This window comes from Adhaeribacter terrigena (assembly GCF_016623615.1).
Lineage (GTDB): Bacteria > Bacteroidota > Bacteroidia > Cytophagales > Hymenobacteraceae > Adhaeribacter_A > Adhaeribacter_A terrigena.
The window spans coordinates 57,355-114,679 of record NZ_JAEHFX010000005.1 but is presented as its reverse complement, the minus strand read 5'-3'; the positions used below and the strand labels follow the sequence as shown (position 1 = coordinate 114,679).

Below are 57,325 nucleotides of genomic sequence, written 5' to 3'. Positions count from 1 at the left end.
TTGCACGGCTTGGGCAATGGGCGCATTGAACGCAATTTTTCCTTCCGGCACCGAAGCTTCGTCTACGCCCACAATGGTAAATTTTCGGGTAGTGCCGGGTTTACCGCCCTTTTTGGTTTTCAACGTTACCGTAGCCCCGAAACGCACTTCATCGGCCGGCTGGTTTTTGGGGTCTACTACTTTGGCACTTGCAATGCGGGCCGTTAAAGCGCTGATCTTTCCGTTAAAAATGCTGAGCTGGCGGGTGCGGTCGGTTTCATTTTCGCGGTTCGCTTCGGCTTTGGCTCTGGCGGTTTCCAGTTCGGTTAGTTCTTCGCGCAGCAATTCCAGGCCGCGCGGCGTTACGTAATTCGGCACCCCGGCCGGCAACGCGGCCCGCGGCGGAATAATGGGTTGCTCCTGCGCGTCTTCTTCTTTGGTAAATGCTCTGCTCATAATGCCGGTTTAACGCAGGTATTCCTCACAGGTTTTTTCTTCAGCGTTTCAGCCGGGGCAGACTTTTTTGCCTGAAAACGGTACCATTTTTCCCCTTGATATCAAAGGCCTGGGTTCCGTTTTCTAGCTGCGGGAAACCGGGTTTTTGGCGCCTTTTTACCATAAAACCCAAAATGAAGCAGCCTGGCCTTGAACGCAATCCGGAAATTTACGGCTGAAATAAAACAAGAAAAGTTTTATTTTATAAAATATAGTGCAATTTGCTTTGAAGTGTTATATCTCATAATATATATTTAGTCATCTCTTCACTCACCTAAAAACCAATACATTATGAGAAAAAATCTTACCCAGCTCTGGGTGTGCATGCTTTGCATACTCGGCATTTCCGTAGCGGCCCAGGCCCAGAACCGTTTCCGGCCAGAGCCGGCGCAGTTAGAGGAAGTGCAGCAAGTAGTGAAAAATTCCCGTGCCGCCTGGCAAAGCATGTTCCCTGCCAATGAACTCCCCGAGTATGGTTTCCGGAATGCCGCCGAAATGCAGCAGGCGCTGCCCGGTCAACCCATTGAAGTATATGCCATGTACCGTGATTTTAACGGCACCATTCAGGCGCACCCAGCCGGCGAATTTTTGGTACCGCTCATGCTCGACGGGAAGCCCCGCGTTTTTCTTACGGTAGCCCATTTTGAAAACCGCTGGCAGGTAGTGGCCGTGGGCGAGATGAACCTGGCCCAGGAAGCCTCGCCATACCTGAGCCGGGCCAAAGATACGAGCCGCTTTGTGTGGCTTAAAAACCTGAACCACTCCGCCGATTTTATTGCCGAAGCCAACCCGACGCTAAGCGAAACTACGCTTGAATTTGCGCCGCTTTCTACCGCGCAGCGCGCTTCGTTTCAGCAGCCGCTGGCTTACCGCGAGCTCGAAACCCGCATCAGCAAAATGATCGTGCAGTTCGATTAATTCCGGTTTTTCCCATTCAAGCATTTCTAAAAAGAAACCAATATGAAAAGAACATTTACTTTTGTACTGGGCGCCTTGCTGTGCCTTTCCGCTTCCGTGGCTTCAGCCCAGGATTATTCTTTAAACCTCACGGCTTACAAACAGGAGCAAACCCAGTGGTGCTGGGCGGCTACCACCCGCATGATCGACTGGGCGTATAGCTCCACCACACCGCCTTCGCAGTGCTCGATTGTAAATGCGGCCAACAATACCTGCGACGGTTGGTTTAACGTGTGCTGCAATACTCTGAACGGTTCGCGGCCCAGCGCCTGCACCGATCCCTTGGGCTCCAATTTCCCGAACAGCATGTCTGGTTGCAACGGTTCTTTAAGCTGGCTGCTGAACAATTATGCCGGAGCCAATACCTCGTATTCCAGCTCATTGGCTTACAGTACGGTGCGCAGCAACCTGGGCAGTAAAAAAATGATGGTAGCGCGCTGGGGCTGGACGTCGGGCGGCGGCCATTTTGTGGTGATCTACGGCAACTATACTTCTTCTACCGGTACCAATTATATCCGGTATGCCAACCCGGCCAGCGGTTCCAAAACTTCCGAATCGGATGCTTATTTCCGGTCTAATTCCAGTCGCACCTGGACGCACTCCATTGCCATGAACGGCGGCTCGTACCAGCGCACCGCCGGACCAACAGTTTCTAACCCGGTTATTTCCAACGATCCGGTAATAGCCCAGCGCGTAAGCATTTACCCCAACCCAACCGAAGGCGCTTTCCAGCTGCTGCGTAACGATGAGGCTACTGTTGCCGCCAAAATAACCATTACCAACACCATCGGCGACGTGGTGTACGAAACCGAAATGCCTGCCGGCCAGCGCGAAGCCGCTCTGGAATTGAAAGGGAAACTCAGCGCCGGCCTTTACCTGGTAAACCTGGTTTCTAACGGCGAACGCACCGTAGAGAAATTAGTGATCCGGTAAAACGCTTTTGCTGCTAAATGAAAAAGAGGCTGCCGATATTGGTAGCCTCTTTTTGTTATATAATAGTTTTTTAGGATTTTTTGATAGCGTTTTAAGCAATTTCAAATAAGTGGAAAAGCTTTTTATAGGAGGTTGTTACGAAAGTGTAATTTCATCTTCTTTTGATTTGTAGGAATGTAGAGCAATGGCTATGAACGCTCCGCTAATAAGGCCACCAATATGCGCAGCATTGTCTATCCCACTCATTGCAAAACCGAATAATAAATTAGCGCCTACGTAAACCCCGATCAGGATCAGTACAAATCGTTTTCCTTCTTTGGGTATGGCATTGGTAAGTAATAAACCTAACAAGCCACCATGTAAACCGAAAATAGCCCCTGAAGCACCAACGCTTAAAGTGTTTTCATGCCACCAAACGCTGCATAAACTTGCAGTAAGACCCGCCGCAAAATAAAGAATAAAGTAGTTTTTTCTTCCTAAAAGCGGCTCAATGAATATAGCAGCAATTACTAATCCGGAAACATTCAGAAACAGGTGCATGATACCACCGTGCACAAACATGCTTGTAAATAAACGCCAATATTCCCCATGCAGAACTTCATGCCGCCGGTGCCCGCCCCATTCCAACAGTTCTGCTCCATTGGGAGATACCAGATTAACACCGAAAATTGCCATTAACAGGAATATCAGTAAGTTTAAATCGAGAATAATGGCGGTCGCAAAATGATCGCCTTTCGGAATTAGAAACTTTATAGTTTCGAGTATTTCATCACGGTCTGGTTTTATGCCTCTTTCGAGCCTGAATAATGCTGCCTGGCTTAATTTAGGCCAGATAAGGGCGATCAATAAAATGCCTAACCCTATGGCGTAAGAATAAAATATCCAAACAAATTTATTGCCGTTGCGTTGCGCAAAAGTGCCTTTTTGAGGTTCCAGAATACTGAAGTCAGCGGTTTTGGTAATATTGAATCTGTTTTGAATAGCTTTCAGGTAGCTGTCAAGATCATCAGAGTTTGGCGTTCTTTTTAAAAATTCCTGCGCATGGAAATCATATGCATTCATCTTTCGCAGACATTCCTCATAAAATCTCTTGTAAATTGTATCTTTTTCTGTGCTGGTAAGTTTATTGCTGATTTGTTTTCTGTAGTTTACGCCGTACCAATATTTCGGAAACGATTTGGATAATGTGTCTGTAATAATGGGGCATGCGAAATAAATGGTGATATCTAAATGTTGGTTATACTTACCACTGGTGCGAAAATCTGCATGAGAAGTTCCTGCGCCCGGTAGGGGATAGAATCGCGAAATGGTATAGTATCTTGCTTTCTCAACTTTGGCGATATCTTCTACTGCTGCAACCTGCTGAAGTTTGCCTGTAGCAGTAGTAAAGTAAAGTTGCATTATTATTGAACTGATAATAATAGTTGTAGCCGCCAGAAACTGAAAAAGGAACTGCCCTCTGTCTTTATCTTTAAAATCGAGGATACGTAACTTTGGACGAAGCCATATCAAAATTGCAATCCAGGGAAGTGCTAAGGGGAACCAGAACTCCCAGAAATCCTCTTTAATATCTATTAGTTGGTATTGAATAGTAAATAACCACCGGAAAGCAGTAAAACCTCCGATCGTCAAAATAGAAATCAGCAAAAAAGTGGGCAGGATATGCCGCAGTTTTAGGAGGTAATCGTTCATACTATTTCGCAAGCGCCTTCGGGAACACAAAAGTATTTTTATTAATTCACTTAACAAAAAACGCTACCCTTTTTACGCCAAAAACTCTAAACAAAAAATCGCCGGCCAAATCTGGGTTTCATTCCAGTTCCGACCGACGAAAAACGCTACCAATTTCAGTTAAAAAACTACCTTAACCTTCATCCTTTTCCAGTGTCCGTTCAATGCGTTTATCCGGAATAAGCCACATAAGCGCTACGAACGTGTAAATACTGCCTGAAATTACGGGGTGAATAAAAGCGCCTGGGATCGCGATCAGGTAAAGCGCCAGCGAAGCGTAGCCTTTCAGGTCTTTGCCTACCGCCCGCGCCAGCTGATTGTTATGGTCATGCCGGGCAATTAAAACGCGTTGCAAGATAGAATAAGCCACGGCACACATAAACAGGATGGCGCCATACATGGCCATGGGTGCGGCGGCAAAATGGTTTTCGCCCATCCAGGCAGTAGCAAACGGAATAAGAGAAAGCCAGAAAAGCAGGTGCATGTTGGCCCATAAAGTGCCGCCGCTCACGCGCGCGATGGTATGAAACATGTGGTGATGGTTATTCCAGTAAATACCCACATAAATAAAACTCAGAATGTAACTTAATACTACCGGAAAAAGCGGCTTCAGCGCCTGAAGATCTCCGCCGTGAGGTACTTTAATTTCCAGCACCATAATGGTAATGATAATTGCCATTACTCCGTCGCTGAATGCTTCTAGTCTGTTTTTGGTCATAAATGCCCCTTGCGGATTCCTTTTAATAATAAAGTTTTCGATCTGTAAATGTAACGAATCCTTATTAGAGCATATGCCTTTAGAGCTCAAGGAAAATCTAAGCCCTTAAAACTGCTTTAGCGTAAAACGCTATCTTTTTTCCTCCAAAAACTATAAACGGGATTCGCCGGCCAAACCTGAATATAAATCCAGTTCCGGCCGGCGAAAACGCTATGCTTTCAGCTCGAAAAACTACGCGTGCTTGAACCGTTTAAAGGCTTCGGCTTCCAGGCGTTCGCGGTGATCGGGGTGGGCAATATTAATTAATGCCGTAGCGCGCTGGCGCAGGTTTTTGCCGTATAAATAAGCCACGCCGTATTCGGTAACCACGTAATGCACGTGCGCGCGGGTAGTGGTAACGGCGGCGCCTTCGTTTATAAAGGGCGTAATTCTGGAAATACCTTTGTTGGTGGTAGAAGGCAGCGCAATGATCGGTTTTCCGCCTTTAGATAAAGCCGCGCCGCGCATAAAATCCATTTGCCCGCCAATGCCCGAATATTGTTTCATGCCAATGGTATCGGCTACGATCTGGCCGGTAAGGTCTATTTCGATGGCACTGTTTATGGCCGTTACCTTTGGGTTGGAGCTGATGATGCGTACGTCGTTCACGTAATCGGTGCGTTGCATTAAGATCAGCGGGTTGTCGTCCACGAAATCGTATAGTTTGCGGTTGCCTACAATAAAGCCGGTAGCGATGCGGCCCGGATGGCGGTATTTGTGTTCGTTCGTAATTACGCCCTGCTCTACCAGTGGCATAACCCCATTCGAGAACATTTCAGTATGGATGCCCAGTGCTTTATGGTTACCCAGGCAACTCAGTACTGCATCCGGAATGCCGCCAATACCCATTTGCAGCGTAGCGCCGTCTTCGATCATTTCGGCAATGTAGCGGCCAATGGTTTGCTCTTTTTCCGTCATCCGGAGGCTGTAATCCACTTCCGGGATCGCTTCGTTCACTTCCACCAGCACATCGAAGCGGTCGGCCTGGATCAGGCCGTCGCCGTGGGTGCGGGGCATTTGTGGATTCACCTGGGCAATTACGTGTTTGGCGCTTAAAACGGCTTCGCGGGCAATGTCTACGCTTACGCCTAAGGAGCAGAAACCATGTTTATCGGGCGGCGAAACGTGTACAATGGCCACATCTATGGGCAGAATACCGGAACGGAATAGGTGAGGAATTTCGCTCAGGAAAACCGGTACGTAATCGCCGCGGCCGCCGTTTACAGCTTCGCGCACGTTCTCAGAAACGAAAAGCGAGTTTATAAAAAACGAATCTTTATACTGTTCTTCGGCCAGCGGCATTTCGCCGTAGGTGCTTATGCTTACAATTTCTATGTTACGGAGTTCCGGAGCGCGTTCGGTCAGTTTCCGGACCAGGTATTGCGGGGTGGCGGCGCTGCCCTGCACAAAAACGCGGTCGCCCGATTTTATGATGCTTAACGCTTCCTCGGCGGTTTTATAATTCGGCATAATGCTTTGATGTTGGTTGCCCTAAGATACAAAATTTTGAGCAGGCCTGCCCGCGAATCGCCTTTTCTCATGTGTAAAGAAAAGGCGGAAATATTTTTTTAATAATTTTTCAAAGCTTTTTCAAGTTGCTCCGGAAGTGAAAATTAAAATTGCGGCCTGGAGTTTTTTTTCTGGAAACGCTATGGATTTGCCGGTAAAAAGTGCTTTTTATGAAAGCAGGAGCCTGTTTTTTTATTTTTAAAATTGCACCATCTTTTTGCCTTTTCCTGCGTATGAAGCCCTGTTGCCAGAGCAAAGTAAATTTCTGGCACACCAATTGTAATATACCCAATACAAGAATTTGATTTTGAAATTTAAAAAAAAACGTTATGAAAAAGGTAAATTATATCTTCACGTTAGTGCTTATTTTAAGCGTAGGGTTAAGCAGCATGTTGCAAGCCCAGGATCAGCCAAAAAAGAAATGGAGCCCGGTTGCTAAAGGCGCCGTAATCGGGGTTGGTACCGGGGCTGCTGCGGGTGCCATTATCAACAAGAAAAACCGCGTTGCCGGTGCCGTAGTAGGTGGCGTAGTAGGCGGGGCCGTAGGAGCCGGAGTTGGTAAAGTAGTGCAGAACAAACAAGAGAAAAAAGCCGCCGAAGAAAGACAGCGGATGGAGGAGCTGAACCAGGTAGCTTCTAACAATGCCGAACCAACTTACAACAACAGCGAAGCCCGTTCTTACCGTTCTACTTCCCGTAAGAGTTATGCCGCTAAGAAGTCTACTGCTAAAGTAGCTGCTCCGGTGCAGGAAGTTGCTGCCGTACAACCGGCCTACATGCAAATGGGCTGGATCCTGAACGATGGCGAAGGCGACCCGACCGTGGCTTATTCAAACTCTGAATACAAGCGCAAAAGCTGGTAATAAATCCTGCCATTGCCTTTTGAATTCTGAAAGCCCAGGCCCGTAAGCCTGGGTTTTTCATAAAAAGCAATAACCCTTTTCGGTTTATTAAGTATAGACCGTTTGAAAAATAAATATCAACAAAACTCAATATTCTATGAAATCTATATTTTCATTTCTAATAGCCCTCATGCTTTTTACTTCGTGCACCAAAACCGAAGAAAAAGTAAATGTTTCGCAGCTCAACAGTAAGTTTATTGGCGCCTGGAATGCCAAGCAGCAGGATTCGGTAATTGCCATGATCGCCGACGATGCGCATTTCCTGCAGGGCGATGTGCATTACAACGGCAAAAGCCAGATCGCCGATAACTGGGTAAGAAAAACCATGGGCACGATCAATAATTTAAAAACCAGCACGGTAAGCTCCGGAGCCGATGCGAGCATTGCTTATGAAGCCGGCACGTTCTCGGTAGATGTGCCCAGCCAAAGCCCTGACGAACCCAATGCTTACGGCGAAGGTAACTTTATGCTGCTCTGGAAGAAAGGAGCCGATGGCAAATGGAAACTTAGCTACGCGCAGCTGGAAGACCACAACCTGCAGGTTAAACCATAGAGCTTTTACTAACTACCTAAAAAACTCCCGGAACGTAAGATCCGGGAGTTTTTTTCTGCGCTTTCGCCTGAAAACAGTAGGGTTTCGGCCCCTGAAAGTATGGCAGTGTTTCGATATTAAGAAGTTTTTAAGCGCTAAACCCTACCGTTTTAAAAGAGCATTATGGGCCGGTGAATTTATACCTGGCTCCAAAAGAAAGGCTGATGAGTTTGGGGTAGCCCGGAATAAAGGTAGCAGCCAGGTCAATTTTATCGGTTAAAACGTACGCGTATTCAAACTCGCCGCCGTACCACAAAAATTTGTATTGCCAGGTGTCGGTTGGCGCGCCTTCAAAATAATCGGGGTCCTGGTAACCGGGCAATTCGTACCAGTTTTTGCGATAAACCAGCGTAGGGCCGATGCCGCCAAATAAGGAATGTTTTTTGGTTTTAAAAATGCGCGCCCGCAAGCCAATATGCGAAAAACCGCCCGGCTGCGCGGCACAATCCGAATAAAAACCCTGCACCGCTTTCACCGAAACGCCGTCTTCGTAAATAAACTTTTCGTAGGAAAGCATGCCGCCCAGATTCAGTACCCAAATGCCTTTATCGTCGAAGCGGCGGGGCATGAGAGGGGCATTTTCGTCGCCGCCCGGGTGTATGCTGAGCCCGAAAAATTTCAACCCAATATTATCCTGAGCCAGCGCCTGAAACCCGGGAAACAGCAAAAAAACGAGCATTAAAAAGTTGCGACGCACCATGAGATCTTATACGGATAAAGCCCTTGCGTTATGGTTGCTGCCGGCCTTTCATTTCAGAAAAACGCTATGCTTTTAGCCTGAAAAAGTATGGCGCACGCCTTTATTTTCTGGCAGTTAAGGCATACACCAGCGGAATTTTGCCATCCAGATGCGCCACCCGGAATTTGCCCGGACTTACTTCCACCGGATTCCGGAAAATATTATACGGCGAATAATCGAATTCCTGAAACGATTCCAGTGCCAGACCATTTTGTAGTAAGCTGCTTAAAACTTCGCCCAGGTCGTGGTTCCAGCCTACGTATTCGTGGTTCAGCGGCGCCTTGCGGTCGGCATACGTGCCGGTTTCTGTTTCTATGATCGGACCGGAATTAAAATAGCCGTAGGTAACTTTTTCCAGGTTATCGTCAAACATCCAGACCACCGGGTGAAACTCCGCGAACACAAATCTGCCGCCCGGTTTCAGGAAATGCGCAATTACTTTTGCCCACTTATCCAGGTCCGGCAGCCAGCCAATGGTGCCGTAACTCGTAAAAACCACGTCGAATTTTTTATCTAAATGCTGCGGAAGCTCATAAAGATCGGTGCAGATAAACGTGGGGTTCGTGTTGGTTTGCAAAGCCAGTTCCCGCGCTTTTTCAATAGCCTTATCCGAAAGGTCTGCGCCGGTAACTTCCGCGCCCATCCGCGCCAGCGAAATAGAATCCTGCCCGAAATGACACTGCAGATGCAACACACTTTTTCCTTCCAGATCGCCGAGTAAACCCAGTTCTATGGCATTCAGCGACGATTTGCCGGCCAGAAAATCTGCCATTCCGTAAAAATCTGAATCAACGTGCACATCGGTTCGCGCATTCCAGAGCAGACGGTTCTTTTCGAGGTAATCATGGTTAGGGTCCATTGCTGAGCTATAAAGTTTGCAAGGGAAAGGTAAGAGAAAGCAACGGTTTTACAAAAACGCTATGCTTTTGGGCTGAAAAAGTCGGGCTCTGCATCCGCAAAAAATGGAGTTTTGGCAAACTTTCGCCGCTATTTCCCGATTTAAGCATAATTCCCTAACTTCACGGCCTATGATTTTGCGCGCAGAACACCTTTTTAAAAAATACAAATCCCGCACGGTAGTAAACGACGTTTCCGTGGAAGTAAACCAAGGCGAGATTGTGGGCTTGCTGGGCCCGAACGGCGCCGGCAAAACCACGTCGTTTTACATGATCGTGGGGCTGGTAAAACCCAATTCCGGCCATATTTACCTGGAGAACGAAGACATCACTACCTTGCCCATGTACCGCAGGGCGCAGCGCGGCGTAGGTTACCTGGCCCAGGAAGCCTCGGTTTTCCGCAACCTGAGCGTGGAAGAAAACATCATGGCCGTGCTGGAAATGACAAATAAAAGCAAGCAGGAGCAAAAAGAAAAAGTAGAAGAACTGCTGGAAGAATTCAGTTTAACCCATGTGCGCAAAAACAAAGGCATGGTGCTTTCCGGGGGCGAACGCCGCAGGACCGAAATTGCCCGCGCCCTGGCCGTAGACCCTAAATTCGTGCTGCTGGATGAGCCTTTTGCCGGCGTAGACCCCATTGCGGTAGAAGAGATCCAAAGCATTGTAGCCAAGCTCAAAACCAAGAACATCGGCATCCTCATCACCGACCACAACGTAAACGAAACGCTTTCCATCGTAGACCGCGCTTATCTGCTTTTCGAAGGCAAGATCCTGAAAGCCGGCTCTGCCGAAGACCTGGCCGCCGACGAACAGGTACGCCGCGTTTATTTGGGCAAGCACTTTGAACTGAAGCGGAAGATTTGATTTAATTGTTAAATGGCTTAATTGTTAAATTGTTGGAAGGAAAGCGATATTTAAAACTGAATGATATTGAAGCCTACCGCATCAGTTTTGCGTTAAGTAACTCGGTTTGGAAAATTGTAGTCTTATGGAAAAACTTTGAAAAAGATACCATTGGGAAACAATTTGCGCGGGCGGTAGATAGCATTTCAGCCAATATTGCCGAAGGCTTTGGGCGATATTCCAAAAAAGATAAAATTAATTTTTATAGATATGCTCGTGCTTCAGTTTATGAATGCTTTGACTGGAATGAAAAGGCGCGCGTTCGCGGAATAATTAGTCAGAATCAATACGAGCAAATATTCAATGAATTACAAAAATTGCCAAAATCAATTAATAGCTTAATAAAATATACCACCAACCAATTAACAATTTAACCATTAAGCCATTAAACAATTGGAAATCCTCAATACCATAATGACCTGGGCCATGCGCAAGCGGATCGATCAGATAGACCGGTTCCGTCAGAACCCGCATGAAGTACAGATCGAAACGTTCCGGAACCTGCTCGATACGGCCAAAAATACCGAATGGGGAAAACGCTATGGTTTTGAGGAAATAAAGTCGTGGGAAACGTTTAAAGAACGCGTGCCGGTTTCGAGCTACGAACAGCTTTTTCCGGAAATTGACCGCATGATGAAGGGCGAGCAGAATATTCTGTGGCCAACTAAAATCACCTGGTTCGCCAAATCTTCCGGCACCACTAACGCCCGCAGCAAATTCATTCCGGTTAGCAAAGCATCGTTGGAAGATTGCCATTACAAAGGCGGCAAAGATATGCTGGCCATTTACGTGAACAACCGCCCCGATACCAAACTTTTTACCGGCAAAGGCCTGAGCATTGGCGGCAGCTTCCAGGTAAACGAGAAAAACCCAAACTCTTTTTACGGCGACGTTTCGGCGGTAATCATGCAGAATCTGCCTTTCTGGGCTGAATACATCAGAGCGCCGAAACTCAAAACCGCTTTAATGGATAAGTGGGAAGAGAAAATTGAGCGCATTGCCGAAGAAACCATTTCCGAAAATATTACCAGCCTGGCCGGCGTACCCACCTGGACCTACGTGCTTTTGCAGCGCATCATGGAAAAAACCGGCAAAACCATTCCCGAAGTGTGGCCGAATCTGGAATTATTCGGGCACGGCGCGGTGGCTTTCGGGCCTTACCGCGAGCTTTTCAAAGCCATAATTCCTACGGCCAAAATGAATTACCTGGAGCTTTACAATGCTTCGGAAGGTTTCTTTGGCATTCAGGACCAGCCCGATTCGGAAGACCTGTTGCTGATGCTTGATTATGGCGTGTTTTACGAATTTATTCCGGCGGGCCATTTCGACGATGAAAATCCCATAACCATTCCGCTTTCGGAGGTAGAAATAGGGAAGAATTATGCCATGGTTATTTCTACGAACGGCGGATTGTGGCGCTATAAAATCGGCGATACGGTGAAGTTTACCAGCACCGATCCTTACCGTTTTAGAATAAGCGGACGCACCAAACATTACATAAATGCCTTCGGCGAAGAAGTAATTATTGAAAATGCGGAAGCGGCTTTAACCGAAGCCTGTAAGCAAACCGGAGCAAAGCTGTCCAATTTTACGGCGGCACCCGTTTACTTTCAAAGCCAAAAACAAGGCGGTCACGAATGGATTATAGAGTTTAACCAAAATCCTGATAATTTATCCCGGTTCTGTGCTATCTTAGATGCGAAACTTCGGGAGATAAATTCGGACTACGATGCCAAACGCTACCAGGACATTGCGTTGGTTGCCCCGAAAGTTCACGTTGCGCCACCCGGCACGTTTGTGGAATGGCTGCGGCGCAAAAATAAACTGGGCGGCCAGAATAAAGTGCCCCGTTTATCGAACACCCGGGAATACTTAGAAGAACTGCTGGTAATATGCCAGGAAACCCACCATGCAAGCTGAACTACTAAACCAGGATTTCTCGGACGGCGTACGGAAGACGCACCGCGTTCGGGTAAAAAAGAAAGTGCGCGTGCGCATTAAACTCAATTCCGGAAAAGCAACTGCCCGGCAGAAACGAAAGGAACGCCTGACCGTGTTTTTTCTGGTGCTGATGGTAGCGGCTCTGGCAGGAGCCTTGCTGCTGATGCAGTTTGGCGGCGAAGAAGCGCCTGTGCCGGAAACCATTCCGTTTCCGGGGTAATAGCAGCAACCGTTTTGCTGAAAATATAAAAGGCGGCCTCTGCAAAAAGGCCGCCTTTCCTGTTTAGAGAAAACGCTATGCTTTTACTCTAAAAAATTGCTCATAAAGCCGCCTTCCTTGTTCTGGTTGCCGCCGGTTGGCATCAGCGCCTGGATCAGTTTCTTCACCGGCATGCTCTGGATCCAAACCCGGCCGGTGCCGCGCAAAGTAGCCAGAAACAAACCTTCGCCGCCAAAGATCATCGATTTTAAACCACCCGAACGCTGAATATCGAAATCGATGCCTTGTTCGAAAGCTACCACGCAGCCGGTATCGATGCGCAGGGTTTCGTTGTTGAGTTGTTTTTCAATTACGGTGCCGCCGGCGTGAATAAAAGCCAGCCCATCGCCCTGCAAACGTTGCAGAATAAAACCTTCGCCGCCAATTAAGCCGGCCCCTAAACGCTGGTTAAAGTGGATGTTCATTTTCGTGCCCAACGCCGCCGCCAGGAAACCATCTTTCTGCACAATTAACCCTTGCGGAATTGTGGCCAGATCTATGGGGATAATGGTGCCGGGATAAGGCGCCGAAAACGCTACGCGGCTTTTCTGGTTGCGGCCGCGGTGCGTAAAGTGCGTCATAAACAAAGATTCGCCGGTAAGCATGCGGGTGCCGGCAGAAAATATTTTGCCCAAGAGGCCCTGGTTCGCCTCGGAGCCGTCACCCATTTTGGTTTCGAACTGAATGCCATCTTCCATGTAAACCATGGCGCCGGCTTCGGCAATTACGGTTTCGTTCTGGTCCAGCTCTACTTCTAAAACCTGGATATCGTTGCCAAAAATTTTATAGTCAATTTCGTGCGAGCGCATAAAAATTATGGTTGGTTAGCACGGCTAAATTGCAAAATTTCCGGCAGAAAACGCTAGGGTTTTCGGGCTAAAAAGTCGCGGTCAGGTTATTTTTTCTTCGGCCTGATTTCCTCGTCATCATCCAGTTTATCCAGGTCGTCTTCATCCTCGTCGGTTTCATCTTCCTCTTCGTCTTCGGTTTTTGCCGGCTTTTTGGCGCGCGGTGCCGGGGCAATGAAATCTTCCGGATTTTCTTCTTCCTCCTCAGTTTCTTCTACGTGGTAATCGTCATCTTCAGCTTTGCTGCCGGGTTTTTCCAGGCCTTTGTCGGTGAGTTTTTTGTCGTACACGTTCTTATCCAGAAACTCGTTGAGCTGGTCTATGCTGTAGCTGGAGGTGATCTCGCCGAGCGGGTTAATCTTTATTTCGAAGCCTTCGAGTTCTTTATGCACTTTGGCTTTCTTTTCGGCTTTGTCGTTTTTCTTTTTCTTTTTGCTCATGGCCGTATCGGGTTAAATATAGCTTTAGCTCAATACGCAAAAAAAGCGCAGCAAGGTTAAATCCTGCTGCGCCGCATTTAGTTTTTATGTCTGAAAGGGTACCGTTTTTATAAAGCGAAGAGTAAAGGCATTACCACTTTAGGAAACGATCGTTAAGCGCCCGCCAGGTCATGAGAGAACTCGTGGAAATTAGACTTTATGTAGTTCTGCGTTTTGTCTTTCCGCTTAATGGCCTGCACCGAAGGGTTCGAGCCAGGGTAGTTCGAATCGGCTTCGAAGGTAAGCGCCGATATACTGCCTGCTCCGGGATTATTCTTTTCAAAAAGGTCTACTTTTTCTCTGAGTTTACCAAAATCGCCGGTAAGCATGTAGGCCGCGCACAGGTTTTCGATCAGGGCGTTGGCCACTTTTTTATTGATCGCGCCTTTACCTTTCCAGTCGGCGGTAGCCAGGTGCTTTTCCCAAACGGCGATCTGTGGCTGAATGGCTTCCTTCGTCGGTGTTTTTTCGGAAACGAGAGCAGCAAAATCGGTGCTGGCTTTGTTTATTTCAGTAAAAGCCGGCGATGGACCCGTAACGGAATTCACGGCTACTCTTACTTCGAAGTTTTGCGGGGCAAAATCGTATTTGATCCGTTTGTTTATTTTATCCAGGATATGCGCCTGCAGTTCGGTTTCTAACGAATTTTTAAGATAAGCATCCAGTTCGGCCACGCTGTTAAAAGTGGGCGTGGTAAAACTATCGTTCTTTTTTTTGAATGCATAAAGCGTTGTTTCCGACTTTTTATCGATCAGGTCGTAGCCGTAATTGGCCATATAATTCACGATGGAATAGAATTTAGGCGGCTCCGCAGGGCTTGCGGCTTTTTGCGGTTTCGTACCTGGCTTCGGAGGGGTTGGTTTAGTACCCTCAGTTTTCTGGATCTTATCTATAATAAAAAGTTTGTTGAAGGTAATTTTCAGGTTCAAATCGCCGCCAGATTCCTGAAATTTCAGATCCTGAAGTTCAGGTTTTTCTTTGGCCTGGAGCGGCAAGGTGCCAAAATCGTAGGTTACGGAATAGGTATTGAACTCTGGCTTTAACTTCATTACCGGAGCTTTCTTTAACGAAGTGAAAATTTTATTCGCTTCAATTTTTTGCGCAATACCGGCAAACGGCGTGAAGGCACTTAATGCAAGCGCTAATAAAAATAACTTACTGCGTTTTGCTGTGGCAGTTTTGGCGAAGGGCAACTTCAGGTGCAACATGGCTTTTTAAGGTTAAGTGAGAGATATAGTCAGGGTAATTAAAGCGCTGGTTTAAATATAAATAAACGCAAATATTAATTAAACTGAATATCTTGAAGATTGCAAATAAATTAAGGACGTTATGCATAAATAGCCATAACAGTTCTTACTTAAAGCTTCTTCTTACTCCACTACAATTTTACGGGTAAGCAGCTGTTCACCAGCTTTTACCTGCAGCAGATACATGCCTTTGGCATGCGGTAAAGACAGTTCTTCGGAAAGCTGGTTATTGCTTACATTTAATTCCTGCTGCAAAACCACGCGGCCCAACATATCGGAAACGGTTACTTCGGCTTTTGGTGCGGTAAGGTTGCTGAGTTGTAAGGTGAATTTTCCCTGGTTCGGGTTTGGGGAAATGGAAATGGCAAAGTTGGTTTCGGGTTCTTTTATACCAAGTGGATTTCCGCCTATTTTTATGACCCAGAAATCTCTATCACCTTTTGGTGCTTGAGTTTTATCCCCGCTTATAGGAGAATCGGAGCTGCCACCAATAATATATCCTCCATCAAAGGTTTGTTGAAAGACACTCATAAAATCTTCTTCAGTTCCACCTAAAGTTTTATCCCAGGTTTTGTTGCCACTACTATCTAACTTTAAGAGCCAAGTATCAGTTTCTCCTCTAGACGCTTGTGTCTTATCAATACTAATCCCAGAATCGGATGGTCCACTTAAAATATAGGTCCCGTCTGCAATTTGTATTATACCTCCTCCTTCACAACCACTTCCGCCATAAGTTCTATCCCAAATTTTATTTCCGGTAGCATTTAATTTTAGTACCCAAAAATCACCACATCCATGAGAAGCGTGGCTTTTATCTCCGCCTATTCCAGAACCAGAACCTCCGCCTATAATATAACCTCCATCGGTAGTCTGCTGAACAGACGCTAATACTTCATTGGTACTACCACCAAATGTTTTATCCCAAAGTTTATTTCCATTGGCGTCCAGTTTTATCACCCAATAATCCAGACCGCCTCTAGAAGCTTGTGTTTTATCTCCACTTATTCCAGAGTAAGAGTATCCACCTAAAATATACCCGCCGTCTTTAGTTTGTTGAATACAGGTGAAATTGTCTGTTGAGCTGCTCCCAAGTGTTTTATCCCATAGTTTATTACCATTTGCATCGAGTTTTATTATCCAAAGATCATATCCGCTTCCCCGGTTTACTTCTGTTTTATCTCCACTAATCCCGGAGTTAGATTGTCCGCCTACAATATAACCTCCATCTATAGTTGGTTCTATTACTCCAATTTCTTCTTCATTAATTCCCCCATAGGTTTTATCCCAAATTTTATTGCCATTGGTGTCTAGTTTTATAATCCAATAATCCTCATAGCCTTTGCAAGCTTGAGTTTTATCACCACTAATTCCAGAGCCAGATTCACCACCCAAAATGTATCCGCCATCAGGAGTTTGTTTAACTGAAGATAAATAATCACCACCATTCCCCCCTAATGTTTTATCCCAAACTTTATTGCCATTTGCATCAAGTTTAATTATCCAGTAATCGGCAAACCCCTTGCTGTTTTGAGATTTATCAATACTAATATCGGAAAGTGACCAACCGCCGATAATAAATCCTCCATCTGAAGTTTGTTTTGTTTCGCAGAGTACATCCAGGTTAGTCCCTCCAAAAGCCTTTTGCCACATAATAGCCGGGCCATTTTGAGCGAAACTATTTAATGAAAAAAATGCCACGAAGGCAGCAGCTAGACTCATGCGGAGCCAGTTTTCAGGCAGGAAGTTGTAGCGTTTTTTCATGGAATAATTTTGTAGACAAGATAAAAACATTTGTTGTTAGTATGAGGACGAAGTGAAAAACAAATCCGTTGCTTCCCTTACAGCATTTTTTTAACTCTTCTCATTCTAAATCCAACTTCCATAATTTTTTTCACCATGCAACTAAGGGGCAGGCTTTTGCATCTTGTCTATAGTTTTGAAACCGCCGGAAAGCAGCTTGCCGCTAACTTCTGAATTTCGCTTTTCCGGCTCCCGCTAAACGTATTTTTTAACCTAATTTTTAAACTGTCGTGAAAAACAGCCTGGTATTGCTTTGCCTTTTATTTCTGGTAAACGGTAGTGTTTTAGCCCAAAAAACTTCTGTGCTGCGGGGCACCATCCGCGATGCCGCTACGCAGGAAATCCTGCCCGGCGTTTCGGTTTACTTGCCCGAACACCAAACCGGCATCGTTACCAATGCTGAAGGAAAATACGAACTGAAAATTTCCGGCGAAAAAGCGAAAGTCGTTTTTTCGCTCATCGGTTTTGCAAAAGTGGAAAAAGAAGTAAACCTGATCGGCAATACTGAACTGAACATCGCGCTGCAACAGGATGCGAATACGCTGCAGGAAGTGGAAATTTCGGCGAAGAAGAACGAGCTCCGCGACCAGGTTTTTACGCCGCAAATGAGCACGCTGAAGATTTCGCCGCAGCAGATCAAACATTTACCCAGCATTGGCGGCGAAGTGGATATTATAAAAGTGGCGCAACTCATGCCCGGCGTAAAACGCGGCGGCGAAGGCCAGACCGGCATGTACGTGCGTGGTGGTGGCGTAGATCAGAACTTAATTCTTTTAGACGATGCGCCGGTTTACAACGTGGGCCATTTGTTCGGATTTTTCTCGGTTTTCAACAACGATGCCCTGCAGGATGTGTCGCTCATAAAAGGCAGTTTCCCGGCGCAATATGGCGGGCGCATTTCTTCGGTAATGGATATTAAAACCCAGAACGGCGATGCGGAAAAAATAAAAGCGGAAGGTGGGATTGGTTTGCTTTCCTCGCGCGTAACCGTGCAGGGCCCGATTCAGAAAGATAAATTCACGTTCCTGATTTCGGCACGCCGTTCTTATTTAGACAAAGTGCTGGGCGTGGCCGGCCTGAAGATCCCGTATTATTTCTACGACACCAACCTAAAGCTGCATTACAAACTCTCGGACAAAGATAAAATTTCCTTCAGCAGCTATTACGGCAACGACGTGTTAAGCGAACCAAAAGCGGGTGGCAACGACGAAGATCTGGGCATGGATTTCGGGTTTACGCTCGGCAATTTTACCAACACGCTCCGCTGGCAGCACCGGTATTCCGATAAATTATTCTCCAGCCTCACACTTTTGCACACGCGTTTCCGCTATCAGGTAAACGGTCGTTTCGACCAGAATTCGCTTTTCATCGGTTCTTATATCGAAGACCTGGGCCTGAAGCTCGACTACGATTATGCCCACAATTCCCGGAACCAGTTGCGCTACGGTTTGTCGGTTACGAACCACCGTTTCCGGCCCAACATTGTGGCTACGCAGGGCGAAATTTCGGACTACGTAAAATCGCAGGAAGGCCGTAAACTGAATCCGCAGGAAATGGCCGCTTATGCGCAAAACGAGTTCAAAGCTACCTCGCGTTTAACCCTGAGCTACGGCCTGCGCGCTTCTGGTTTATTTACTTCCGGAAAAACCTATGCTGGTCTTGAACCCCGCGCTTCCGCCGTACTTCAACTTACCGAAAACAGTTCTTTAAAAGCCGGTTATTCGCGCATGTTCCAGTACCTGCACCTGGTTTCCAATTCCTCGCTCATGCTGCCCACCGATCTTTGGTACCCGGTAACCAAACAGGTAAAACCGCAATACGCCGACCAAATTGCTTTAGGCTACAACCACCATTTCCCGAAACGGAACACCCTTCTGAGCGCCGAGATCTACTACAAAAAACTATATCGTTTAATGGAATACAAGGAAGGCGCACAACTCATGCTGAACGATAATTACGAACGCGAACTCCTGCGCGGCAACGGCGAAGCTTACGGCGCCGAGCTTTTCCTGCACAAAACCGAAGGCCGTTTCAACGGTTGGATCGGGTATTCGCTGAGCTGGGCCACGCGGCAATTCGACGGGCTGAACAACGGCAAAACCTTCTACGCCAAATACGACCGCCGCCACGATATTTCCATTGTAACGAACTACGAAATTTCAAAACGTTTAAGCATTTCGGCGGTCTGGGTTTACGGCACCGGTCAGCGCTTAACCGGCCGTCTTGGTCAGTATTTCACCCCGAAACCTTCCTATTCCGGCGTAGATGTTTTACCTGTTTATACTGACCGCAACGCCCTGAAATTCTCGCCCTCGCACCGCCTGGATCTGAACCTGGTTTTGAAAAACAAGCCGCACAAAAGATGGCAAAGCGAATGGTGCTTCGGGGCTTACAACGTTTACAACCAGACCCAGCCTTACCGGGTGAAAGTAGAACCAAACGGCAAAGGTGGCTACAAATATTCGCAGGTCGGTTTGTTCGGTTTCATTCCTTCAATAGCTTATAATTTTAAGTTCTGATTTTCCGGATTATATAAAAATCCTCCCCCTACCCCCTCCAAAGGGGGACAATCTGCACGAGTAAAATCATAAAATACTTTATCTGATAAAAGTCCCCCTTTGGAGGGGGTAGGGGGAGGACTTACGCCTGCGCAGAAAAATCATTCCCTCATGCAATCATTCAAAAACTCAATCATAATAAAATGAAAACGGTATCCTTTTTAACCAAAAAACTCGGCTTCGGATTAATCTGGTTGCTTTTAGGCCTGGGCTTGTTCAGTTGTGAGCCCGATCCGATCGAAATTGACTTGCCCGCGCACGAACCGAAACTGGTAATTGCCACGCAGGTTTTTCCGGCTAAATACATGGTGGTGCAGGTTTCCAAAAGCTTCAGTTCGCTGGCGGGCGATGGCAAGGAAATGAACGCCGATACCACCTTTCTGAAAACCTTGGCAGTAGAACACGCGCTGGTGCAAATTAACTTCAACGGACAAACCGAAACGCTGAAACACGTGCGCAACGGATTTTATGTGAGCCGCAATATTCCGCAGCATTTTCAGCAGCGCTATACTTTAACCGTACGCGATTCTGTTTCCGGGCTGGAATGTACGGCAGCTACCGAAATGCTGGCGCCGGTTAATTTTGAAAAGCTGGAACCCGAAGTAAAACGCACAGAAAAAGACACCACCGTAACGCTGCATTTTACCCTTGCCGATCCCGGTCCGGAGCGCAATTTCTTTCTGATAAGCCTGGTAGGAGCGAACCGGAAAAACCTACTGCCCAAAAATAAGATCGGTTCTTTTAATGCCGTGCAGGAGCAGATTATTCTGGTAAACCACGGGGCTTTTACGAACGGCAAATACGAAGGTAAAGAAAGACTAACCTTGGAAACGTCCGATACGCTGCTGGTTTCTTTGTCGAACATCAGCGAGCCGTATTACAACTATTTGCAGCTCTATCAGAAATCGGGCAGCCTCATGAACCAGCTCACCGGCGAACCGATCAACCTGCCAACCAACATTCAGAACGGCTACGGCTTTTTCAGTGCGCATAACCCCACGGCGCAGGTTTTCAAGATCAGCGAACGGTAAGATTAAGCTGCTTTTACTTTTTAGGCCCGAAAGGATAGCATTTTACGAAACTGAAATGCTGCTTTTTACTCTACCAAAATTTTGCGGGTAAGCAACTGTTCACCAACATTAACCTGCAGCAGATACATCCCTTTCGCATACGGTAAAGTGAGTTCTTCGGAAATTTGCTTGTTGCTAACGCTTAATGGCTGCTTTAAAACCACACGGCCCAGCAGATCGGAAACGGTTATTTCGGCTTTTGTTGCGGTAAGGTTGCTGAGTTGTAACGTAAATTTGCCTTGGTTTGGGTTGGGGGAAATGGAAAGGGCAAAGTTAGCTTCGGCTTCTTTTATACCAGTTACGTCAGCAGCTAGTTTCACGATCCAGTAGTCTTGAAAACCTTGACTTTGTTGACTTTTATCACCGCTAATGTTTGAATCAGAATATCCACCTAATATATAACCATTATCTGAGGTTCTTTGCATTGAGAAGCATAAATCGTTATTACTGCCACCAATTGTTTTATCCCAAACCTTATTTCCAGTTTTATTTAATCTTATTACCCAAAAGTCATAAGCACCTTGGGTAACTTGGCTTTTATCAATACTAATATTGGAGTTAGAATGTCCAGCCAAAATAAAGCCTTCATCAGAGGATTGTTCAATACTAAATAGTATATCTTCATTATTACCTCCAAAAGTTTTATCCCAAGTTATATTGCCATTGGGGTCAAGCTTTAAGATCCAGTAATCATTCCCTCCATTGGATGATTGGCTTTTTTCACTTGAAATTGGCGAATCAGAAAATCCTGAAAGCATAAATCCTCCTTCTTTGGTTTGGATGAGGCTACGAAGGTAATCATTACTGCTGCCGCCAATTGTTTTGTCCCATATCTTATTACCGATTGGGTCTAATTTAATAACCCACATATCAAATCCTCCTCTTGAGGCTTGGCTTTTATCATTATTAAGGCCAGAGTCAGATTCACCACCAAGTAGATATCCTCCATCAGAAGTTTGAATTATTGAACGAAGATATTCGTATTCAGTACCACCAAATGTTCTATCCCATTGTTTATTCCCGTTTATATTGACCTTTATTGCCCAATAATCATATGCTCCTTTATTAGATTGAGATTTATCCCCATTTGCGCCAGATGTGGAGCTCCCGCCTAAGATAAACCCACCATCAAAGGTTTGTTGTATTGAGTAAAGCCTATCTACTCCAGTGCCACCAAAGGATTTGTTCCAAACAATATTACCGTTTGAATCCAACTTTATTAGCCAACAATCGTGCATTCCTTTTGACGCTTGCGTTTTATCTCCACTTATACCTGAAGCAGAATTTCCTCCTAAAATAAACCCACCATCAAAAGTCTGCTTCACAGCATATAAGTCTTCTTCTTCATTTCCGCCAAAAGTTCTATCCCATATTTTATTTCCATTTCCATCTGTTTTTACAATCCAATAATCCCACCCCCCTTTAGATGTTTGACTCTTATTTCCGCTTATACCTGAATTAGAAATTCCGCCCAGAATAAAGCCTCCATCTGTAGTCTGTTGCATGGATCTTAAATGATCTATATTATTTCCACCCGAGGTTTTATCCCATTGAATATTAGGAGCGGTTTGGGCTGAAGTATTTAAAGTTAGGATAGTAGCAAAAGCAACAAGTAAACCAGGCCTAAACCAGTTTTCAGGCAGAAAAGTATAGCGTTTTTCCATAGAGAATTTATTGCGGCAGAAAGATAACAATTGATATTAATTACCGGACAAGGGAAACAGCTGTTTCGCTGCTTCATGTGGAAATAATTTCTCCACATCCAGAAACGCTATCCTTTCCCGCCCCAAAACTACTAATACGGAACCTGCACTTTGTAAAGCCGGTATGCCGCAAACACCCCGAAACCACCTTTTACATTCGTATAAAGTTTGCCCGGACTGGTGAAGCTGTTGTTGACCTGGTATTGCTGCAACGAGCGGTGGTATTTCAGGTAAGCGGCATCGGTGGTGAGCAGAAAAGCATTGAGCCGAACCAGTTTATTGGCGTTTTTCATGCCGGCGAAACCGGTAATATTCAGGCTCCGTTCTACCCAAAGCCGGGTATCTTCATCGCTGTCTTCAAAAAGAGGTCCGCTATCAAATTCCAGGTTTTCAAACGTGGTATCGGTGGTGCCGGGGTTGGCCAGGAAATGCAGCTTGCCGTCTATCGCGTAATTATCGCCTGGGCCGGGAAGGTCTTGCCAGCGCATTTCGAGTTTGTAATTTTTACCGCCTGCTTCCAGGTTGCGTTCCGAAGAATCGAGGCGCGCGGTGAGCGAAGTATTGATCTTCTGCGGAACCGTGCAACGGGCTTCGGCTTGTAAACCATCGGGGCTTTGTGCGTGCAGCCAGTAAGTTTTTCCGGGCTGAACGGGTAATAATTTTGTGGTGTAAAGTTGCTTTGCAGCGTCGTACGTTAGTAAAACGGTATCAATTCCGTCGGAAAAAGTAACCTGCGCATTGGGTACGTAAACCGGTTTGCCGTTATTTTCAGGGCTCAGCAACGCTACCGTGCGGCTCACGGCTACCTGCACTTCGTCGGCTTCCGGCGAAATAAACGATACCACTACCAGTTTAGGCGGAATTTCGGGCAAAGGCGGAATTTCTACCACGCTTTCGCAAGCTGAAAACAGGAAAACTGCCAGCCAGAATGCTATGGTTTTCAGCCTGAAAAGTCGCGAAGAAAAGTTTGTGAAACCGGCCATTTCTTCTAAAATTTAAGGTTGTAACTGAACGAAGGAATGAACCCGAAGATGACCGTCTGCCGCAATTCCCGTTTCCCGTTGTTCGTTTTTAACGTGTAGAAAAACGGATTCCGGCGGTTATACAGGTTGTAAATGCTCAGGTCCCAGGTGCGGTCTGCCCACTTTAATTTTTTCCGGAACTGAATGCCTACATCCAGCCGGTGATAATCGGGCATGCGGTAATTATTGCGCGCGCCATATTCGCCGATCACCGCGTTGCCGCCCAATAATTCTTCCGGGGTAATGGCTTCGGAATCGGGATTATGATACGGCACGGAATATTCGGCCAGTGGCAGCGTAATGGCGTTTCCGGTACCGTACACCCAGCTGGCCGAAAGCTTGATCTTTTCTGAAGCATCGTAAGCCATAATTACCGATACATCGTGGCGCCGGTCGTAGCGGGCATCGAATTTCCGGCCATCGTTTATAGAATCGAACTGGTGCTGCGTGTGCGAAAGCGTGTAACCGAGCCAGCCGGTAAAGCGACTGGTTTTTTTCTGCAGCAAAAATTCCAGCCCATAGCTCCAGCCTTGCCCCGAAACCACGTTGCTTTCCCAGTCCATGCCATTTTTGGCCAAAGGGTCGTTCAGGGTTAAAAAATTAGCGCCTTCGCGGTAGGTAATAATGCGGTCCATTTTTTTGTAATACGCTTCTACTTCCAGCAAAACCTTGCGCTTAAAAAGATCATGGGCTACGCCTAAAGCGAGCTGGTGCGCCTGCTGCGGTTTCACTTTATTCGTAGCCGGAAGCCACAGGTCAATAGACTGGCCGGTGCCAATGCTGCTGAGCAAATGCACGTACTGGTGCATGGCCGCGTACGACGTTTTTAACGTGGCATTTGGCGAGAAGCGGTAGGCGGCGCTGAAACGCGGTTCCGGGTTGAAATAATGCTTGTCTTCCGAAAAAAAGTGGCTCAAACGTAAACCCGCATTCAGCAGAATTTTCGGCGTAACGGTAAAATGGTCTTCTATATAAACGGCGCTTTCCAGGTTCGAAACGGTTTCGTGCTTTTCAAAATTCACTTCGGTACTCGAATCGAAAGCCCGGACGGAATTGGGCGTGAAATAATGGTTGGTGCTCATAAACCCGAACTTCAGGAAGTGCGCCGTGGAAAGGTAATAATCAAAGTCGGATTTTAAGCTCAGGTCGCGGATGCCGGAGTAATACAAAAATGTCGTCTGGTGGTCGGGGATTTTAAAATCGTAATCGATGGCAAAGCGGTACTGGCTGAAAATAAAGGAAGTATTGGCAAAAAGCCGGTCGGAGAACAGGTGGTTCCAGCGCAAAGTGGCCGTGGCGTTGCCCCAGGCAGTGTTGAACTGGTCCCGGTTTTCGGCCTCGTTTAGTTTCACGTAAAATTTATCGCGCCCGAAATAGCCGCTCAGGTAAAGTTTGTCTTTCGGCCCGAGGTCGTAATTCAGTTTGGCGTTCGCATCGTAAAAAAAGTAGCCCAGGCCGGTGCCTTCCCGCAAAAAAGAGTTCAGGAGCAGATCCCAGTAAGTGCGGCGCGCCGAAAGTAAAAACGAGGCTTTATTTTTTTTCAGCGGACCTTCCACCACCAGGCGGGAAGAAAAAAGCCCGATCCCCGCTTCGCCGGCAAATTCCTCGCGGTTGCCTTCTTTCATGTTCATTTCCAGCACGGAAGAAAGCCGTCCGCCATACCGGGCCGGAAAACCACCTTTCGTCAGATCAATGCTTTTCAGCGCGTCGCCGTTGAACAAAGATAAATAACCCAGCACGTGGTTCGCATTGTAAACCGTGGCGTCGTCGAGCACAATCAGGTTCTGGTCGGGGCCGCCGCCGCGCACGTAAAGGCCGGTGCTGGCTTCGCCGCCTTTCTGTACGCCGGGCATCATCTGCACCGTTTTTATCACGTCTTTTTCCCCGAAAAGCGCCGGCATATCCTTCACCATTTCCACCGGAATATTTACCTGGCTGGTTTGCGTGGTTTGCGTGCTGCGTACTTCTTTTTCGGCCACAATTTCCACTTCCTGCAAAGCCGCTTCGGGCTGCAAAAATGCGTTCAATGCCTGGTCCTGGTCCAGGTTTATTTTCAGGAATTGCGGTTTGTAACCCACGTAAGAAAATTGCAGCAAAACCGAATCTGCGGGCAGCGTAAGAGAGTAGAATCCGTAATTGTTGCTGCTGATCCCGGCTTTGAATTGCGGCGCATAAACCGTTACGCCGATCAAAGGTTCGCTGCTGCCGGCTTCGCGCACGTAACCGCTGATGGTGTATTTATTAGTTTTTGTCGCGGTTTTGGTAGCGTTTTGGGCAGAAGATTTTTTATCGAAAAGCAGAATTTGGTCCGAACGATAAAGCCAGGCAATGGAAGTGCCTTTGAAAACGGTATGCAAAACGGCGTCTAAAGTCTGTTCGCGGCCGGTGAGCGTGATTTTTTTTTGCAACGGCAGCGCCTCGTTGCTATACGAAAACGGAATGTTGGTTTGGGCTTCGAGTTCCTTTAGAATTGCTTCTACGGTAGCAGTTTTAGCCGGAATTTTTACGGTTTGCTCGCCAAGCGATGCAGCAATTTGCGCACGGCCGGAAAACGGTAGCGAAAAGGCGAGAAAAAGTAAGAAACAGAGAAAAGAATGCCGCACAAAAAACCGTTGGTTACGCCTTTAATAATGCGCAAAAATAATGAAAATCAGTTACTTGTCAGCACGTTTTACTGAATTGCGATAAGTCCTCCTTTAAATCTAAAGAACCAGACTTCATTCTTTTTGCGTCATCCCGACGATAGGAGGGATCTCAACAGGATGGCAGAAAAGCCAGAGTAAAAGGTACTAGTAGCCGGATGAGCTCTCTCCTGACGTCGGGATGACCACACCGCTTGAAAACCAGCAGGTTTTAGCAGCCTTCGCCAGCTATCCAAACGGTGCCGTTTTCTTCGGTAAAAGTCAGATTCAGCGTTAAGCGCAGCACTTCCTGGATTTCTTCCAGCGTTTGTTTTTCAAAGGTGCCGGTAAAGTGACAATTCTCTAACTTTTGGTTGCGGAAGCGGATCTTTTTGCCGTATACTTTTTCCAGATCGCGGGCTACCGTTTTCAGATCGGTGTTCTGGAAGCGTAAAACGCGGGTTTGCCAGGCCATAAAATTCAGATCGGAAGTGGGCTCGGAAATAACCTGGTGCGTTTCGGCGTTGAATTTTCCGGTCTGGTCTGGCGTGAGCAATACGCGGTTTTCGGGTTTATCTTCCTCCCGCAATTCCACTTTGCCGGTTACCACCGAAACAATTACGTCTTGCTGTTCGGTATAGGCTTCCACGTTAAAACTGGTGCCTTTTACTTCGGTTACGGTTTCGGCTGCGGTAATTCTAAAAGGCTTGCTTGCGTCTTTGGCTACATCGAAAAAGGCTTCGCCGGTTAATTGTACTTCGCGGGAATTGGCGGCAAAAGTTTTTGGGTAGCGCAGCGAGCTTCCACCATTCAGCCATACTATAGAATTATCAGGTAAAGTAATTTTGGTTTGCCGGCCGGGTTCGGTTTCGTATTTCACGTAGGCCACGCCCAGATCCTGCACGCCGGTTTTATTCCGGAAAATTGCAAAAACAACGCCTAGCGAAAGCACTAAAACGGCCGCAACTTTCCATACCCAGCTGTAATCGGATTTTGCTTCAAGTTTCGGTAAAGTATATTCGGTGGGGGCGAAGTTGAGTTTGCGGGTAATTTCCTGCAAAGCCAGGTCCACGTTCGTTTCCGGAGCTTCGGTTTGCGAACCGGAAGCCTGCCAGATCTTGCGTAACTGGCTCAGTTGCCGACGGTTTGCTGCGTTCGAAGCCTCCCAAAGTTCCACCTCGCGGTTTTCTTCTTCGGTGGTTTCTCCGGCTAAATAGCGGGTAAGTACTTCCCAGTCAACGGTTGGTGGCAGCATGGTTCTAAAATTTATTCCCGTTTTTGGTAAGACAATTCACAGCGGCGCTACCCTTAGTGCTTTTTTTATTTTGTACAGTTTTTTGGCCTGAAAGCATAGCGTTTTGGTTAGCGACTCAGGATTAAAATTAGTAAAACCAGCGCTTCGCTCCAGCAGCTTCTTAAAAAAGTACGCAGTTTTTTCAGGGCAGTGCCCATATGCGCTTCCACGGTCTTTACTGAAATTTGTAATTCGTCGGCAATTTGCTGGTACGACATGCCTTCGTGGCGGCTCAGCGTGAAAACGATGCGGCATTTTTCGGGCAATTGTTCAATGCCTTCCGCCACCAGTTTTTCCAGTTCCTGCTGGTTCATTTCTTCTTCCGGCGTTTGCGCATTGGCCGCATACGTTTCCGGCACTTCATCCGAAACCACGCTCATGCGCGCGACGCGGCTTTTGAGGTAATTGAACGCCCGGTTCCGCGCCATGGTGTACAAATAAGGCTTCACCGCCGAATTGATATTAAGCGATTCGCGGTTTTCCCAGAGGTAAATGAAAATGTCCTGCGTGAGTTCTTCGGCAATTTCCTGGCTGCGCACGAATTTCCAGGTGAATTTGTAAAGGTCGGCGTAATAGGTTTTTATGAGTGTCTGCAAGGCGGCCTGGTTGCCGGCGGCGAGCTGGCTACAAACTTCTTCCGGGCTTAACGTGGCAATGCTGGCGGACATAAAAACTTTTTTGGAATGTAAAATTACAATTTTTTCGGATTAATGTTATTAAAAGTGATTTTGGGAGGGAAAAGTTTGTTTTAAGGTTTATTTTAGGTTTTAGGGAAGGGTTTGATTAGTGAATAGTAGTTTTTATGCTGAAAAGGATAGCGTTTTATTCCGGTCTTCTCGACGTCAGGAGAGATCTCATCGGTTTGGTAGTAATCATTACTTATTAAGCAAAAAAGCATATCGTTTTCATAGGTTACTCCGGCTTTCAACTTCTAACTTTTTAATTTCATAGTTTACTTTCACCCTCAAGCCGGGAGGCTTCGTTTCTGCGTTCGCGGCTGCAACCCTTCCTGCCCTAGCGGGCTGCCTCGTTCCTCGCCACCGGAAGTCTTGGAGGCCGCTCGCACAGAAACTGATGTCAGTTTCCTTCGTAGCTGGCTTCTTTTTAGTTTAGCTTTCTTCAGAACGTGATTTTCAAGGTACGCTGCGCTGGCGATAGGCGTGAAAGGAACAAGTGAAAGGTCACCCACAAGAGGTAACCCTACCGGTAAATTCTATTTGTTGATTCTGATAATTCTTGAATTCAGTAAATTCAGACTATGACAAATAATCCTTTAATCCCCTAATCTGATAAATCCCAATTCAGACAAAAATCATATTTATCATTTCAATCTCTTAAAATCGTGTTCAGACAATCATCCCGAAAATCCTGATCAAAAAAAAACCCTCCCCTGAATTAGGGGAGGGTTGGGTGGGGTGAATTCTGCCTGCAGATTAAGCCGTTTTCAAAGCATAAGGCTGCAACTTCTCAATGGCGGTTCCCAAGCGTTTTACGGTTTCTTCCTTGCCAATGATCTCGATGATGTCCATTAGGTCGGGGCCTGCTTCTACGCCGGTTATCGCTAACCGAAGCGCCTGCATTACGGCGCCTAATTTCACGCCGTTGCGCTCCAGAATGCTGGTGAGCAGGTTTTTAACTTCGGGAGCAATGAAAACTTCGATGGTTGGCAGCTCATTTTTGAATTGTTCGAAGATGTTTACGGCTTGCGCGTTCCATTTTTTGGCGGCTACCTGCTCGTTGTAGGTTTCCGGGGCAATGAACAGGTATTGGGCTTCGCGCCAGAAATCCTGCGGGAAGGTTACGCGCTCTTTCATTACCGAAGCAATTTTCGCAGCTTTTTCCGGCGAACATGCAATATTATGCTCTTTTAAAGCATCTAATAAGTAAACAGCCAGTTCTTCGTCGGGTTTGGCGCGCAGGTATTGCTCGTTGAACCACTTCACTTTGTTCTGGTCGAAACGGGTGCCGGATTTACCAATGCGCTCAATGCTGAAAGCGTCGATGAGTTCGTCCATAGAGAAAATTTCCTGCTGCGTGCCCGGGTTCCAGCCTAAGAAAGCCAGGAAGTTCACGAAAGCTTCGGGCAGATAACCGTTTTCGCGGTAGCCACTTGATTTTTCGCCCGTAAACGGATCTACCCAGTTCAGCGGGAAAACCGGGAAGCCTAATTTATCGCCGTCGCGTTTGCTCAGTTTACCGTTGCCGTCAGGTTTCAGTAATAAAGGCAAATGCGCGAATTCCGGCATGGTGCTTTCCCAGCCTAAATAGCGGTACAATAAAACGTGCAGCGGCGCGCTTGGCAGCCATTCTTCCCCGCGAATTACGTGCGTGATCTCCATTAAATGGTCATCCACGATGTTGGCTAAATGGTATGTCGGCATGCCATCCGATTTCATCAAAACCTTATCATCGATGGCAGAAGAATGCACCATCACCCAGCCTCGGATCATGTCTTTCAGGCGAATTTCTTCCTTACGCGGCACTTTCAAACGGATCACGTAGGGTTCACCACTTTCCAGACGGCGCTTTACTTCGTCTTCCGGAAGCGTAAGCGAGTTTTTCATGGTGTTGCGGGTGATGCTGTTGTATTGCGGCGTGGCAACTTTGGCAGCTTTCAGGCGCTCGCGCATGGCATCCAGCTCTTCGGCTGTATCGAAAGCGTAATACGCGTTGCCTTCGTTTACCAGTTTCAGGGCGTAATCCATGTACATGGGTTTGCGCTCCGATTGGCGGTAAGGCGCGTGCGGACCACCTATGATCGGGCTTTCGTCCAGCTTGATGCCGCACCATTCCAGGGCTTCAAAAATGTAGTTTTCAGCGCCGGGAATAAAGCGGTTCTGGTCGGTATCTTCAATGCGCAGCAACATTTTGCCGCCCATTTTTCTTGCGAATAAATAATTATATAAAGCGGTGCGAACGCCGCCAATATGTAAAGGCCCGGTCGGGCTGGGAGCAAAGCGAACTCTAACTTCTCTTTCCATGAAATGTGCTCTTAGAAAAACGGATTTGAAAAACGCCGCAAGTTACAAAAATATGCGGCCAATGGCACGTTTAATTGCAGCATTTGCCCCAGACGCCAGGGTTTTACGCGAAAAAACTAACGCTGCCGGAAGCTAACTTTTGCCCGGAGCTGCCGTTCTACCAAATGCTGCCCGAAACGGCAGGCTTTTCAATCTTCAAACCCGAAACAGGGTTCTTTTTTTAAAATTAATGATCCGAAAGATTCTGAAAGATATCTGGTGCCTCTTCCGGGAAACGTGGCTGGAATTTATGGATGTGAACCCGTTCCAGATGGGTGCGGCGCTGGCGTATTATGCCGTTTTTGCCTTACCACCCATGATCATTATTATCCTGAACTCGGCCGGCCTGTTTTATGGAAAGAAAGCCGTAGAAGGGGAAATTTACGTTTTCATGCGCGATTATATCGGAGCCGACGGGGCCTTGGAAGTGCAGAAAATGGTAGAAAACCTCAGTCAGAACGATGGCTTAACGCTGGCCACCCTCATTGGTCTGGGTGCTTTGCTGATCGCGGCCACCGGGGTTTTTATTTCCTTACAGGATTCGCTGAATTTTATCTGGGGCGTAAAACCCAAACCTAAAAACGAATACCTGAAACTCCTGCTCGACCGCCTGACTTCTTTTGCTATGATCCTGGGCATGGCGCCGCTGGTATTGGCTACCGTGTTTGTGCAGGGAGCTTTGTCGTGGCTCGGCAACCAGATCTTTATAGATGGCTCCACGCCTGATATTTTTATGGCCAGTACTATAAACCTGGTAGTTTCTACCATGGTAATTGCCTTTTTATTTGGTGCGATCTACAAATTCCTGCCCGATGCCCGCATCCATTGGCGCGATGTAAGAGTAGGGGCCGGGGTTACGGCCGCGTTGTTTACCATTGGCAAAATGATCATTGCTGCTTACGTAACCAACAGCAATATTGCTTCTATTTATGGCGCCGCCGGTATTATTGCTATTTTGCTGGTATGGGTCTTTTATTCATCGCAGATCCTTTTTTTCGGGGCGGTATTTACCTTGGTTTATTCCCGGAAATACGGCTCTAATATTTACCCGCGGCGCTTTGCCGTGCACGTGCGCCGCACCGAAGTGGAAGTTGGCCGTACCGCGGTTAATAAAGAGAAAGGCAAATACGAGCAGGGTGACGAAGATTACCGCCACCATAACGCCGATTAAGTTTTGCAGCGTAATTTAACCACGGGCTAAAGCCCATGGCAATCAGTTTTTTATTTTGTAGTTCTTTAGTGCTGATTTTCAAAGCACTTTTTTGAGTGAAAACGCTACCATTTTCAGCCTGAAAAGTCAATAAAAAAACCACCCAGGTCTCCAAGACCTGGGTGGTTTGAAAAAGTCCTTCCTCTTTCTACTTAATACCTTTATCCGGTTACCTCACGGCAATGGCCGAAATTTCCACGTTCACATCTTTGGGCAAACGGCTTACTTCCACGGTTTCGCGGGCGGGCGGGTTGAAAGTGAAATAGCTGCCGTAAATCTCGTTGATGCGGGCAAAGTTGTTCATGTCTTTCACGAAAATGGTGCATTTGGCCACGTCGGCGAAACCCATTTCGGCGGTGGCTAAAATGGCCTGCATGTTTTTCATCACCTGGTGCGTTTCGGCTTCAATGCTTTCGTTTATCAGGTTGCCGGTTTCGGCGTCCAAAGCAATTTGTCCGGAAATATAAAGCGTGTTGCCGGCCATTACGGCGTGGCTATAAGGTCCGATTGGAGCCGGCGCATTCGGCGAATTTACAATGTTGTTTGCCATAGAAAAGTATGTTTAAAAAAGTTTAACAGCAGCATTCAAAAAGACAGCATTTGTAGCCGGATAATTTTCAAATTCCCTCATTTTCAAATTTCCTCTTTTAAAACCTATCTTTACGGCCAAATATAAGCAGAAATATGCAGGTACTCGTTTTAAGCACGCCGGAAATTGTCGCCGAATTCAAACAAAAATTCACGTCGGAAAATCAATACGTTTTTATTCAAAGCTACGACGAACTGGAAAAGCATTTGCCGCAAACCGAAGTCGTTTTCGATTTCCTGCTGCAGGATGAACCGCTGCGTTTAGCGCATTACGCCAATAAAAGCCGCCTAACCGTTTTCTGCCACGCCGTTAAAAAACAACTTGCCGAACTCGCTTTAAACGCCGAAAAAGTCGCCTGCACGCTGGTTGGTTTCAACGGTTTGCCTACCATGATCAACCGCCAGTACCTGGAGGTTTCGCTGCTGCACGCCCACGCGGTAACCAAACTCGAAGAAGTTTGTAAAGCCCTCGGCACCGAATATTTAGTGGTAGAAGACCGGGTTGGTTTGGTTACGCCGCGCATTGTCTGCATGATCATCAACGAAGCCTGCTACACATTGCAGGAAGGCACCGCCACCGTTCGCGACATCGATCTGGGCATGAAACTCGGCACGAATTATCCGCACGGTCCTTTCGAGTGGGCTGCCAAGATCGGTACGAAAAACGTGTACGAAACCCTGCAAGCCATCTACAAAGACACCAAAGACGAACGCTACAAGATCTGCCCGCTGCTTAAAACCATGTATTTGAAGAACGAAAGTTTCGCGTAGTTTTTAAGCTGAAAAGCATAGCGTTTATTTCTCGGTCATCCCGACGACAGGAGGGAATCTCATTGAATAGTAGCGCTGCTTACTATTGACTTTTAAGCCTAAAACCGTAGCGTTACAAAGCTGAAACCCAATAAAACAAGAAAGGCCTCCGAACTGCTTCGGAGGCCTTTACTTTTTATGCTTCAAACGATACCGTTTTTTTATTCTACCGTTACCGATTTTGCCAGGTTACGGGGCTGATCTACGTTGCAACCGCGCATTACGGCAATGTGGTAAGAAAGTAACTGCAACGGAATAACCGAGATCAACGGAACCAGGGCTTCGTCAGCAGCCGGAACTTCGATCACGAATTCTGCCATATCCGGAATTACATCATCGCCTTCGGTTACAATGGCAATGATGCGTCCTTTACGGGCTTTTACTTCCTGGATGTTCGAAACGATCTTTTCGTAAGAGCTGTCTTTGGTAGCAATAACCACCACCGGCATGTTCTCATCGATTAGCGCGATCGGGCCGTGCTTCATTTCTGCTGCCGGGTAACCTTCCGCGTGAATGTAAGAGATCTCTTTCAGTTTGAGCGCGCCTTCCAGAGCAACCGGGAAATTATAACCACGGCCTAAATACAGGAAGTTCGGAACGTCTTTGAATACGTCGGCAATGTGCTGAATTTTTGCATCCAGTTTCAGTGCCTGCTCTACTTTGGCCGGAATGTTTTCCATTTCAACCATCAGTTGGCGCAGACGGCTGTTTTCCATGGTGCCGCGTTTTTCCGCTACCATCAGGGCCATCAGCGTTAAAACAGTTACCTGGGCCGTGAACGCTTTGGTAGAAGCCACGCCAATTTCCGGACCGGCGTGCGTGTAAGCACCCGCATCGGAAGCACGCGCGATAGATGAACCTACCACGTTGCAAACGCCAAAAATAGTAGCGCCTTTCGATTTTGCCAGTTCAATGGCGGCCAGCGTATCAGCGGTTTCGCCGGACTGGGAAATCGCAATTACGATGTCAGATTCGCGGATTACCGGGTTACGATAACGGAATTCCGAAGCATATTCTACTTCTACCGGAATGCGCGCAAATTCTTCGAACAAATATTCTGCCACCAGGCCTGCGTGCCACGAAGTGCCGCAAGCCACGATCAGGATACGGTCGGCGGCAACAAACTTGTTGGCATACTCGCGGATACCGCCCATCATCAAATGGTTCTGATCAGCAATTAAACGGCCACGCATGCTATCCATAATGGAGCGGGGCTGTTCAAAAATTTCTTTCAGCATGAAGTGCTCGTAACCGCCTTTTTCGATGGCATCGAGTTTCAGCTCCAGTTTCTGAATGTAAGGCGTGGTACGAACGGCTTCTTTGGTCTGAATATCAAGCTTGCCGTCTTTAATAACCGCGATCTCGTAGTCGTTCACGTAAATTACCTCGTTCGTATATTCAATGATCGGGGTAGCATCGGAAGCCAGGAAGAATTCATTTTCGCCAACGCCAATTACCAGCGGGCTGCCTTTACGCGCTGCGATCAATTGCCCCGGGTCATCTTCCGAAAGCACTACAATTGCATAAGCACCTACTACTTCGTGCAACGCTAAACGCACGGCTTCTTCTAAAGAGCAGTTGTTGTTCTTATGAATATCCTCGATCAGGTTGATAAAAACTTCCGAATCGGTATCGCTCAGGAATTCGTAGCCCCGGCCCTGTAAAACGGTTTTAAGGGCAGCGTAATTCTCAATAATGCCGTTGTGAATAATGGCAATGCGCTTGGACGTGGAGTAGTGCGGGTGCGCGTTCGAATCGTTCGGTTCGCCGTGGGTTGCCCAACGCGTATGGCCCATGCCTACGTGCGCGTGCGTTGCCTGATCGCCGATAAAATTTTCGAGGTCGCTTACTTTGCCCTTCTTTTTATAAACTTTCAGGTCGCCGTTCAGCAAAGCAATACCGGCGCTGTCGTAGCCGCGGTACTCTAATCTTTTAAGTCCTTTTAAAATGATCGGGCACGCTTCGCGGTGACCGATATATGCTACAATTCCGCACATAGTTTTTCGTGTTTAAACGATACCGTTTTTCGGTATTGATTATGAAATACGTTAGAGGTTAATTTAACTGTGAGTAATAGATCCGGAGTTTTATTTTACCGGGCCCGGCATCTATAATCGCACGGTTGGCCGTAATAGTTCCCGGGAACGTCAAACCTGAAGCGGTGGCAGTAAAGGCATCTTCGGCAATTGGGGAAACAATAATGCCGTTATTTGCTTTTTTGCCGTCGAAAAGGGCTTGCGCGTAAGAAGTAATATCTGCTTTGTAAAAGTTGCTGTCGGCTGCGTAAAGCGCGCGAACCGGGCGCGAAATACCAAAAGCGGAAGCATCGCCGCGCTGCACGGTGTAAGAAACGCCGGCGGTGGTTTTTGCTACACGTTTGTTTTTGGTGCTTTCGTAAAGAATGATGCTTTCAGGAGCTTTGGCAACTTTACCGGATGGGTTTATCGTTCCGGCTTTAACCGGAATTACCAACTCTGCATAGTTTATGTAAATATTGCCTTTGCCATTTTTAAAAGTTTCAATTTCGGGGAAAGTAATCAGGGTTTTTACGCCTGTATACTCCTGAATGTAAACTTCGTTGTTGCTGTCGGTGCTTTTTAGTTCCTGACCTTTGGCTAAAGCAGGTAGTTTGCCCGGGCCTTCAGCTTTTAAGGTATTGAAATAGTATTTGCCGCTTAAAGAAAAGTTGTGAAATTTCGGGGCGCCGTTTTTGTCTTTGTAATAAAGATTAATGCCTGCTACCCGCAGTACTGGGGTGCCGGCCGTGTCTGGCTTAGTAAAGAAGCCTACCAGGCTGCCGGCGGCGGAATTTGGAGCAGGAATAATGGCAATGCCGGGCCAGAATTTCCGGAATTCTTCCTGCGTGCTTAAATCGTTCTGGCCGGATTTGGTTAATACCTGGGAAGCAAAATTCCGGTCTAATTTAATGCGTAGCAGACGGCTTCCAGGCGTACCTTTATTATTTTTGGTACGGTGGTAGCGCGGCTTGAAAGTAGTTGTGCCTAAAACTGTGTTGCCCGGAATGGTGCTGGTGGTAAAATAGGTCTGGGCGTCTTTGAAATTCTCATCCAGCTTTAATACGTTTACCTGCATGGCCACAGTAGTATCGCCGTAGTAGTAACCGGTGTAAGCCAGTACCAGGACCATGGAATCGGCCTCCGTATTGGGTGCGATATCGAAGGAAACGCCGGTACCGTTCAGATCTACTTCGGTATAATGCGCTGCGGAAATGGTTCCAAACTCGCCGTCGGTGGCTTTACCGATCAGAATCGGGTTGTTTTTGAAAGCTACGATAGAATCGGGTTGCACAACCGTGCCGGCCGCCACATTCATTTTTTCGAAGGTGGTGCCGAGCAGATTGTTTTCGCCTTGCAGGCCTAAGCCAATATCAGAGGGTTTTTCGCAGGAAACTAAAGTAAGTAGAAAAAAAAAGCTTAAATACAGGGATTTAGTTCGCAAGCTCATTATACAGGTTATAGTAAGAATCGAGCTGGCTTTCGTTCTGCCCGATATCGTTGATCTTATTGGTTAGCTGGAATTCAGTGAAAAGGGCGTTCAGGTTGTCGCTGAAATCTTCGTCCGATTTTAAAACCGTGTCCGCATATTCCATACCAACTTTTACGAAAGCATCGCAGTCTGCCGATTTCAGGTTGCCCAGCATGCTGTCTTCAATATCCAGCATTTTCACTTTGCCCAGCAAATCGCCCTCAAATTTATGAGAAAATTCGTTGTTGCAAACTGTAAATACCGATTTGGCGTCTTTAAAGATCGGGTCTTTTTTGTAAGTCGATTTTAAGTACATCGGGATCAGGCCTGTCATCCAGTCATAGCAGTGTACAATATCCGGCGACCAGCCCAGTTTTTTAACGGTTTCAAGCACGCCTTTGCAGAAGAAAATAGCGCGTTCGTCGTTATCGGGGTGGAATTTATTGTCTTTATCTACCAGCGCCGATTTGCGGTGAAAATAATCGTCGTTGTCAATAAAATAAACCTGTAATTTGGCATTCGGAATAGAAGCCACTTTAATTACGAGCGGTTTTTCTTCTTCACCTACGGCAATGTTAATGCCGGAAAGACGTACAACTTCGTGCAAACGGTTCTTCCGTTCGTTGATCACTCCGAAACGCGGCACAAAAATCCGGATCTCCATTCCTCTTTCCTGCATGGCCTGCGGCAACATTCTCAGAAAGTCTGCTACTTTTGTAGTCTGTAAGAACGGGTTGATTTCTGTAGCGACGTAAAGGATTCTAAGTTTCGACATAGGCTTTGAAAGGTTAAATTACTTTTGGGCAATAGTATTGGTAAGGCAAAATTACAAAAAAAATCTCTAAATTTCAAATTTTAGTATTCTTAACAGCGTGAATATGACTTTTTATGTTGTTTTGCGTACCGTTTTCTCTTAAATGAAACAAATTACTACCATTAATGAAATGCGTGCTGAGGCGGAAAAGTTGCGTTTGGCGGGTAAAAGGATCGGGTTTGTGCCTACCATGGGCGCGCTGCACGAAGGCCATCTGGAACTGATCCGGGCCTCGGTAGCAGAAAACGACGTAACGGTTTGCAGTATTTTCGTGAACCCTACCCAATTCAACAACGCAGAAGATTTCCGGCTTTACCCCAGAATTGAGCAGGAAGATGCCGTGATGCTGGAAAATGCCCGTTGTACGTATTTGTTTTTGCCGGCCGCCGCCGAAATGTACCCGGCGCCGGCCAAAGTGAATTTTAACTTCGGAGAGCTGGAAACCGTGATGGAAGGTGCGCACCGGCCGGGTCATTTTAACGGCGTGGCTTTAATTGTGAGCAAACTTTTTCATGTGGTGCAGCCGCACAAAGCATATTTCGGGCAGAAAGACCTGCAGCAATACGCAATAATCAAACAATTGGTTACCGACCTGGATTTTAACCTGAACCTGGTGCGCTTCCCGATCGTGCGCGAAAAAAGCGGCTTGGCCATGAGCAGCCGCAACCGCCGCTTAACGCCGGAGCAACTCGAAATTGCGCCTGAGCTTTATAAAACGCTATGCCTGGCTGAAGAAAAACTGCAAAACGGTAGTCTTTCGGAAGCCAAAAGTGCCGCGGAGGCTTACCTGAAAAACTACCCGGAAATAAAATTGGAATACTTTGAAATTGCCGATGCCAATACGCTGCAGCCTTTAACCGAATTAAAACCTGGACATGAAGTGGCGTTGTGCCTGGCAGCCTTTTTAGGAGAGATCCGGCTGATCGATAATCTGGTGCTGGTGGTGAAGTAAGAAACAGTTTTCGGGCAAGCCAAAACTGATCTTAAAGCAAAATTTATGAAGCGGTTTTTACTTTTATTGGTTTTGGTATGGCTGCATTCCGCAGTTCAGGCGCAGCATTATCAATCCATTTTTGGCAAGCAAACTACTTCCTGGGAGATCGAATGGAATAATTTATCTGGGACAGCTAAAAGCACTATAAATGTGCAAAGAGATACACTTGTAAATGGCTTGCTCTATAAAAAGATTATTTCAAGTCATTTTTCCTATAGAGGAGGTTTCTAAGGGAAGATACAATTGCAGGTAAAGTTTGGTATAAGAAATTGTATCCTAATATTCCTCAATTGCCTTATGACACAATAGAAGTAGAGGTGTTTGATTATTCATTAAGTGTAGGAGATACATTTGATATATCAGGCGCAGGTTATGGCATGACTTTAAACTACCCGGACTCCTTTAATGTGGTGAAGCGGGTTTATTACCAGAATAATCAAAAGCATATTGAATTTAAGGGTCCTGCGTCAGAGTCTTTTACAATGATAGAAGGTATTGGGGGAACCTTTGGTGTGATCTGGAAGCAGTATAAGGGTGGTTTAACGAATCAATATTTGCTTTGCTCTTATAAGGATGGCGTCAAAACGTCTTACGTCAATAAAGCTTTTCAGGGAAGTTGTTCTATTACCGGAGTTTCAGAAGGTCATCCGATACAGAAAGAAAAGATCTCAATTTATCCAAACCCGGCCCAATATCAGCTTTTTATAAAAGCGTCTTCCACAGTAAAAATAAAAACCTGTCAGATCCTAAATGTTTTCGGGAAAGTAGTTGCATTGCCGGAAGTCCCAATAAATAATGCGATCGATATAGCGGCTTTGCCGGCGGGTTTGTATGTTTTACAGCTGAATTTGGATAACGGGAAAGTGCTGCGGCAAAAATTTGTAAAGCAACAGTAGGCTCGGTGCTAAGTAATCTTCCGGCAAAATCTGAGTTAAACCGGGTTTCTGTTAAATTCTTATCTTTGTAAGTTTTATGCTCAGAAAGCGCCATTAGTTTTTCGGCCTGAAACCCTACCGTTTTTTTATTACGATGCCTTTTGCATGAAGAAGCTGCTTAATATTTTAAAATACTTTTTGCTCTTTGCCTTATCCATGTTCCTGATGTGGTACGCGCTTAAAGGCATTAATTTTCAGTTGGTATTAGTGCAGTTAAAGCAAGCCAATTATTTCTGGATCGGGTTTTCGTTAACAATCGCAATGTTGGGATATTTTAGCCGGGCATACCGCTGGAAAATGCAGATCGAGCCTACGGGGTATAAAGTTGGTTTCTGGTCGGTCTATAATGCCATGATGGTGGGTTATCTGGCCAACCTGGTATTGCCGCGGGCCGGCGAAGTGGTGCGTTGCAGCGTTTTAAAGCGCACCGACGAAATTCCGGTTAAGGTTTCTTTAGGTACCGTAATTACCGAACGCGTAATTGACCTGGTGATGCTTTTGAGTCTGGTTACGCTCACCTTTTTCGTGGAATTCGATAAGCTGCACGATTTTTTCCTGAATTATTTCAACGATAAATACGCTTCTTTTGAGCAGAATAGTTTCCTGATCTACAGCATTATCGGTATCATGCTGCTGCTTACGTTGGTAGCCGTGATCCTGCTCATTATTTATCTGAACCGCCTGCGTCAGAACGCCTTTTTTATGAAAATGGTAGCGTTTGTGCGCGGCATTCTGGAAGGGGTTTTCAGCATTTCCAGGCTGAAAAATAAGGGCGAGTTTGTGTTTCATACGCTTTTTGTATGGTTCACCTATTATATAATGGGCTACATTGCTTTTTTTGCCTTAGATGCTACCAATGGCTTAGGCATGAACGTGGCGCTGGCCATTTTTGTGATCGGCGGGTTGGGCATGGCAGCGCCGGTGCAGGGCGGCATTGGGATCTTTCACCTGATGGTGCAATCTACGCTGTTGCTTTATGGTATTGGCAAAGAAACGGGCATGGCTTATGCGCTGATCGTGCATACCTCCCAAACCTTGTTGGTGGTAATTATGGGCGGAATCAGTTTTGTAATGAGCATGCTGAAAAGCCGCCGGCAACCCCAGGAAATTTTACTTTCTGATGAAAACGAACTCAACATGGCTCATGGCTTCCGCAGATAAAATTTATACTTTTGAAACCCTGCAACCGGTTTTGCAGCAATGGCGCGCCGAAGATCAGAAACTCGTTTTTACCAATGGTTGTTTCGATCTGCTGCATCTGGGCCACGTAGATTACCTGGAAAAAGCCCGCGCTTTAGGCGATAAACTGATTCTGGGCCTCAATACTGACAGGTCCATTCGTTGTCTGAAAGGCGAAGAGCGGCCGCTGCAAGACGAAATGGCACGTGCCCGCATCATGGCAAGCTTATTGTTCGTAGATGCCGTAGTGCTCTTTGACGAAGAAACGCCCTATAATCTGATTAAACTGGTGCAGCCCGATATTTTAGTTAAAGGCGATGATTACGCGCCGGAAAATATTGTGGGCTATGACATCGTTAAGGCTAAGGGCGGCGACGTAAAAACCGTTGAACTCGTAAAAGGGTATTCTACCAGCAACATTGTTGCGAAGATCAAAAGAACAATAAACAATTAAAGAAGATGGCAATTATATTAATGATCGTAATTTTTGGTGCAAGTGCCCTGGTTCAATGGCGCTTACGTTCCAAATTTGCAAAATACTCCGAAGTTGGGCTGCAGAATGGCATGAGCGGCAAAGAAATAGCCGAACACATGCTTGCCGATTATGGCATTACCGATGTGCGCGTAATTTCTACCGAAGGCCAGTTAACCGACCATTACAATCCGGCCGATAAAACCGTAAACTTAAGCGAAGGCGTTTATGCTTCCCGGAGTGTGGCCGCCGCCGCCGTTGCCGCCCACGAATGCGGCCACGCCGTGCAGCACGCAACGGCTTACGGCATGCTGAAATTCCGTTCGGCCATGGTGCCGGCTTTAAGCGTAGCTTCCCGTTACATGCAATGGATCATCCTGATCGGGATCTTTGCGCTGCAAACCACACCCATTCCGTTGGCAATCGGGGTGGCGTTATTCGCCTTAACTACTTTGTTCAGCTTTATTACGTTGCCGGTAGAATTTGATGCCAGTCGTCGTGCTTTGGCCTGGATCGATAAGAATGGCGTTGTAAACACCCAGGAACACGAGATGGCCAAAGATGCTTTAAAATGGGCCGCTTTAACCTACGTAGTAGCCGCTTTAGGTTCCCTGGCAACGTTGCTTTATTATGCTTCTATGCTGTTAGGCGGCCGCCGCGAGTAATACTTTTCCGGGCTGAAAGCCTACCGTTTTATGACTTCAAGCCTCACAGACTTTAAAACCTGTGAGGTTTTTTTGTGCCTTAGTTTTTGTGCCGGAAAGTATAGCGTTTTGGCGGCAACAAGATGTTTTATTCCAAACAAATTGAAAAGTAGGCACAGCCATAAATTATTTCAGATAATTGCTGGTGCGAGCTTGCAGCTCGTTTCTTTGAACAAAATCAGGAAACGAGCTGCAAGCTCGCACCAGCATTTAAAGGCATTCACCAATAACTTTTATGCTGCAAAAACGCTATGCTTTTGGCTTTAAAAAGTCACAACAAGGTAAATGCATTTAATCGGGTTTCTTCTGAAGAAAATTTCTATTTTTGCAGCACGAATTTATTCTGAAAAATTTTATAAGCATCTGAATATGAATTTTGACTTAACCGAAGAGCAATTGGCGGTACAGGCTGCGGCCCGCGATTTTGCCCAAACCGAACTGCTGCCCGGCGTAATTGAGCGCGACGAGCACCAGAAATTTCCGGCCGAACAGATCAAGAAATTAGGCGAGCTGGGTTTCCTGGGCATGATGGTAGATCCGAAATACGGCGGCAGCGGCATGGATACTGTTTCGTACGTGCTGGCCATGGAAGAAATTTCCAAAGTAGATGCTTCGGCTTCGGTGGTAATGAGCGTGAACAACTCGCTGGTTTGCTGGGGCCTGGAAAAATACGGCACCGAAGAGCAAAAGCAGAAATACCTGAAACCACTTGCTTCGGGCGAGATCATCGGCGCGTTCTGTTTATCGGAGCCGGAAGCCGGTTCTGATGCTACCAGCCAGCGCACGACTGCCGAAGACAAAGGCGACCATTATCTGCTGAACGGCACTAAAAACTGGATCACCAACGGTAATTCGGCTTCGGTTTATTTAGTTATTGCGCAAACCAATCCGGAGAAGAAACACAAAGGCATTAACGCCCTTATCGTAGAGCGCGATTCGCCTGGTTTTGTGGTTGGTCCGAAAGAAAATAAACTGGGTATCCGGGGTTCTGACACGCATTCATTGATGTTTACCGACGTGAAAGTGCCGAAAGAAAACCGCATTGGCGAAGATGGCTTTGGCTTTAAATTCGCGATGGCCGTTTTAGCCGGTGGTCGGATTGGTATTGCTGCCCAGGCTTTGGGTATTGCTTCGGGTGCTTACGAGCTGGCCCTGAAATATTCGAAAGAAAGAAAAGCGTTTGGCGTAGAAATTTCCAAGCACCAGGCAATTCAGTTTAAACTGGCGGATATGGCTACCAACATTGATGCGGCTCGTTTGCTTTGTTTGCAGGCTGCATCCGATAAAGATAACCACCGCGATTATGCCAAATCTGGCGCCATGGCAAAATTATTTGCTTCTAAAACGGCCATGGATACAACCGTAGAAGCGGTGCAGGTACACGGCGGTTATGGTTTTGTGAAAGAATACCACGTGGAGCGTTTAATGCGCGATGCTAAAATAACACAAATTTACGAAGGCACTTCCGAGATCCAGAAAATAGTAATTTCGAGAGAGCTTTTGAAAAACTAATCAGGCCGTAAAGGCTTAAAATCCTGTAAATCTGCCTTGAAACAGTTATATTGTTAATTTGCAATTATAATTATTTTTTAATAGTTTTTTGCATTGTTAATGAAATATAATTAGTTTTATGGCAGATTTTTACATTTGCAGACGTTCTACTTAATTCTTCAGAATCATGGAAGATTACAATAAGGTAATTGAATCGCTCGGCGTTCGTTACATTAAGGCCAAAAATCAGGTGTTGCAGCAGCCTTTTGGCGTGCGCAATTTTTACGATGTTGGCAACAATATTATTTTGCTTCACAACGGTAAATTAGCGTTCGGCGACGACCAGCAGGTAGTGGAAGAAGGCGAATTGCTGTTTATTCCGGGTGGTCGCAGCACTAAGATTTATTACGGCAACGCGGAAACCACCAAGCCGATCTCCAACGACGACTTAATAAACAACCGCGATAAGTTTTTCCGAAACAACAATGACCTCGACGCCATTGGCGAAGCCGACGAAAGCCACAGCTTTGTAAGTTTCGAAGCCAAGGTTTTTGATTCGGTTAACTTTTTTGCATCCCTGGATGTGCCGGCGTTCCTGATCTCGAACAACTCGAAACTGGCCAACCTGATCATTAAAGTGGTGGAAGAAACCATGCAGGACCTGCCGGGTAAAGAGCGCGTAATTACGCTTTACACCGAGCAGATCGTGGTAGAAATTATCCGCTACATCCTGAAAAACAAGATGTTCGTGGAGCAGCTGGCTACCAACTCTACCTACTTCAAAGATCCGCGCCTGATCGACCTGTTCAACTACATCAAGGAAAACCTGGGCGGCGATCTGTCGAACAAGGTGCTTTCTAACGTAGCCAACGTTTCGGAAGATTATGTGGGCCAGTACTTCAAAATGCTGACCGGTATCAACCCGCAGGATTACATCGAGTACCAGCGCATGGAGCGGGCCGTATTCCTGTTAAGAACCACGAAGAAAAGCATCCGCGAAATTGGCAAAGATGTAGGTTACAAAGATACTGCTTACTTCTGCCGCCGTTTTAAGATGATGTTTGGTATTCCGGCCGGAAAAATGCGCCGCCGCGAATCTGCCCAGAACAGCTAAGCAAACTTATACAGAAATTGCAAAGCCCTGATTTCGGAAGAAGTCAGGGCTTTTTGTTTTGAAAACGGTAGGTTTTTGGGCTAGGAAAGTGCGAAGCTTTAACGGCGGTGCACCATGCCTTAAAGGGTGTGGAAATCAGTTTGGGGAAGTTTATTGGAGAGCAGTTTTTAATCGTTTTTTACTACCGTTTTTCAAGAGAAATTTAGGCACTAAAACAAAAGCAGGAACTTGAATTGCCAGGCTTTTTAAGGCGTGGAGCAGTATTGAAAAAGGTAGGATTTTCAGGGGAAAAGACGCGATGATGTGGGAAAATTAAAAATGTTACGTCAGGTGTTAGAATTAGAAAATTATTTATAACTTCCTGCTATGTTAAATCACTGGCGCTATGAATAAGATTTACGGTATTATATCTACTGTTTTAGGTTGTATGCTTTTCCTTTTGGTATCATGTTCCGATAAAAATAAGGATCCAAATGTAAATCCTCAACCAAAAAACTACCGGCCGGCAGGTTCGGCAATGTATGATCCTGCTACCAATGAAGTTGGTGATTCCACGCTCCATTATTATGACAGTAATGGAAAGTTAGTGCAGCTTGTCCGGTCAGATGGCATTTCTGCTGGCCCTCCTGTTAATTTAGCGTATGATAATTTGGGGCGGATTTCTGAAATAATGTTTCCGCCAGGTAGAGTTATACAGAAAAGGGATTATAATGGACTAGCGCAACTTCAGAAGATTCATCAATATACTGATCTAAATGATGCTAATTTTAAAACATCTGAACAAACGTTTGTTTATGATATTGCCGGGAAATTAACGAGAATTAATAGTGTCAGTTTCGATAGTCGGTTGGGTATTTCTCCTATGCACTCCTTCAATGCATTTACCTATAATGCTGAGGGTCTTATTGCAACAGATAGTTTATTTATACTCGATAATGGCAATGCCTGGTTTGAAAGTAAAACAGAATTTGAGTACGATAATAAAAAAGGGGTGAATGAATTTGGGATTAGTTTGCCTATGAATAGCTTCGCAGACTATTTGTATTTATTTGCCCCTCTGAAATCTAATATAATTTCTATTACAAAAACTCAAAGAAATAGTATACCAGCCAAAGTAACTTATCAGTATCAATATAACGCTGATAATTACCCGGTTAAAATCACCCGTTTTTCTAATGGAGGAATACTGGGTACTAAAAGAATTTCTTATAAATATTTTTAATTCAACTTCCGGCTTATTATAGAAGCATAGTATGGTTTCAGATTTTTATATCTGTATGCTTTAACTATTGAATAGCTGCCACATCAAAACTTTTCACCAACTCCGAAATTTCCCCTAAAAATGCCGGATCTTTCTCGATCTGGTTGCCAATTACAATCACGTCCGCACCAGCTTTTAAGGCAGCTTCGGCTTTTTCTTTGGTGTTGATGCCGCCGCCAATAATTAAAGGCACTTCAATGGATCTTCTTACGGCGGCAATCATTTCGGGGCTTACCGGTTTTTGCGCGCCGCTGCCGCCGTCTACGTAAATGAATTTCATGCCCAGCAGTTCGCCGGCCATGGCGGTGCAGGCGGCAATGGCGGGTTTATCGTAGGGCAGGGGTGTGGTGCCGCTCATATAACTGGCAGTGGTCTGGCGGCCGGTATCTACCAGCATATAACCTGTCGGAATCACTTCCAGCGGACTTTCTTTTAACAGCGGGGCGGCTAAAACGTGCTGGCCAATTAAAAATTCCGGGTTGCGGCCCGAAATTAAGGAAAGCAGTAAAATACCGTCGGCCTGGTGATCGATGTGGAGGCTGTTGCTCGGGAAAAGAATAACCGGGATCTGCGAGTTCTCTTTGATCAGCTGAATGAGAGCGGCCTGGTTTTGCGTGGTAACCAGGCTGCCGCCCATAAAGAAATAATCTACCTGGTGCGCTTCGCTCAAAGCCAGAATATGCAGACAGCTTTCGCGGGTCAGGTTATCGGGGTCGAGCAGTACGGCAAATGCTTTCTGCCTGCTTTCGGTTTTTAAAAGTTGGGTTTTATATATTTCTGCCTGCATCAGCATTCAGGTCGGTATAGTCTACATCCTGGGTTTTATAACCCTTTTCCGTAGCAATATCGACATTTTTAAGCACAAATTCTTCGGCTTTTTTACTCAGGTATATCAAAAGGAAAGCCATAGCCTGCGTGGCAAGCGATTTTACAAAATCCGATTGCAGGAAAGAATCAGCATGCTCCTTGTTTCCGTTGGGTGCGTGGTAATGCTGGTGCAAGGCGTAATGCGAAGGCATATTCTGCATATTCGGGTCGAAATATTTGGCCGGAGTGTTGTATAAACTGCTGTCGCCTTCGTCGGTAACGGGCTGGCTGAAATCGAGCGGTGAGCCGAAGTTCACCTCATCGTCGGGCTGCCGATAGGTTTGCGCCGGGGCATCTTTCAGGTAAAAACCGGAGCGCGGGTTCTGGCTCTGGCTTTGCAGAAGTTTTAAAGCAGCTTTCTTTTTTTTCTTTTTGCGTTTTCTGGTTCCGCCGGAAATTAATTTACTGATCACCCAAACACCGGCAACGGCTCCGCCTAACAGCAAAACGCCTTTCCCCATTTGGGTGGTTTGATCTTTTAAGCCTTCTACATCGCTCAGCAAAGCATTTTTATATTCCTGTTTCTGGCGTTCCAGAAATTCTTTTTCGTCGTCGAAGATCGGATTCTGCAGATCGCTCATATTTATTTTGCGGTTTTATCGTTTTTATAAATGGTATTTTCGAAAGTTTTATCGGCCACGCCCTGGAACGTTTTTTTATCGAGCCCGAAGAAGAAGATCAGGAACAGAACGATATAAAATGCGGTTAATATGCCAAAACCCCAGAACTGACTGTCGAGCAGATCGTTCAGCATAAGGCCCAGGAAAATATTGAGGAAAATAAGCGCCATGAAGGCCGTAAAGCCGAGCATGATCGCGTGGAGAATTCCTACAAAACCGGCCTTCATTTTATTCTGAATATCGAGCCGGATCAGGTCGATCCGGGTATCGATATACCCCATCAGATTGCTGATCATATCGGCCGGTTTGCCAGGTCTGGAATTATCGTTCGGGTTATCTGTGTTGGTCATAAAAAAGCGTCATCGTTTTGGTTGAGCAAAGTATACGGTACCGGATTGAAAAATGATAGCCTTAAATTGGCAGCTTCGGTAGGAATTACGAAGTTTAAGTTTTTAGGGCTGAAACCATACCGTTTTTTGTTAATTTTAAAGCTTAATAAAGGGGAAACCTGGTGCAACTGAATTACTATTCCATACTCGGCCTGAAAAGAACGGCAACGCAGCCGGAAATAAAAACGGCCTATAAAAAACTGGCTATTCAGTACCACCCCGATAAACACCAGGGCAATACGTATTTTGAAGAGCAGTTCAAGCAGGTGAGCGAAGCTTACCAGGTATTAGGCAATCCGCAGAAACGGCGCCTTTACGATCTGAAGCTGGAATACGTAGCCCAGCAGCAACGGGTGCAGCAACAGCAGCGCGCTTATTATACCCAGCAGCGGCGGCCGGCTTCGGTAAACGAACGCTATTACCGCACCATTTCTAAAAAACGGAAATTTTCGCGCCGCGACTGGCAGATCACCATTGGTTTTTTTGTGGCTCTGATCCTTTTCAGCCTGGCCGTAAAATTTACCATGGATTTTGTAACTGCTAAAGCCCGGTTCCGCAAAGCAGAGGCGTTTATGGAAGAAAAGCAATGGTCGGGCGCGCATAGTTTGTTAACGGAAGCCATTGATTTTGATCCGGAATTTGCAGAAGCTTACGCCCGGCGCGGCTTTATTAACCAAAACGTTTACCGCGATTACGATGCTGCCATCTACGACTACAGTGCCGCTTTGCGCTTTGGGGATGCGCCGCAGGCCGAAACCTATTTTATGCGCGGGCAATGCCACTCCAGTCTGCACCATTTCCGGCAGGCCGAAGCCGATTTTACAACCGCTATTAGCTTAGATAAAACGTACCAGGCGGCTTATTTCAGTCGTGGAGAGATACGGTTGCTGGAACTGAATGCCTGGAACAAAGCCGTTGCCGACCTAACCGTTTTTCTGAAAAAACCAACCGAAACGACCGCCAGAAACAAAGCGCTTTTATACCGCGGTTTTGCCTTTTACCTGCTCGACGATTACAATGCCGCCATTCAGGACTACGATGCTGCCTTGAAAACTGATGCTGGTAACGGACGCCTGTATTATTTATTAGGCAAAGCCAAGTTTTCGCAACACGATGAGGCTTCGGCGTGTGCCAGTTTTATGCGGGCGTATAAATTGGGCTATGAACCGGCGATTCTGGATTGGGAAACGTTGTGTGGGAAGGAGTAGTTTTGAGGTTGGAAAGATAACGTTTTTTTCGTCATCTCGAGGATAGGAAGGATTTATTTCGGGTTGGTGGTTTGAGTTTTACGGCTCTGAACGATACCGTTTTTCATAGCCTACTTTCTATCTTTGATCATTAACTTAATTGCTTTCATAGCTCACTTCAGTGTTCTTTTTGTCTTGACACAAAAAGAACCAAAAAAGTCAAGTCAAGCGCAAACTCGCTGACCGCTCAAACAGTGCGCTTGACAAAAAGCCACCGTGATACTTTCTCTTCTTTGTAGTAAAGTGAACAGTGCCTATATAGTGAACGTTGGTGGCAAGGCAAGCGGCAGAATTTGTTGCCGTAAGCACAAATTCTGCTTGTAGTTCGTCGCTTTTCTTTGATCGTACTCCGCTCTCGCGTTCGAGATTAATAGTTTGAATTAGTAGAGAAGTAAAAGCTTCCCTCCTTGGTAATGAGGGGTTGGGGCGGTTGATTTGCAGAACCGATTGCTAGGTTTGATGCTGACCATTAAAAGAAAAAATTCTGTCCTTCCTTTAATCCTTAAAATCGTGTTCAGACAGAGGTGATAAGGCGCTACAAGGGATGATAACCTGAATTCAAACGAAAAATCCATAAATTCTATAATTCAGACGAATCCAAATTCAGGCAATTGTCCTTTAATCCTGCAAAGGCAAGATCCAGTCATAGTGCTTTAAACTTCTTTGCTGGGCAGCTAAATTGGTTTGCGGGCTTATTAATGGCTGGGAATCGCGGCCGTTTAAACTGCACTGGCTGCCTACGTATACCTCCGGATTTTTATAGCCTTGCTTTTCGTATTCGGCTTTCAGGAAATGGGCGAACTGGAGCATCAGATCCGGCTGATCGGCCATTTTGTTGATCTGGTTGGGGGTTAAATATTTCTCCGGATAAATGGGAAAACGCGCTTCTTCCTGGCCTTCGGTTTTCGGGGCTTTTACCTGGAAATTGACCATGCCGTCTTTGGCACGCAGCATCATGTGCCACGAAAATTTGTGCCCTTCTTCGGTCCAGTTTACGTTACCGGGGTAAAGGAAATGGCGGAAAGGGATCAGCATCTGCAGCGTTGCATAGGTTAAAATGCCGTATAAAAGGAGTTTTTGGTGCGCCGCAGATACCGTTTTTAGAGCCAGGTTTTCAGGCTGGAATGCCGGGATGTATTTCCGGAAAAAAGGCAACTTGCGCGGCCAGCTTGGGCTGAAATATAAACTTGTAAGTGTAAGCGAGAACCACGGAAATGTGGCCAGCCCGAAAATAAGCGCGTTGGAAAGATGGAACATGGCCGCCAGCGTAAAGCCCAGCCAGCGGGTGCGGCGGTAAAGCAACAGCGGCGCAAAAAGCAGGTCGAAAGCCAAGCCGGCGTAACTCATGATCCAGGGCGTAAATTCGTGCGCTAAAATACCGCCGATAACCGGTTTTGCCGCTTTGTAGCCCATCCAGATCTTCAGCGGTTTGGCCAGCAGCCAGTCGGTGTGAAGCTTGGCTAAACCGGCGTAGAAATAAACCAGGCTGATCTGGAATATGAAAATATAAACCGTCCAGGCGGGTGTATAGCTGCGTTTCAGTTCGGGTTTCCGCCACACATCTACCGAGAAAGCGCGGTGCGCCGGAATGAACATGAGCCAGAAACAAAGCAGGCAATACAGGTAGAAGTGGTTTACAAATTCGGTTTCCTCCATTAAAAACAAGAGCGAATAGCCTATAAAAAGCACCACCGTGGAAAGGCGGTAAAACGCCCCGGCAGCAACCATAAAACCAGCCAGAATGGTTATGGCCCAAAGCGCGTACATACCGGTTTCCGGGAAAGGCTTGAGCCAGGGAAAAAACAGATACGAGAAATGGAATTTGGGCTGAATATAATTCAGGTAATCGCCGGTGAGGAACTGGTTGATTTGCTCAAAAGAAAGCAATATGCCCGCTGCGATCCGGAAAAAGACCAGCGAAGCAATGTCGATTGGTTTGAAAAGGTGGTGTTTAAGGCGCTGCATTTGCCGCCGAAGTTACCTTTTTTCAGGGAAAAAGAAGCGAAAGACGATATGGTTTCGGGGCAGAAAAGTCTTCCTTCTGATGAGTCGGGAAAGCTTCAGAATAAGCCTTCTGCCCTTAATTCAGGTTAGAGATTATTTTGAAACCGGTTGGATTTGTTTTAATGAGGCTGCCGCTTCTTCGGGTTTTTGAGTACCAATGAGCAGTTTTTTACCGCTTTTGAATACGATCTGAATGCCCTGATTTCCGGCAATGTTATAGGCTAAGCCACCAAAACCGTAACGCAAACCCCAGCCGCCAAACTCACCGAGCGGGCTGTATTTACGCACGTAAATTTGCTCCATTTCAGACCACGGGAATTCGCGGAATTTTAAATGCAGCGGGAATAATTTTACAGCAATGCCACTTTCAGTTACCCGCGTTTCGAGTTTTATGAACATAAACAATGCAACCAGCGGAATAATTACGATCATGGAAAGCACTAATCCGGCATTTACCGCGCCATCGGCAAAGGCTTCGGGTTTCTGCATTTCGTGATAAATTGCAAAAAATGGAATGCCTGCCGCGAAAATAAGAATTGCCCAGAGCCACCATTGTTTAAACCGCTGCGTTTCGGAAAAAAGGATTTTTGCTGCCATGATTTCAAGATAATAATTTTTAGTTTTTTACGCAAATAACATAGCGTTTTTCGGCTGGCTTCTATTCCTGAAGGTTGATATCCAGGATGTTGGAGCCACCTTGGTCGTCGTCGGTGAGGCAAAATACTTTCAGGGTGCCATCCGGTTCGCGGCTGAGGAATTCGATGCTTTCTACTTTTTCTATTACGGTCTGGCCGGTTTTATTCGTGAGTAAAGCCACTTTTTCCAGCGGCTGGGACGTTAGTTTTTCTACGTTTATAATACCGATAAAGCTGCCCAGAATTTCGCCGTCTTCTATCCAGTTTTTAGTATTTTCTACCGAAGCGGTAAACAAAATTTTATTTTCATTGCCTAGCTGACAAGCGCCGGAAAAGCCCGGATCGATGCCTTTTATTTGCGGCAGTTTAAGGCGGTAGGTTTTTATTTCCGGGGCCGCGACTTTCTGGGTTAAAAAGGCTAGCGTTTTTGGCCAGTTGGTTTGCACCAGTACGTTTTTCCCACGGTTAAAGAGGTAAAGCGTTTCGCCGATCATGGCGCTGCCTTCCACGTTTATATCTTCGTCGGTTAGGTTTGCCTGCGTTTTGATCAGTTCGTAAAAAGGCCGTAAGGAATAGGTTTTCGCGTTTTTTACATCGTTTAAATTTACCACGAGCAAAGAGTCGCGTTCCGGCGATTTGGAACCCGAAGCAAAAGCCAGCAAATACGTTTCGCCGTTCATTTTTCCCAAGCAGGCGCTTTCATAATCGGGTTTAGAAGATTTGGGAATGCGGAAATCCAGCGTTTTCTGGTGGCGGGGGATCGCGTTTTTTTCGAGCACGTTAAACGCTGCATCGAGTTTGAAAAAGTACGGCGAATCGTCGGAGATCAGGTGAAAATTTTCGCCGGATCTTACCAGCCCGGAGCCGGAAGGAATGGAATCTAAGGCAATGGTGTTTTCTACGCGGGCTTTCATTTTTCCGGAGGCGGTTTGCGTGGTTTTTAACCGGTGGTTTCCGGCGTTTTTATTGGCAGATTTCTCTTCGGAACCGCAACCTGAAAACGCTATGGTCAGGGCCGCAAAAAGTAAGAGTTTCGTATGCATGGAAAAGCTAACGCCATTTTCTGAAACAGGTTTTAAAGGGTTTGTCAGCCCACAAAACAAAAAAAGCAGCCCCGGAAACCAGAACTGCTTTTTAAGGTGAGAGCAAAATAGTATATATAGGAGTTTAGGTATTCAGGAGAAGAATGCCTTAGAAGGAGGTAAGAGTAGGAGAGAACTTGAAAAATCCGCCCCAACCCCCTTCAAAGGGAAACTTTTTTATTTATTAGAACAGGTTGATAAAACCTTTCACCACGGCCGTCAGGCGGATGGCATCGTAAATGCGGGCTTCGGTGGCGCCATGTTTCAGCACCGATTCTTCGTGGGCGTTTACGCACATTTCGCAACCGTTTACCGCGCTTATGGCCAGGCTGGCCAGCTCAAAGAATTCCTTGCCTAAAACCGGGTTCATCATAATGCTCATTTTGATGCCGGCCGGCGTGTTGTTGTAATATTCTTTGTTGGTGAAATGGCGGAAACGGTAAAAAATGTTGTTCACGTTCATTAAAGAAACCAGCGCGTAGAGTTCGGTAATTTCTTCGGAAGTAGCGCCTTCGGTAGCAGCCAGCTGGCTGAAAGCAAGTTTGGCGGCTTCGTGTTTTTCGTTTATAGCCACGGCCAGAGCCAGCAGGTAGCTTTCCTTTTTGGTCAGGTTGGCGTAAGAAAGGGCATTGTTCAGGTTTATGCGCAGGTCTTTCAGGTAGCGGTGGTCGTTTTCGGCCAGCAGCAGCACGCCGTCGCTGAGCGGTGCTTCGGTTAAATTATAATCGGTCAGCAACCGGTCCAGGGTTTCGTTTTTTATATCGAGCATTTTTTTAATGTGCTAATGTGAGAAATGGATTAATGTGCTAATAATTGAATTATGTAATGTGCTTTTTAGCGCTAATGTGCTTTTCATTTACAGAGCAGCACATTAGCACATTAAAAAATCAGCCCATTAATTAAGCTTCAATCGTTGCTTCGCCTTTTTGCCAGTTGCATGGGCACAGTTCATCGGTTTGCAGGGCGTCCAGGATGCGGATCACTTCTTTCACGTTACGGCCTACGTTCAGGTCGTTTACGCTTACCCAGCGGATGGTGCCTTGCGGATCTACAATGAAGGTGGCGCGCAGGGCCACTTTTTCGTTCTGCTCTAAAATGCCCAGTTCTTCGGCTAAGCTTTTAGAAGTATCGGCCAGCATCGGGAAACGCAGGTCGCGCAGGTCGTCGTGGTTGTTTCTCCAGGCTACGTGCACAAATTCGTTATCGGTAGAAGCACCGATCAGCATCGCGTCGCGGTCTACGAAGTCTAAATAATGCTTGTTGAATTCAGCAATTTCGGTTGGGCACACAAACGTAAAGTCTTTCGGCCACCAGAACATTACCAGCCATTTGCCGGAAGCTTTGATCTCGTCGGAGTTCAGTTCGTAAAATTCTTTGCCTTTTTCAATAGAAACGGCTGCAATTTTTTTGAAGTCCGGGAATTGGGAGCCGATCGATAAGATTCTGTTTTGCATGATGTATATATGTTTTTTGGTTTCTGATGCTGCAAAGTTGCGGCTTTAAACTGCATCAATCAAACTGATATTTTCTATCTTTGTATAGATAAAAGCTATGAGTTGTAAGGCCCCACCTAAATCTGCCCTCATTCAGGGGAGGACTTTTGATCGGGAATGGGGGTACCTACCCCTGACCAAAATGTCGTCAACTTAAGAATTTATTTGGTCATCCCGAGCATTCCTGAGATGAGAGTCGAAAGGACCCTGCGTAGCAGCCGAGGGAACTAACGCGTACCGAACCTGCAAGGAATTCATTGCTTCGCTCGAACTCACTTGTAATTCCGCGTAAGTTTCTTCGACAGGCTCAGAATGACCCGATAATTTTCTATGGATTCTCTTAAGTTGACGACATTGCCCCTAACCCCTCCTTGAAAAGGAGGGCTTTGGGTGGTTGAAAACGCTATGCATTTAAGCCAAAAAACTACTTTCCCAAACCAACAACCAGCAACTAACAACTAACAACCAAAATGAACCTGCAGCAATTAGAATACATCGTGGCGGTAGAAAAGCACCGGCATTTTGCGCGCGCCGCCGATGCCAGTTTCGTAACCCAGCCTACGCTCAGTATGATGATCCAGAAGCTGGAAGATGAACTGGACGTGAAGATCTTCGATAGGAAAAAGCAACCTGTAGAACCCACCAAGGAAGGCGAAGAAATTATTCTGCGCGCCAAACAGGTTTTAGCCGAGGTAGCGCATTTAAAAGAATTTGCTTCGGAACTGAAAGGCGAAATTACCGGCGAACTGCGTTTAGGTATTATCCCGACGCTGGCGCCTTATTTACTGCCGCTTTTCCTCAAACCGTTTTCGCAGAAATACCCGCAGCTGAAGATCTACATCAAGGAAATGGTTACCAACGATATCATTGCCAGGCTGAAAACCGGCGACCTGGATATGGGTATTCTGGCTACGCCGGTGCACGAAGATCAATTGACGGAGCATCCGCTTTTTTACGAAGAATTCTTTGCTTACGCCTCCAAAAGCGAGAAACTGGGCCGAAAAAAGTACCTGGCGCCAAAGGAAATAAACATCGAGCATTTATGGTTGCTGGAAGAAGGGCATTGTTTAAGAAATCAGGTTTTTAACCTCTGCGAATTAAAAAAACAGGAAGACGTGGCCGATAATTTACACTACGAAGCCGGCAGCATCGAAACGCTCATAAATTTGGTAGATAAATACGAAGGCGTAACCATTATTCCGCACTTTGCCACGCTTAATTTAACGCCTGCGCAAAAAGAAAACGTGCGCGAATTTGCCGAACCAAAACCAGTGCGCGAGATTAGTTTAGTGGTTAGCAAATCGTACCCACGCAAGAAAATGCTGCAAAACCTGAAAGCCGAGATCCTGACCGTAATTCCCTTCGAGGTAAACCAGAAAAAGAAAAGCGTGCTGGAGATTTAAGCCAATTTGAAGATTTGGAAATTTGGAAATTTGAAGATGGGGAGATGACTTTATCTCTCATATGATTGCGTCATCCCGAGCTTGTCGAGGGAACTAACGCGTACCGAACCCGCACGAACGCTAATATTAGTCCTTGAGCGACAGGAATTTATTGCTTTTCTCAAATTCCATAATAGTACGCATTAGTTTAACTCCGCTGCAACTTCGATTTCTTCGAAAGGCTCCCCACAAGACTTCGGGGCAGGCAGAATGACGCAATAACGTAAAACGCTATGCTTTTTGCCTGAAAAGTCACAAAATCCAATTCTAAATCCCGATATCATTGGCTTGTAAAAGCAAAGCGGCGCAGGCGTTGGCTAATAAAAATTTTTCTGCCGGCGATACATCGTTCAGATATACTATGCCTTTATCGATGATCGAAATGGCTGCTACAGGCTGGCCCTGCATGTTGCGGAACTCGAAACCAACCGCGCCAAAAGGTAAAGCAACCGGCCCGTTTTTGCCTTGCAGTTTGTTGATGGACACAATGGTGTAATAATTATCGGGGCTTTGCAGCAGCGAACCGGCGTAGGTTTTGGAACGTTGCGCCGCCCGGTTGTCGAAGAAAAGCTCCCAGGGCTGGGCGTTGGCTTCCGGAATAATTTTAGCGTAGAACTGGTTGTCGGTTTCTATGCCGATGCTGAGCAGATCTAGAACCTGGTTGAAGCCGGAATGAGCATTGCCTAAAACCAGGTCGCGGGCTTTGATGTTGGTAGCGCAATAGGCTTCGGAGGTTTGTGAACCATCCTGCAGTTTAAAGCGGAAGGTTTGTTTTTTGGTGAGATGATCTACGTAAATGCTGGCCCCGCCCATGCTGAAACCGCTCGAACTTTTAGTGCCTTTGGTCCAGGAACGTTTTACTTCCTGGGTTTTATAATCGCCGAAAGCAAGGGTTTGCTGTTTGAACAAGGGTTTCTGGTTCACAACCGCATATTCCTTTTTCTGCGGCCACTGGCTTTCGTTCAGGGCTATTTTAACCGAAGATGTGCAGCTGCTTAACAAAGCAAGCGAAACCAAAAGAGAAAGCGTTACTTTTTTCATATAAAAAGCTACCGTTTTGGGGCAGTAACTTTAAGACAACCTGCCGCGGGTTAACCCTTAGTTGTGATGGCGTTTTACTTCCAGGAAATTTAAAGCGCTTTTTTCTAACCCGGAATTTGAGGGCAGGATTTGCAGGATTTCTGAGGGTGCATGAACCATAAACTCCGGATTTTCTGCCCGGATCAATTCCTGGGAATCGAAGCCCCAGCTCACCCAGATCATTTTTACGCGGCATTTCCGGCAGGCCGTCAGGTCGCGTAATTCGTCGCCCACATAAAGCACTTCGGAAGGTTGTAACAGATGCGTTTTCAGGAATTTCTTAATAGATTTATCCTTGCCGAAAATATTATTGGAGCAAATCACGTGCTGAATAAAAGGCAGTTCGCTGGCTTGCAGAAATTCCCGGATATTCTGTTCTGAATTAGAAGAGATGATGGCTGTTTCATAACCGTTCTCCCGCAACGCTTCCAGCATTTCTCTTATGCCCGGAAATAATTTTACCGTATGGATGCTCTTTTTATAAAGCCCGTACAATTCGGTAGCCAGCAAGGGCAATTTATAAACCGGCCAGCCCAGCAATTTGCAGCGCTCCGTGATCGGTAATTTCCGCAGTGTTTCGAGGGCTTCAGGGGCAATGCGCTTGTAGCGATGCCGGTCGGCGATTTGGTTTAAAGCCGTAAGCGCGGCTTCTTTGCTGTCGGCCAGCGTACCATCAAAATCGAAAATAACGTAACGGATCATGGTTTGTGCAGCATTTTCGGAAAATACCGAACCAGTTTTTGAATGCTTTTGCATAGCGTTTTCAGGCATTTTTCTCCGGACAGGCAAGTTAAAAAAACGGCAGTGTTTTCAACAAAACACTGCCGTTCCTGATCTGGAATTAACGCTTAATCCTGCAGGTAGAAATCTACTTTGCCGGTTTCCACGTCGTACAAGCCGCCAATGATCCTGATCTCGCCCTGACGTTCCATTTCGGCTAAGATCGGGCTTTCTTTTCTTACGCGGGCCATGGTAAGGTGCACGTTATTTTCGGTTACCCGGTTTACAAAGGGCGTATTGCTGCCGGTGCGGTTTTCGGTAGTCTGGGTTTCCAGGGCAATGGCCGGGTTTACTTTCTGCAGCAGCGTGGTAATATTGCCGATCTCTACGTGGTTGCAAGCCCCGATAATGGCGCCGCAATTGGTATGGCCCA

At 46.3% G+C, this 57,325-nt stretch carries 54 protein-coding genes (2 of these 54 running past the window's edge); 23 read left to right on the top strand and 31 right to left on the bottom strand.

Annotation, left to right across the window (positions count from 1 at the left end):
* A protein-coding gene (locus I5M27_RS11070) for a GreA/GreB family elongation factor (protein WP_200506280.1) crosses the window boundary here: on the bottom strand, positions 1–435 show its 5' portion. It extends 84 nt beyond the left edge of the window; the window shows 435 of its 519 coding nt (coding positions 1–435); it begins with the start codon at positions 433–435; the stop codon falls past the left edge of the window.
* A 330-nt stretch (positions 436–765) separates the two neighbouring features.
* On the opposite strand from I5M27_RS11070, the gene I5M27_RS11065 reads away from it, so the two are divergent.
* Both I5M27_RS11065 and I5M27_RS11060 read left to right on the top strand, forming a co-directional pair.
* Complete coding sequence (locus tag I5M27_RS11065) at positions 766–1,392, top strand: hypothetical protein (RefSeq protein WP_200506279.1); 627 nt, start codon at positions 766–768, stop codon at positions 1,390–1,392.
* A 42-nt stretch (positions 1,393–1,434) separates the two neighbouring features.
* Positions 1,435–2,364: a T9SS type A sorting domain-containing protein gene (locus tag I5M27_RS11060; protein ID WP_200506278.1), complete on the top strand. Its 930-nt coding sequence runs from the start codon at positions 1,435–1,437 to the stop codon at positions 2,362–2,364.
* Positions 2,365–2,499: 135 nt separating this feature from the next.
* Here the strand turns inward: I5M27_RS11060 and I5M27_RS11055 are convergent, their stop codons facing one another.
* From I5M27_RS11055 to I5M27_RS11045, 3 genes are all read right to left on the bottom strand, one after another.
* A complete protein-coding gene (locus tag I5M27_RS11055) occupies positions 2,500–4,056 on the bottom strand; it encodes a rhomboid family intramembrane serine protease (RefSeq protein ID WP_200506277.1) in 1,557 nt (518 codons plus the stop codon).
* Between the two features lie 172 nt (positions 4,057–4,228).
* Complete coding sequence (locus I5M27_RS11050) at positions 4,229–4,813, bottom strand: TMEM175 family protein (RefSeq protein ID WP_200506276.1); 585 nt, start codon at positions 4,811–4,813, stop codon at positions 4,229–4,231.
* 231 nt (positions 4,814–5,044) lie between these two features.
* The gene (locus I5M27_RS11045; RefSeq protein ID WP_200506275.1) at positions 5,045–6,322 is read right to left on the bottom strand and encodes an acetyl-CoA hydrolase/transferase family protein; all 1,278 of its coding nucleotides are present in this window, start codon (positions 6,320–6,322) and stop codon (positions 5,045–5,047) included.
* 368 nt (positions 6,323–6,690) lie between these two features.
* On the opposite strand from I5M27_RS11045, the gene I5M27_RS11040 reads away from it, so the two are divergent.
* Complete coding sequence (locus I5M27_RS11040) at positions 6,691–7,224, top strand: glycine zipper domain-containing protein (protein ID WP_200506274.1); 534 nt, start codon at positions 6,691–6,693, stop codon at positions 7,222–7,224.
* A gap of 136 nt (positions 7,225–7,360) precedes the next feature.
* Positions 7,361–7,816, top strand: coding sequence for a YybH family protein (locus tag I5M27_RS11035; protein ID WP_200506273.1), 456 nt, complete (start codon positions 7,361–7,363; stop codon positions 7,814–7,816).
* A gap of 160 nt (positions 7,817–7,976) precedes the next feature.
* Here the strand turns inward: I5M27_RS11035 and I5M27_RS11030 are convergent, their stop codons facing one another.
* Positions 7,977–8,534, bottom strand: coding sequence for a hypothetical protein (locus I5M27_RS11030; protein ID WP_200506272.1), 558 nt, complete (start codon positions 8,532–8,534; stop codon positions 7,977–7,979).
* Positions 8,535–8,655: 121 nt separating this feature from the next.
* On the bottom strand, positions 8,656–9,453 hold the full coding sequence (locus I5M27_RS11025) for a class I SAM-dependent methyltransferase (protein WP_200506271.1): 798 nt from the start codon (positions 9,451–9,453) through the stop codon (positions 8,656–8,658).
* Between the two features lie 169 nt (positions 9,454–9,622).
* Between I5M27_RS11025 and lptB the strand changes: the two genes are divergently transcribed.
* The 4 genes from lptB to I5M27_RS11005 are packed head-to-tail and all read left to right on the top strand — an operon-like array spanning position 9,623 to position 12,554.
* Positions 9,623–10,354 carry an LPS export ABC transporter ATP-binding protein gene (lptB, locus tag I5M27_RS11020; RefSeq protein WP_200506270.1) on the top strand — a complete coding sequence of 244 codons (732 nt, stop codon included), beginning with the start codon at positions 9,623–9,625 and terminating at the stop codon, positions 10,352–10,354.
* Between the two features lie 29 nt (positions 10,355–10,383).
* Complete coding sequence (locus I5M27_RS11015; RefSeq protein ID WP_234462495.1) at positions 10,384–10,767, top strand: four helix bundle protein; 384 nt, start codon at positions 10,384–10,386, stop codon at positions 10,765–10,767.
* Positions 10,768–10,819: 52 nt separating this feature from the next.
* A complete protein-coding gene (locus I5M27_RS11010; protein WP_200506462.1) occupies positions 10,820–12,313 on the top strand; it encodes a GH3 auxin-responsive promoter family protein in 1,494 nt (497 codons plus the stop codon).
* On the top strand, positions 12,303–12,554 hold the full coding sequence (locus I5M27_RS11005) for a hypothetical protein (protein ID WP_200506269.1): 252 nt from the start codon (positions 12,303–12,305) through the stop codon (positions 12,552–12,554). The genes I5M27_RS11010 and I5M27_RS11005 overlap by 11 nt, the downstream gene beginning before the upstream one ends.
* Positions 12,555–12,637: 83 nt before the next feature.
* Here the strand turns inward: I5M27_RS11005 and I5M27_RS11000 are convergent, their stop codons facing one another.
* The 4 genes from I5M27_RS11000 to I5M27_RS10985 form a co-directional block, all read right to left on the bottom strand.
* A complete protein-coding gene (locus tag I5M27_RS11000) occupies positions 12,638–13,402 on the bottom strand; it encodes a TIGR00266 family protein (RefSeq protein ID WP_200506268.1) in 765 nt (254 codons plus the stop codon).
* A gap of 86 nt (positions 13,403–13,488) precedes the next feature.
* Positions 13,489–13,881, bottom strand: a complete 393-nt coding sequence (locus tag I5M27_RS10995; protein ID WP_200506267.1) for a hypothetical protein — start codon at positions 13,879–13,881, stop codon at positions 13,489–13,491.
* A gap of 152 nt (positions 13,882–14,033) precedes the next feature.
* On the bottom strand, positions 14,034–15,128 hold the full coding sequence (locus tag I5M27_RS10990) for a hypothetical protein (RefSeq protein ID WP_200506266.1): 1,095 nt from the start codon (positions 15,126–15,128) through the stop codon (positions 14,034–14,036).
* Between the two features lie 162 nt (positions 15,129–15,290).
* Positions 15,291–16,928, bottom strand: a complete 1,638-nt coding sequence (locus tag I5M27_RS10985) for a T9SS type A sorting domain-containing protein (protein ID WP_200506265.1) — start codon at positions 16,926–16,928, stop codon at positions 15,291–15,293.
* A 269-nt stretch (positions 16,929–17,197) separates the two neighbouring features.
* On the opposite strand from I5M27_RS10985, the gene I5M27_RS10980 reads away from it, so the two are divergent.
* On the top strand, positions 17,198–19,486 hold the full coding sequence (locus I5M27_RS10980) for a TonB-dependent receptor (protein ID WP_200506264.1): 2,289 nt from the start codon (positions 17,198–17,200) through the stop codon (positions 19,484–19,486).
* A 182-nt stretch (positions 19,487–19,668) separates the two neighbouring features.
* Entirely contained in the window at positions 19,669–20,556 is an 888-nt protein-coding gene (locus I5M27_RS10975; RefSeq protein ID WP_200506263.1) for a DUF4249 domain-containing protein, read from the top strand.
* A 65-nt stretch (positions 20,557–20,621) separates the two neighbouring features.
* On the opposite strand, the gene I5M27_RS10970 is transcribed toward I5M27_RS10975, so the two are convergent.
* The 6 genes from I5M27_RS10970 to gltX all read right to left on the bottom strand — a co-directional run bounded on the left by I5M27_RS10970 (position 20,622) and on the right by gltX (position 30,216).
* The gene (locus I5M27_RS10970) at positions 20,622–22,259 is read right to left on the bottom strand and encodes a T9SS type A sorting domain-containing protein (RefSeq protein WP_200506262.1); all 1,638 of its coding nucleotides are present in this window, start codon (positions 22,257–22,259) and stop codon (positions 20,622–20,624) included.
* A gap of 131 nt (positions 22,260–22,390) precedes the next feature.
* Positions 22,391–23,281, bottom strand: coding sequence for a DUF4249 domain-containing protein (locus tag I5M27_RS10965; protein ID WP_200506261.1), 891 nt, complete (start codon positions 23,279–23,281; stop codon positions 22,391–22,393).
* A gap of 5 nt (positions 23,282–23,286) precedes the next feature.
* On the bottom strand, positions 23,287–25,923 hold the full coding sequence (locus I5M27_RS10960) for a TonB-dependent receptor (protein WP_317193585.1): 2,637 nt from the start codon (positions 25,921–25,923) through the stop codon (positions 23,287–23,289).
* A gap of 250 nt (positions 25,924–26,173) precedes the next feature.
* Positions 26,174–27,196, bottom strand: a complete 1,023-nt coding sequence (locus I5M27_RS10955; RefSeq protein WP_200506260.1) for a FecR domain-containing protein — start codon at positions 27,194–27,196, stop codon at positions 26,174–26,176.
* A gap of 107 nt (positions 27,197–27,303) precedes the next feature.
* Complete coding sequence (locus tag I5M27_RS10950; RefSeq protein ID WP_200506259.1) at positions 27,304–27,903, bottom strand: RNA polymerase sigma-70 factor; 600 nt, start codon at positions 27,901–27,903, stop codon at positions 27,304–27,306.
* 765 nt (positions 27,904–28,668) lie between these two features.
* On the bottom strand, positions 28,669–30,216 hold the full coding sequence (gltX, locus tag I5M27_RS10945) for a glutamate--tRNA ligase (protein ID WP_200506258.1): 1,548 nt from the start codon (positions 30,214–30,216) through the stop codon (positions 28,669–28,671).
* Between the two features lie 229 nt (positions 30,217–30,445).
* Between gltX and I5M27_RS10940 the strand changes: the two genes are divergently transcribed.
* Entirely contained in the window at positions 30,446–31,426 is a 981-nt protein-coding gene (locus I5M27_RS10940; protein WP_200506257.1) for a YihY/virulence factor BrkB family protein, read from the top strand.
* Positions 31,427–31,634: 208 nt separating this feature from the next.
* Here I5M27_RS10940 and I5M27_RS10935 read toward each other — a convergent pair whose 3' ends face one another.
* Positions 31,635–32,015, bottom strand: coding sequence for a RidA family protein (locus tag I5M27_RS10935; RefSeq protein ID WP_200506256.1), 381 nt, complete (start codon positions 32,013–32,015; stop codon positions 31,635–31,637).
* Between the two features lie 134 nt (positions 32,016–32,149).
* Here I5M27_RS10935 and I5M27_RS10930 point away from each other — a divergent pair, with 134 nt between their 5' ends.
* The gene (locus tag I5M27_RS10930; protein ID WP_200506255.1) at positions 32,150–32,824 is read left to right on the top strand and encodes a 3-hydroxyacyl-CoA dehydrogenase family protein; all 675 of its coding nucleotides are present in this window, start codon (positions 32,150–32,152) and stop codon (positions 32,822–32,824) included.
* Between the two features lie 200 nt (positions 32,825–33,024).
* Here the strand turns inward: I5M27_RS10930 and glmS are convergent, their stop codons facing one another.
* The 3 genes from glmS to I5M27_RS10915 are packed head-to-tail and all read right to left on the bottom strand — an operon-like array spanning position 33,025 to position 37,124.
* Positions 33,025–34,860: a glutamine--fructose-6-phosphate transaminase (isomerizing) gene (gene glmS, locus I5M27_RS10925; protein ID WP_200506254.1), complete on the bottom strand. Its 1,836-nt coding sequence runs from the start codon at positions 34,858–34,860 to the stop codon at positions 33,025–33,027.
* Between the two features lie 58 nt (positions 34,861–34,918).
* The gene (locus I5M27_RS10920) at positions 34,919–36,328 is read right to left on the bottom strand and encodes a DUF4270 family protein (RefSeq protein ID WP_200506253.1); all 1,410 of its coding nucleotides are present in this window, start codon (positions 36,326–36,328) and stop codon (positions 34,919–34,921) included.
* On the bottom strand, positions 36,312–37,124 hold the full coding sequence (locus tag I5M27_RS10915) for a glycogen/starch synthase (RefSeq protein ID WP_200506252.1): 813 nt from the start codon (positions 37,122–37,124) through the stop codon (positions 36,312–36,314). The genes I5M27_RS10920 and I5M27_RS10915 overlap by 17 nt, the downstream gene beginning before the upstream one ends.
* A 142-nt stretch (positions 37,125–37,266) precedes the next feature.
* Between I5M27_RS10915 and panC the strand changes: the two genes are divergently transcribed.
* The 9 genes from panC to I5M27_RS10870 all read left to right on the top strand — a co-directional run bounded on the left by panC (position 37,267) and on the right by I5M27_RS10870 (position 45,274).
* Positions 37,267–38,115, top strand: a complete 849-nt coding sequence (gene panC, locus I5M27_RS10910) for a pantoate--beta-alanine ligase (RefSeq protein ID WP_200506251.1) — start codon at positions 37,267–37,269, stop codon at positions 38,113–38,115.
* A gap of 45 nt (positions 38,116–38,160) precedes the next feature.
* Positions 38,161–38,388, top strand: a complete 228-nt coding sequence (locus I5M27_RS10905) for a hypothetical protein (RefSeq protein WP_200506250.1) — start codon at positions 38,161–38,163, stop codon at positions 38,386–38,388.
* Positions 38,389–38,426: 38 nt separating this feature from the next.
* Positions 38,427–39,053, top strand: coding sequence for a T9SS type A sorting domain-containing protein (locus tag I5M27_RS10900; protein ID WP_200506249.1), 627 nt, complete (start codon positions 38,427–38,429; stop codon positions 39,051–39,053).
* Between the two features lie 144 nt (positions 39,054–39,197).
* Entirely contained in the window at positions 39,198–40,253 is a 1,056-nt protein-coding gene (locus tag I5M27_RS10895) for a lysylphosphatidylglycerol synthase transmembrane domain-containing protein (RefSeq protein WP_200506248.1), read from the top strand.
* Positions 40,213–40,725, top strand: coding sequence for a D-glycero-beta-D-manno-heptose 1-phosphate adenylyltransferase (rfaE2, locus tag I5M27_RS10890; protein ID WP_394369084.1), 513 nt, complete (start codon positions 40,213–40,215; stop codon positions 40,723–40,725). Before I5M27_RS10895 ends, rfaE2 begins: the two co-directional genes overlap by 41 nt.
* A 5-nt stretch (positions 40,726–40,730) precedes the next feature.
* Positions 40,731–41,408: a zinc metallopeptidase gene (locus I5M27_RS10885; protein ID WP_234462494.1), complete on the top strand. Its 678-nt coding sequence runs from the start codon at positions 40,731–40,733 to the stop codon at positions 41,406–41,408.
* Positions 41,409–41,816: 408 nt separating this feature from the next.
* A complete protein-coding gene (locus I5M27_RS10880; protein WP_200506247.1) occupies positions 41,817–42,959 on the top strand; it encodes an acyl-CoA dehydrogenase in 1,143 nt (380 codons plus the stop codon).
* Positions 42,960–43,125: 166 nt separating this feature from the next.
* The gene (locus I5M27_RS10875) at positions 43,126–44,052 is read left to right on the top strand and encodes a helix-turn-helix domain-containing protein (RefSeq protein ID WP_200506246.1); all 927 of its coding nucleotides are present in this window, start codon (positions 43,126–43,128) and stop codon (positions 44,050–44,052) included.
* A 385-nt stretch (positions 44,053–44,437) separates the two neighbouring features.
* Positions 44,438–45,274: a hypothetical protein gene (locus tag I5M27_RS10870; RefSeq protein ID WP_200506245.1), complete on the top strand. Its 837-nt coding sequence runs from the start codon at positions 44,438–44,440 to the stop codon at positions 45,272–45,274.
* Positions 45,275–45,338: 64 nt separating this feature from the next.
* On the opposite strand, the gene I5M27_RS10865 is transcribed toward I5M27_RS10870, so the two are convergent.
* The 3 genes from I5M27_RS10865 to I5M27_RS10855 are packed head-to-tail and all read right to left on the bottom strand — an operon-like array spanning position 45,339 to position 47,150.
* Positions 45,339–46,100 carry a geranylgeranylglyceryl/heptaprenylglyceryl phosphate synthase gene (locus I5M27_RS10865; protein ID WP_200506244.1) on the bottom strand — a complete coding sequence of 254 codons (762 nt, stop codon included), beginning with the start codon at positions 46,098–46,100 and terminating at the stop codon, positions 45,339–45,341.
* On the bottom strand, positions 46,081–46,761 hold the full coding sequence (locus tag I5M27_RS10860) for a hypothetical protein (protein WP_200506243.1): 681 nt from the start codon (positions 46,759–46,761) through the stop codon (positions 46,081–46,083). The genes I5M27_RS10865 and I5M27_RS10860 overlap by 20 nt, the downstream gene beginning before the upstream one ends.
* Before the next feature lie 2 nt (positions 46,762–46,763).
* Positions 46,764–47,150: a phage holin family protein gene (locus I5M27_RS10855; RefSeq protein WP_200506242.1), complete on the bottom strand. Its 387-nt coding sequence runs from the start codon at positions 47,148–47,150 to the stop codon at positions 46,764–46,766.
* Between the two features lie 161 nt (positions 47,151–47,311).
* On the opposite strand from I5M27_RS10855, the gene I5M27_RS10850 reads away from it, so the two are divergent.
* Positions 47,312–48,397 (top strand): DnaJ domain-containing protein, encoded by a 1,086-nt coding sequence (locus I5M27_RS10850; protein ID WP_200506241.1) that lies wholly within the window; start codon positions 47,312–47,314, stop codon positions 48,395–48,397.
* Positions 48,398–49,054: 657 nt separating this feature from the next.
* Here the strand turns inward: I5M27_RS10850 and I5M27_RS10845 are convergent.
* From I5M27_RS10845 to I5M27_RS10825, 5 genes are all read right to left on the bottom strand, one after another.
* Positions 49,055–50,401, bottom strand: a complete 1,347-nt coding sequence (locus I5M27_RS10845) for an HTTM domain-containing protein (protein WP_200506240.1) — start codon at positions 50,399–50,401, stop codon at positions 49,055–49,057.
* Positions 50,402–50,533: 132 nt separating this feature from the next.
* Entirely contained in the window at positions 50,534–51,037 is a 504-nt protein-coding gene (locus I5M27_RS10840) for a hypothetical protein (protein ID WP_200506239.1), read from the bottom strand.
* Positions 51,038–51,098: 61 nt separating this feature from the next.
* Positions 51,099–52,118: a DUF6929 family protein gene (locus tag I5M27_RS10835; RefSeq protein WP_200506238.1), complete on the bottom strand. Its 1,020-nt coding sequence runs from the start codon at positions 52,116–52,118 to the stop codon at positions 51,099–51,101.
* A gap of 223 nt (positions 52,119–52,341) precedes the next feature.
* Positions 52,342–52,926: a carboxymuconolactone decarboxylase family protein gene (locus tag I5M27_RS10830; protein ID WP_200506237.1), complete on the bottom strand. Its 585-nt coding sequence runs from the start codon at positions 52,924–52,926 to the stop codon at positions 52,342–52,344.
* Positions 52,927–53,056: 130 nt separating this feature from the next.
* Positions 53,057–53,611, bottom strand: a complete 555-nt coding sequence (locus I5M27_RS10825; protein ID WP_200506236.1) for a peroxiredoxin — start codon at positions 53,609–53,611, stop codon at positions 53,057–53,059.
* A 509-nt stretch (positions 53,612–54,120) separates the two neighbouring features.
* Here I5M27_RS10825 and I5M27_RS10820 point away from each other — a divergent pair.
* The gene (locus I5M27_RS10820; protein ID WP_200506235.1) at positions 54,121–55,053 is read left to right on the top strand and encodes a hydrogen peroxide-inducible genes activator; all 933 of its coding nucleotides are present in this window, start codon (positions 54,121–54,123) and stop codon (positions 55,051–55,053) included.
* A 306-nt stretch (positions 55,054–55,359) separates the two neighbouring features.
* Here the strand turns inward: I5M27_RS10820 and I5M27_RS10815 are convergent, their stop codons facing one another.
* From I5M27_RS10815 to I5M27_RS10805, 3 genes are all read right to left on the bottom strand, one after another.
* A complete protein-coding gene (locus I5M27_RS10815) occupies positions 55,360–56,133 on the bottom strand; it encodes a PH domain-containing protein (protein ID WP_200506234.1) in 774 nt (257 codons plus the stop codon).
* 57 nt (positions 56,134–56,190) lie between these two features.
* The gene (locus I5M27_RS10810; protein ID WP_200506233.1) at positions 56,191–56,928 is read right to left on the bottom strand and encodes an HAD-IA family hydrolase; all 738 of its coding nucleotides are present in this window, start codon (positions 56,926–56,928) and stop codon (positions 56,191–56,193) included.
* A gap of 92 nt (positions 56,929–57,020) precedes the next feature.
* A protein-coding gene (locus I5M27_RS10805) for a carbonic anhydrase family protein (protein ID WP_200506232.1) crosses the window boundary here: on the bottom strand, positions 57,021–57,325 show its 3' portion. It continues 325 nt past the right edge of the window; only the last 305 of its 630 coding nucleotides appear in the window; its start codon lies off the right edge, out of view; its stop codon occupies positions 57,021–57,023.

Excerpts from the sequence above, each read along its gene's own strand:
- I5M27_RS11065 (WP_200506279.1), top strand. The coding sequence starts at position 766 with ATGAGAAAAAATCTTACCCAGCTCTGGGTGTGCATGCTTTGCATACTC.
- I5M27_RS11060 (WP_200506278.1), top strand. The coding sequence starts at position 1,435 with ATGAAAAGAACATTTACTTTTGTACTGGGCGCCTTGCTGTGCCTTTCC.
- I5M27_RS11055 (WP_200506277.1), bottom strand. The coding sequence starts at position 4,056 with ATGAACGATTACCTCCTAAAACTGCGGCATATCCTGCCCACTTTTTTG.
- I5M27_RS11050 (WP_200506276.1), bottom strand. The coding sequence starts at position 4,813 with ATGACCAAAAACAGACTAGAAGCATTCAGCGACGGAGTAATGGCAATT.
- I5M27_RS11045 (WP_200506275.1), bottom strand. The coding sequence starts at position 6,322 with ATGCCGAATTATAAAACCGCCGAGGAAGCGTTAAGCATCATAAAATCG.
- I5M27_RS11040 (WP_200506274.1), top strand. The coding sequence starts at position 6,691 with ATGAAAAAGGTAAATTATATCTTCACGTTAGTGCTTATTTTAAGCGTA.
- I5M27_RS11035 (WP_200506273.1), top strand. The coding sequence starts at position 7,361 with ATGAAATCTATATTTTCATTTCTAATAGCCCTCATGCTTTTTACTTCG.
- I5M27_RS11030 (WP_200506272.1), bottom strand. The coding sequence starts at position 8,534 with ATGCTCGTTTTTTTGCTGTTTCCCGGGTTTCAGGCGCTGGCTCAGGAT.
- I5M27_RS11025 (WP_200506271.1), bottom strand. The coding sequence starts at position 9,453 with ATGGACCCTAACCATGATTACCTCGAAAAGAACCGTCTGCTCTGGAAT.
- lptB (WP_200506270.1), top strand. The coding sequence starts at position 9,623 with ATGATTTTGCGCGCAGAACACCTTTTTAAAAAATACAAATCCCGCACG.
- I5M27_RS11010 (WP_200506462.1), top strand. The coding sequence starts at position 10,820 with ATGCGCAAGCGGATCGATCAGATAGACCGGTTCCGTCAGAACCCGCAT.
- I5M27_RS11005 (WP_200506269.1), top strand. The coding sequence starts at position 12,303 with ATGCAAGCTGAACTACTAAACCAGGATTTCTCGGACGGCGTACGGAAG.
- I5M27_RS11000 (WP_200506268.1), bottom strand. The coding sequence starts at position 13,402 with ATGCGCTCGCACGAAATTGACTATAAAATTTTTGGCAACGATATCCAG.
- I5M27_RS10995 (WP_200506267.1), bottom strand. The coding sequence starts at position 13,881 with ATGAGCAAAAAGAAAAAGAAAAACGACAAAGCCGAAAAGAAAGCCAAA.
- I5M27_RS10990 (WP_200506266.1), bottom strand. The coding sequence starts at position 15,128 with ATGTTGCACCTGAAGTTGCCCTTCGCCAAAACTGCCACAGCAAAACGC.
- I5M27_RS10985 (WP_200506265.1), bottom strand. The coding sequence starts at position 16,928 with ATGAAAAAACGCTACAACTTCCTGCCTGAAAACTGGCTCCGCATGAGT.
- I5M27_RS10975 (WP_200506263.1), top strand. The coding sequence starts at position 19,669 with ATGAAAACGGTATCCTTTTTAACCAAAAAACTCGGCTTCGGATTAATC.
- I5M27_RS10970 (WP_200506262.1), bottom strand. The coding sequence starts at position 22,259 with ATGGAAAAACGCTATACTTTTCTGCCTGAAAACTGGTTTAGGCCTGGT.
- I5M27_RS10965 (WP_200506261.1), bottom strand. The coding sequence starts at position 23,281 with ATGGCCGGTTTCACAAACTTTTCTTCGCGACTTTTCAGGCTGAAAACC.
- I5M27_RS10955 (WP_200506260.1), bottom strand. The coding sequence starts at position 27,196 with ATGCTGCCACCAACCGTTGACTGGGAAGTACTTACCCGCTATTTAGCC.
- I5M27_RS10950 (WP_200506259.1), bottom strand. The coding sequence starts at position 27,903 with ATGTCCGCCAGCATTGCCACGTTAAGCCCGGAAGAAGTTTGTAGCCAG.
- gltX (WP_200506258.1), bottom strand. The coding sequence starts at position 30,216 with ATGGAAAGAGAAGTTAGAGTTCGCTTTGCTCCCAGCCCGACCGGGCCT.
- I5M27_RS10940 (WP_200506257.1), top strand. The coding sequence starts at position 30,446 with ATGATCCGAAAGATTCTGAAAGATATCTGGTGCCTCTTCCGGGAAACG.
- I5M27_RS10935 (WP_200506256.1), bottom strand. The coding sequence starts at position 32,015 with ATGGCAAACAACATTGTAAATTCGCCGAATGCGCCGGCTCCAATCGGA.
- I5M27_RS10930 (WP_200506255.1), top strand. The coding sequence starts at position 32,150 with ATGCAGGTACTCGTTTTAAGCACGCCGGAAATTGTCGCCGAATTCAAA.
- glmS (WP_200506254.1), bottom strand. The coding sequence starts at position 34,860 with ATGTGCGGAATTGTAGCATATATCGGTCACCGCGAAGCGTGCCCGATC.
- I5M27_RS10920 (WP_200506253.1), bottom strand. The coding sequence starts at position 36,328 with ATGAGCTTGCGAACTAAATCCCTGTATTTAAGCTTTTTTTTTCTACTT.
- I5M27_RS10915 (WP_200506252.1), bottom strand. The coding sequence starts at position 37,124 with ATGTCGAAACTTAGAATCCTTTACGTCGCTACAGAAATCAACCCGTTC.
- panC (WP_200506251.1), top strand. The coding sequence starts at position 37,267 with ATGAAACAAATTACTACCATTAATGAAATGCGTGCTGAGGCGGAAAAG.
- I5M27_RS10905 (WP_200506250.1), top strand. The coding sequence starts at position 38,161 with ATGAAGCGGTTTTTACTTTTATTGGTTTTGGTATGGCTGCATTCCGCA.
- I5M27_RS10895 (WP_200506248.1), top strand. The coding sequence starts at position 39,198 with ATGAAGAAGCTGCTTAATATTTTAAAATACTTTTTGCTCTTTGCCTTA.
- rfaE2 (WP_394369084.1), top strand. The coding sequence starts at position 40,213 with ATGAAAACGAACTCAACATGGCTCATGGCTTCCGCAGATAAAATTTAT.
- I5M27_RS10885 (WP_234462494.1), top strand. The coding sequence starts at position 40,731 with ATGGCAATTATATTAATGATCGTAATTTTTGGTGCAAGTGCCCTGGTT.
- I5M27_RS10880 (WP_200506247.1), top strand. The coding sequence starts at position 41,817 with ATGAATTTTGACTTAACCGAAGAGCAATTGGCGGTACAGGCTGCGGCC.
- I5M27_RS10875 (WP_200506246.1), top strand. The coding sequence starts at position 43,126 with ATGGAAGATTACAATAAGGTAATTGAATCGCTCGGCGTTCGTTACATT.
- I5M27_RS10870 (WP_200506245.1), top strand. The coding sequence starts at position 44,438 with ATGAATAAGATTTACGGTATTATATCTACTGTTTTAGGTTGTATGCTT.
- I5M27_RS10865 (WP_200506244.1), bottom strand. The coding sequence starts at position 46,100 with ATGCAGGCAGAAATATATAAAACCCAACTTTTAAAAACCGAAAGCAGG.
- I5M27_RS10860 (WP_200506243.1), bottom strand. The coding sequence starts at position 46,761 with ATGAGCGATCTGCAGAATCCGATCTTCGACGACGAAAAAGAATTTCTG.
- I5M27_RS10855 (WP_200506242.1), bottom strand. The coding sequence starts at position 47,150 with ATGACCAACACAGATAACCCGAACGATAATTCCAGACCTGGCAAACCG.
- I5M27_RS10845 (WP_200506240.1), bottom strand. The coding sequence starts at position 50,401 with ATGCAGCGCCTTAAACACCACCTTTTCAAACCAATCGACATTGCTTCG.
- I5M27_RS10840 (WP_200506239.1), bottom strand. The coding sequence starts at position 51,037 with ATGGCAGCAAAAATCCTTTTTTCCGAAACGCAGCGGTTTAAACAATGG.
- I5M27_RS10835 (WP_200506238.1), bottom strand. The coding sequence starts at position 52,118 with ATGCATACGAAACTCTTACTTTTTGCGGCCCTGACCATAGCGTTTTCA.
- I5M27_RS10830 (WP_200506237.1), bottom strand. The coding sequence starts at position 52,926 with ATGCTCGATATAAAAAACGAAACCCTGGACCGGTTGCTGACCGATTAT.
- I5M27_RS10825 (WP_200506236.1), bottom strand. The coding sequence starts at position 53,611 with ATGCAAAACAGAATCTTATCGATCGGCTCCCAATTCCCGGACTTCAAA.
- I5M27_RS10820 (WP_200506235.1), top strand. The coding sequence starts at position 54,121 with ATGAACCTGCAGCAATTAGAATACATCGTGGCGGTAGAAAAGCACCGG.
- I5M27_RS10815 (WP_200506234.1), bottom strand. The coding sequence starts at position 56,133 with ATGAAAAAAGTAACGCTTTCTCTTTTGGTTTCGCTTGCTTTGTTAAGC.
- I5M27_RS10810 (WP_200506233.1), bottom strand. The coding sequence starts at position 56,928 with ATGCAAAAGCATTCAAAAACTGGTTCGGTATTTTCCGAAAATGCTGCA.